Genomic DNA, 57671 nt, shown 5'->3' on the forward strand with positions numbered 1-57671 from the left:
ACGATGCGTAGGCCTAGTGACAATAGCGAAGAGGTCACACCTGTTCCCATGCCGAACACAGCCGTTAAGCTCTTCAGCGCCGATGGTAGTTGGGGTTCCCCCTGCAAGAGTAGGACGTCGCTAAGCATAAACGTAAAAAACTCAAGATTATTAGTCTTGAGTTTTTTATTTTGGTTATATCCTGAGGGCTGCAGGGTTATCCTTAGTTAATTGGGTCTCACGTTAGGCTTTTTGAGTAGGCTCGATCGTTCATCCGAGTAAATCGAGTGTATTTCCATCTTCCTTGAAATTGATAAAAAACTGCATCTCCAACTATTAGATTTATATCTAATTGAGATGCAGCTCATAAACTGGTGATTTTCATCTAGAGAGACATTTAATCGTCCGTAAAATACCTACCTCAAAAATAGAAAACAGAGGTCAATCTATTGAGATAGGTGATAACTGACGCTAATGTCTTGATTCACTCAACGAGCCATCAGTGGGTGGATAAGATCGTAGACTAAAACCGCACGTCCTGTGGCAACGTCTGCATGACCTACATCCCGTAGTCCCACGTCTACATGACCTATGTCTCACTGATGGAAGTTTTGTTTTATTTGATTAACTATTCTTGATAAGAACTTAAATAGAATTGATTAGTTAACTTTTATGTGATATTTGATCTACTATACTTGCCTTTTGAACAGTTACTCCAAATAATAACACGACAGCAGCAATTAGAGGAAGAAATGCAAAAGGTGTATAATCATAATGGAAGATCCCAAAATACGGCATGAGTTCTCCAACTTTATTTGCTATAGGACGAATAAATAGACTTAATGGTAAAATAATAATCATTAACATACCATATTTCATACCAAACCGAAACAGTATGGCACCGATTAGTATAAATAATATAAACAGCGTAAAATGAAGCAACCACTCAAAAATCAAGATATCAAAGGGGCTTACATCTGTAAGTTCACCCATATTTAATCCGGTAAATGTAAAATTTTCAATTTTGAAAATATCTATAATCCAATTAATGAAGTGTAAGAATATAAAATTTAGAGAGATCATCATTGTCGTTAATAAAACTGAAAAAATGACTGTAGATGCAATAAAAAATTTTCTTGATACCCCAAATTTTACAATGTAAGGAAAAACATCTTTAAAGAAAATCAACCCGAAAATTGCCATAAAAATAGTACTAGGCAACGCATTAACTCCCATAAATTCAACAGAACCATCAGTCATAATCGCTAATCCTATAAATAGCGCAATAAAACCCAGATAAATTAACCAAAAATGGATAATCGTTTTAAAAGAAAATTTATAAAAATAATAGAGACAATTTTTAATTTGATTATTCAATGTTTTGCAACCTCCTCTTTTGTCAAGTAAACAAATAAATCTTGTAAACTGGCTTTTGAATAATGAAGATTCGTCTGATCTTCTTTAGGCTCATCGTAAACAACCGCAGTCATCTTACCTAAAATTTCAGATTTATGAATCACGTTTTTTTCTTTTATAAATAATTCAACCTCTTGTTTTGGACCCGAAACAATATCATGCTTATTAGCTAGATCTTCAACGGTTTCATGAAGGAGTAGCTCTCCTTCGTGTAAGATGGCAACCTCTTCAAATAATTGACTCACTTCATCAATTAAATGCGTTGATAAAATGATTAACCTCGGGTCGTCTTGATAGGATGCTAATAGAAGATCGTAAAAAGTTGATCGAAATGATGCATCAAGGCCAATATAGGGTTCATCAAATACAGTGATTGGGCAATGGCTAGCAAGGCCAACAATAATTCCAACTGCTGACAGCATCCCCTTGGATAAGGCATTGATTTTACTTTTTCTTTTTAAGTTGAAAATGTCTAATAAATGATCAGCTTCTTCCTGATTCCAGTTCGGGTAAAAAGCAGAGGAAAGCTTTAATACGTCATCAATTTTAAATTTTTCATAAAAATTATAGTTTTCCTGAATTAAACAAATGTTCTTAGTTGTCGGGTAGTGATTAAATGGGACTTGGTCATCTACCGTTAGTTCACCTTTAGTTTGCTGAAAATGACCTGCTAATAGTCGCATAAAAGTTGTTTTACCGGCTCCATTTTTTCCGAGTAAACCAATAATCTTTGCCCCCTCAAACGTAACGGTAAGGTTCTTCAGTGCTTGCTCTTTCTTATATTTTTTGTTCAAATGCTTTGCTTCAATCTTCATCAGTAAAGCCCTCCTCAATCCAGTTGTATAATTGCGCTTTGTTTAAATGAATGCGTCTCGCTTCACTTATTAAAGGCTTCATATAGTGATCATAAAAACTATCTTGCCTTTTTTCTAAGATAATTTGCTTTGCTTGGTCTGTGACAAACATACCTACACCTCGCTTTTTAAAAAGGATGCCCTGATCCACCAATAAATTAATGCCTTTAGCTGCAGTTGCAGGATTGATTTGATAAAAATTGGCAAATTCATTGGTAGATGGGACTTGATCATGAGCATTTCGCTGTCCTTCGACAATACTTGTTTCAATTACCTCAGCTATCTGGAGAAAGATAGGTTGATCATCTTTTAATTGATTTGTCAAAACTTCACCACCTAACTGGTTAATTACTCATGTAACTAACCTACACTATATTTAATTATTATGCAAGTATATTTTTAATGAAAATCGCTTTTAGTAAATGTATTAGCTTATTATAAGTAGCATTTTATCAACTAACAATCAGTAGGAGAAGAACGACAACACCCACTGATTGAAGGTTCATTTCATCTTTTCTTAATATATAAAAAATAGATACTGCATTCATGCAGTATCTATAAACTCGTCCATGCGGCGTTTTGCCCAGCTAATCTGCCAGTAACAAGAGCGGCGGTAATATTGTAACCACCTGTATAACCATGGATATCTAAAATTTCTCCACAAAAGAATAGTCTTTCCATTAATTTAGAAGCTAATGTAGTTGGAAACACTTCTTTTATTGAGACGCCTCCACCTGTTACAAAGGCTTTATCGATGGGCAAACTACCATGAATTAAAAGTTCAAAACTTTTTAGATCATCAGCAAATTTACGCAGTTTTTCCCGGGAAATATTAGCAGCATTTAAATCTTGATCAAACTGATTCTGGCTGAATAGAAAAAGTAAGTAGCGTTCTGGAACAAGTCCTTTCAAAACATTTTTAATTGCTTTCTTTGGCGCTTGATCGATCAGTTCGATAAGCTGCTGATAAAGTTGCTCAGGATTTTGATCAGGTAAGGCGTCAATGGATAAACTGACTTGTTTTTGCCCAGCACGTAACAACTTAACGACATATTGTGAGCAGCGTAAGACAGCAGGCCCTGACACACCAAAGTGAGTAAATAACATGTCCATTCGATGGGTAACAAGCGGTTTATGATGTTGATCTTTAACAGTTAGCGCAACATCTCTTAATGCTAGTCCTTGTAAAGTTCTATCGCTGATAAAAGTTTGTTTAGACAACAAGGGCACTTCAGTTGGATACAAATCAGTGATCGTATGTCCGGCTTTTTCTGCCCAAGGATAGCCATCCCCATTTGAACCGGTGTGTGGAACGGCTTTGCCACCGACAGCAATCACGATACTTTTCGTCGTCAAAGTTTGATTATTTGGCAATAAGATGGTATGTTCGTCTCTGCCATAATTAATGTCTTGAACAGCTGTGTTTAGCTTAACCTCAACATTTAATTCGGACAATTTATTAAGTAGGGCATGGACAACATCTTTAGCTGAATTACTGACTGGGAACATGCGCCCATGATCTTCTTCTTTTAATTTAACCCCTAATTCTTCAAAGAAAGTAATAATGTCTTCATTATCAAAAACAGAAAAAGCACTGTATAAAAATCGACCATTTCCAGGGATGTGTTTAATGATTTCATCTTTCGGTAGCCTACTTGTTACATTGCAACGGCCACCTCCAGAAATTTCGAGCTTTTTACCTAGTTTTTTTCCTTTTTCTATTAAAATTGTTCTGGCACCTTGCTCGGCAGCAGCAATTGCAGCCATTAAACCAGAAGGGCCACCCCCAATTATTGCTACGTCATAAGTCACAATCTCATCCTTTCACTTGTTTTTCTTCTTGTTAAAGTATACTATAATGAAGTGATTTTTGCTTCATCTTCATACCTATTGATAAAATATGATAGAATGAATAGAGCAAAAGTTAGAGCGCTTTTGAGATAAAAGATCGCACATCTACAAAATGGGTGCATTTTCTCGTTTTAAATCATGTATTTGCTATAAATCGACTGAATTTGAGCGTTCTAAAGATTAATAAGGAATTAAGGTGAAGATATGTCGAAAAATTCGATTGTACGCGGAACCGTCTTATTGACGTCTGCTACATTTATCTCTAAATTTTTAGGAATGATCTATACCATCCCTTTTGAAAGTTTAGTAGGTGCTACTGGAGGGACTTTGTATGGCTTAGCTTACGGCCCCTATACTATTTTTATTAGTTTATCCACCATTGGCATTCCACTTGCGGTATCCAAATTTGTTGCTAAATATAATTCAATGGGGGACTATCAAACAAGTTATCGTATGTATCGTTTAGCATTACGAATTATGTTTATAACTGGTTTGGTGACCTTCGCGATTTTATTTGGGGGTGCCAATGCGTTGGCAAGCATCTATATTCCGGATAATTCGGAAGGCATAGCTGTTGAAGATGTTGCTATGGTGATTAGGATGATTAGTTTTGCTTTAATTATTATTCCACCAATGAGTATTACACGGGGATTCTTTCAAGGCTATCAATCGATGGGGCCAACTGCCGTTTCACAAGTGATTGAGCAATTTGTTCGAATAGGATTTTTGTTGGTTGCTGTATATGCCGTTATAGACATCTTTGGTGGGACGATTACAACGGCTGTAGGTTTTGCTACCTTTTCAGCTTTTATCGGTGCAATTGCCTCTGCAATCGTGTTGTTTTGGTATTGGAAAAAGCGTAAGCGTCACATCAATCTCTACATTCAACAACAAACAGTCGATCGAACGAATATTTCATCGCGCACTCTATTTAAGGAGTTATTTAGTTATGCTGGACCATTTGTATTTATTGGATTGGCGATTCCTTTGTATCAACAAATTGATGCAATTACCTTTTCAAGGACACTGATTAACATGGGGGAGGCCCAGGCAGTTATTGATCATGCCTTTTCAAATATTAATTTGTATGGTCATAAGTTAATTATGATTCCAATTACATTGGCTACGGGTACATCGTTAGCAACGTTGCCAACACTAACCAAATCCTTTGTTGATCGCAATAAGCCCTTACTTTTTCAACAAATTAATCAGTCTTTACAGCTTATTGTGCTATTTATTTTACCGGCAGTTGTTGGAATGTCTATTCTTTCACATGAAATTTGGGGTGCTTTCTATGGTGTCAATGATTTTATTGATTTAAATGGTTATTTGTTAGGATGGTATGCACCTGTCGCTTTATTTTTTGCTTTGTTTACCGTGACCTCTTCAATTTTACAGGCAATAAGTCAGCAACGCTTTGCCATTTACAGTTTATTTATTGGTCTTGTGCTAAAAAGCATTCTTAATATTCCATTTCTGCAATGGTTTGGTCCACAAGGTGCTGTAATAGCGACATGGATAGCTGCTTTTATTACGGTGGCGGCAAATTTATGGAAAATAAAACAAGCCATTTCATTTTCATTGCGTCAGTTTCTAAAGCGCTCCATGCTAATGGGAATTTTCACTATCTTTATGGCACTTGCAGTAGCGTTTGTTAGATATTTATTGCGCTTTGTAGTGACATATCAAGATGGACGCTTAGCTAATGTTATTATTCTAGCGATTACGGTTACAATCGGAGCATTCGTTTATTTATGGTTTAGTTACCACTCAACCTTATTAGAGCGTGTTGCGGGTGGACGTGTGCGTATACTGGACCGAATTATGAAAAGATAGGATGATCAAAATGCGTTTAGATAAATTATTAGCTAATACAGGCTTTGGTAGCCGGAAAGAAGTTAAAAAATTATTAAAGTTAGGTCAAATCACGGTTAATGATGAGCTTGTAAAAGAACCACAAAAGAAAATTAATTTACAGGAAGATAGGGTTTGTGTTAATCATGAACAAGTACACTATGAAGAATTTGTCTACTTTATCCTTAATAAGCCCGCTGGTGTCGTAAGTGCAACGGAAGACTCAAGGGATCGAACTGTCATTGATTTGTTAGCTGATGAAGATAGACTCACTGATCCTTTTCCTGTTGGGCGTTTGGACAAAGATACGGAAGGGTTACTTTTAATAACGAATGATGGTAAATTAGCGCATCGTTTATTGTCACCTAAAAAAAATGTAGGAAAAACATATTATGCAAAAATTGAGGGTAATGTTACTGTAGAAGATCAAGCTGTTTTTCAAAAAGGTGTGATACTTGACGACGGCTATCAAACAAAGGAAGCCCAATTAACGATTTTACAAAGTGGTCCAATATCGGAGATTGAACTGACGATTTTCGAGGGGAAATATCACCAAGTGAAGCGAATGTTTGAAGCTGTTCATAAACGTGTGATTTACTTGAAGCGAATAGCCATGGGAGAGTGGTTGCTAGATCCGAAATTGAAATTAGGAGAATATCGCCGTCTAACCGAGGCTGAAATTGCATATTTGAAAGCGTTAAATTAAAAACAGACAAAAAAATAAGCTGACTAAGAACTAACGTCAGCATGGTACTAAGTTTGGCGACGTTACGAGATCTTCACTTTCTTTTTCGTAATGTCCCATTTCCCTCTAGTAGGGCTCCTCACCAGGCCGTTATATGTTAATACGTTTAAATCCCGTTGAACCGTTCGATCAGTTATATCGAACTCTTCAGCAATTTCTGTCGTTGTAACTGGACCGTTTTCTCTAATGAATAAATAGACAGCCTTTACGCGAGTAAGCATCCGGGTTGTTGATTGACTCAAAAAACCACTCCTTAATGAAAGCATTAGTTTTGTGGTGTTGCTGAATCTCTTAAAGACATTTTACACCTTTTGATTATAAAATGCTAGTTTTCAATATGAAGTTTTACATTTTCTTAAATAAAGCCGATATAGAGAATAACTGAAAGAAGATGATCAAATGGAAGAACAAATATCCAAACATTATTTTCTAGCTTTAGAGCTAAGTGCTGAATTGAAAAAATGGCTTAAACAAAAACAAAGTATGTTACAATCAATCATTGGAGAAAAGACATATAAAACGTGGACTGATCAAGCTGATTTTCACATTACATTAGCTTTTTTTGGTGAACTAACTGATGTTGAAAAAACAACACTGGTTCATAAAATTAGCCAGATCTCTCAATTAAAGTCGTTTGTTATTAAAATTGGAGACATCGGCTATTTCGGTCATGGTAATCAGCCACGCGTGTTATGGATGCGTGCAGCCAAAAATCAAGATATCACGCGATTGTTAAAACAAATTCACCAGCAAATGGAGTCGTTAAATCTTCCGATCGATCAGCGTGTCTTTTGTCCTCATATCACGCTAGCTAAAAAGGCAACTCATAAATGGTTAACTGATGATGGTTGGAGTGAACTTGCTGCTAACTTTGTAGATAGCTTTCAAGAAAGAATCTCTACTATGGTATTATATAGAGTACAAATGCAACATATACCGAGATACCAATGTGTTGAGCGTTTTAAATTAGAATGAGGTGTGAATAATGGGACAATTAATTAAACTGGAAAATTATATATCGCGGTATCAGCGTGATATTCTCCATTATCCAAGACAGTTTATTAGGCTAAAACAAGATAATTGGAAAAGATTACTTGACCTATGGCATAACCAACCGAACATAAACCGTATTGAAGCGCCATTGGAGGAAAAAAATCAGACAGCTATATTTGATAAAATTATGGGGATGTTTAACAAAAGGGAAGTTATAGAAGAACAACCTATTGATTCCTTGCCCCCGCAAAATGAGGAGCAGCTGAAACAATATTTTTTAGATTCTTTATATCATTTTCAATTGAATTGGTCCTCAACGACTTTACATGAGATGTCGTTTTTAGATCGAAGTTATCAAGAAGATTTAACTTTAAAATATTTTTTGCAACGGTTTCCTGATAGTTTTTTGTTTATGTATCAACCTGTATTTAAATTGAAAAATGCAACTGTTGATGCTGATATTATTATGATTACACCTTTTGAAGTTAACATTATAAAGCTCGTTGAATATCCTTCTAGCCGTACGGTGATCGCAGGTGATGATCGGACGTGGTTTATTGAAGAAAATCATGTACGTTCAAAAATGTTAAGTCCAATGTTATCTGTTAAACGGTCAGATAAAATTGTAAAAAGTATTCTTAACCATCAGGGATTAGATATACCTATTCATAAAATTATTTTATCACGAACAAATATTATAGACTTTGATCTTGAACCGTTTCAAACAACTTATGTAGATAAGGAAGCACATGAAGAATGGTTACAAAAGCAACGTGCTTATACCTCACCATTAAAGCATCAGCAACTAAAAGTTGCGGACGCTTTACTCGCTTATTCTGATACAGTAGCTGTCAATCGTCCTGAATGGGAACAAGTAGAAGACGATGAATTTTAACACAGATAACTGTCTGTAAACCGCCCACTTCAACATACAGAGCATCCTGATTCACTCAACTAACAATCAGTGGGTGGGTAAGATCGTAGACTAAATCCGCCACGTCCTTAAGAGGGATTACAGACTAAGTTCGCTACGTCCTGTAGCCTTCCGCCCACTAATTGAAGTTTCGTTTTATTCGAAATAAAATTTATACTTGATCTTTGTACCGTTTATGCGTTAATCTTTAATTAAGATAAAAAATTATAGTGGTGAATTTTCGCTATTTTTACTATTTTATTGGTCTGTAGTTATCTATTTTTGTCAGTGAATAGCTTATTAGCAAGAATAAAATGGAACGGAAAGGGGGATGCTTTGTGCAACATATGCTAGGAGATGAATGGACGATTGAATCAGCTGGTGGTTCTACTGGCGAAGCTTATTACGCTCAATCAGAACATAAACGGTTATTTTTAAAACGGAATTCTTCGCCATTCTTAGCTGTGCTATCTGCACAAGGCATTGTACCTAAGTTAGTCTGGACTAAAAGGTTAGAAAACGGTGATGTTATTACGGCGCAAGAGTGGTTGGATGGTAAGGAATTAAATCCCGAAGTTATTCAACACCCTAAAGTTGCTGAACTATTGGGACGTATCCACCATTCAGCAGAGTTGCTAGATATGTTAACCCGGATGGGGAAAAACCCGCTTAACCCTGTTATGCTGTTTCAAGATTTAAAGCAGATGATTCAATATAAATATAAACATATATATCCAACAGTTATTCACCAAAGTTTGCAGTTTATGGAGAAACATTTAGTTTCTGTCACTGGCATTAAGCCCGTTGTTTGTCATTGTGATCTTAATCATAACAATTGGTTAATAACAGATGAAGGAAAGTTGTACTTAATTGATTGGGATAATGCCGAAATAGGTGATCCTGCCATTGATTTAGGCATGCTATTCAATCATTATATTCCTGAAGCTGAGTGGGAGAATTGGTTAGCGAATTATGGTTTGACAAGTACAGATTCACTTTATTTAAGGATGCATTGGTACATGTTATACGAACTGATGATTGACTTGTATCATTTAAATCCAATGAAGCCAGTAGAAGAGAAGTTAAAAAAATTGAAAAACACACTTCAACGTGCTAACCAATTTTGTCATATGAAATGAACATGAAGGAGTAATGAATGTGCGCGCAAGACATAAGCCATGGGCAGATGATTATTTAAAAGAACAAACGTCTTATGTTGAATTAAACCCTACGTTGCATAAGGGTAAATGGCAGTCAAGGTTTAATGGAAATCAACCGATTCATTTAGAAATTGGTGCTGGAAAGGGTCAGTTTATTACGGGGATGGCAAAACAATCCCCTAACGTTAACTTTATTGCTATTGAAGTCGTGAAAAGTATTATAGTCAGTGCTGTTCAAAAAGTCGTTGAACAAGAATCTGACAATATTAAATTGATTAACTTTGATGCAAAAGATTTACGTGATATTTTTTCTGAAGATGAAGTAGACTGTATTTATTTAAATTTTTCTGATCCATGGCCAAAGAATAAACATGAGAAGAGACGTTTAACGTATGCTGCATTTTTAGAACAGTATCAACATGTTTTAAAACCTGGTGGCGAATTGGTTTTAAAGACCGATAATAAAGGGTTGTTTGAATATAGTTTGGTTAGTTTTTCTAAATTTGGTTTAATTTTAAAAGAAGTAACGTTAGACCTTCATGCACTTAATGAGCCGACAAATATCATGACAGAATATGAAGAGAAATTTGCAGCAAAGGGGCAACCGATTTATCGTTGCCGAGTAAAATTTCCTAATGAATAAAGAAAAGAGGATTCGTTTGCGAATCCTCTTTTCTTTATTCATTAATGATTGGGTTATAGAACATTACTGGTTTGTTCAGTAGAAATAATAGAGCCTGTGTTTGCATCAACGTAAAATTCATATTGGATGTTATGATCATTAATGGTTCGCGTGATGCCCCCGCGATATACTTTATATGTTAAACCGTGTAAGTCCATATCTTCGGTTTTCATGTATATCCAAGAACCGCTAACTGCCCCTTGTTTTTTGAACTGTTCTTTAGCGTGTTTTAACGCTTGTTCAGGTCGAATCGGCATTTGCTCTAGTTGTGATTTAATGGTATAACCCAACGCAACACCTATCCCTAGAACAGCTAATGTCTTCTTCAAACGCATTTATCTCACCCCAATTTTTTATATTATGGCTAGTATACCTTATTTTATATAAATTAGAAAATAGTATCAACCTATTCTCAGTTCTCTTCTATAGAATAATGAGGTTATAGGTGATCTGATAGGCTTTATTTTTTCTATTGATTCACTAACACACATAGTGAATTTTTCAAATGTTCTTTTGTGGTAATCATACGTCGTCGAATATTGATCTGAATCATTTTATTCTGCTGTTCTATATAGATGTGCTAGATTCATAAGCTATAAAGGAAAGTACGATGAAATAGGTGGGATTTTAATGTTGAATAAATTAAGAGGGGCCGTTATAGACTTTACAGGCCTATTTTTGTTTGGATTAGCGATGTGTTTATTTTCATATAAAGAGACAATCCAGCTCATGTTTCAATTACCCGCATCAATTTACAAAATGAATACTATTTTCTTTAGCATTTTAATCGAGGCATTCCCCTTTGTTTTGCTAGGTGTCATTATTTCAGGCTTGATTCAAATATTTATTACAGAAGATCATATTAAACGATGGATTCCTAAGAATAAATATTTGGCGATAACGATGGGGTGCTTACTAGGTGCAGTATTTCCAGGTTGTGAATGTGGAATTGTTCCTATTATTCGCCGCTTATTAAATAAGGGTGTCCCAATTTATGCTGCGACAGGATTTATGTTGACTGGACCACTCATTAACCCTTTAGTTATAATCTCTACTTACATTGCGTTTGGTAATGACTTAAAGATCGCGTTCTTACGGATGGGCCTGGGTTTTATAATTGCCCTGATTATAGCAATAGTAATGAGTTTATCTATTAAAATGAAGCCATTAAGATCTTCAACTCATAAGAAAATCAAACGTGACCATCATGACTTTAAAGCTTCATTATTAACTAAGATAAGTGGTGCAATGATTCATGCAACAGATGAGTTTTTTTATATGGTTAAATATTTAATTTTAGGCATTTTATTTGCCGCCTTTGTACAAACTTATATTTCTTATGAAACCCTATTTTCTCTTGGTGAAGGTGAAGCTGTCGCCACGGGTCTAATGATGGTATTGGCTTATTTGTTATCTGTATGTTCAGAAGCGGATGCATTTATTGCCGCTTCATTTAGCAATCTATTTCCTATCTCAGCCTTATTAGGCTTTTTAATTTATGGACCGATGATTGATTTGAAAAATACGCTAATGTTACTAAGTGTATTTAAGACCAAATTTGTTGCTGTCTTTTTTGTTGTGGTAACCGTTATTGTTTTTAGTGTCGTTTTACTGTTTCAAGGTTTTTATCACAGATAACCGTCCGTAAACCGCCCGCCTCAACATACAGAGCAGTGGTCAAGCTAATTATCCGATCGGTAGCGGACGTTAATGTCCTGATTCACTCAACTATCAATTAGAGGGAGGTTATCATATGAGATTTTCTTTTATACATGCTTTTCGGGCAATGATTTTGTTGCTATTTGTTTTGCTAGTGGGAGACTTATATTATAGTGGTGAACTATTTATGTTGATTAATCCAGATTATCAAAACCTAAATGGATTAGCGGTTTTTATACTTATTATACTCTTCCTTGTGCAGTTACAAAGGGTTTGGTTTCAAAGCGAAGTTTGCGGTCATGCTTGTGAACATGATCATGCGCATGATCAAGGGACCTTTAATATCAAGACGTGCCTGGCTTACTTGATCATTGTTTTTCCGATTTTTACGGGCTTTATTTTACCTTTCACTACCTTGGATGCATCAACTGCTGCAAATCGAGGGGTAATGTTATCATTAACAAGTCATGCTTTAAGTGCACAAAATGCAGAACCATTCTACTATCCAAATGCAACCATGGACGACAATCACCAATACGACACACCAGAAGATATAAATCTATACAGTAATATGGTAACAAAAGATGAATATGAAAATGCATTAGCTCAGTTAGTTGAACAAGATCCAATTATTATGACAGACCAAGACTATTCTATCTATTATGAAGCAATCAATAAAGACATGGAGAACTTTTCCGGTAAAAAGATAACACTGAATGGCTTTGTGTATAAAAACCCATCCCTTGATTACAATCAAGTAGTTATAGGAAGGTTCTTAATTACGCATTGTATAGCGGATGCAAGTTATATTGGATTTCTAGCTGAGCTTAACCAAGCACCTCAATGGTCAGAGGATGCATGGGTGGCAGTCACAGGAGTAATTAAAATAACAGAGTATGAAGGTGTGAAATTACCAATGATACAGGTGGAAGAGTGGGAGGTTATCAATGAACCAGATCAGCCTTATCTGTACCCTATGCATATTACCATTCGCTAATAACTTTGTTTGAAAAACTTTAAAAGATAAGACAAATTATGACTAACCATTTTAATAAATAGTCAAAAAGGACAGGCTAGTCTAATATAAAATGCAAACATCAGCTGATATACGGTCATTATACGCGTTTTTTAAACTACACATAGCATTCATGTATCAGTAACTGGAAATAAACGCATATCTTCGATACAATAATAATATTGGATTAATGAATGGAGGTTTTACATAATGAATCAAGAAACCAAATCAATGTTTAAGACATTGACAGAATTGCAGGGTGCACCAGGAAATGAACATTTAGTGCGCGAATTTATTCGTAACGAGCTAAAGAAGTACGCTGATGATGTGATTCAAGATCATCTAGGTGGTGTATTTGGTGTAAAAGATGGTGATGGACCTAGAGTGATGGTAGCAGGCCATATGGATGAAGTTGGATTTATGGTTACTCAAATCACTAAAAATGGGATGTTGCGATTTCAACCATTAGGTGGATGGTGGAACCAGGTGATGCTTGCACAACGTGTGCAAATTATGACTGATCATGGACCTGTTATTGGTGTGATCGGTTCAATACCACCGCATAATTTAACGGCAGAGCAACGCGCTAAACCGATGGAAATCAAAAATATGCTCATTGACATTGGTGCAGATGATCAAGAGGATGCAAAAGCCATCGGCATAAGACCAGGTCAAGCTATCGTACCGGTTACACCGTTCACGCCAATGGCAAATGAGAAAAAAATCTTAGCTAAAGCATGGGATAATCGTTATGGCTGCGGACTATCTATTGAATTGTTAAAGTTATTAAAAGATGAGACATTACCTAATAAACTTTACTCCGGAGCGACTGTTCAAGAGGAAGTTGGCCTTCGTGGCGCCCAAGTTGCTGCAAATATGATAAAACCAGACATTTTTTATGCGCTGGATGCTTCTCCAGCCAATGATATGTCAGGCGATGATAAAGAATTTGGACAATTGGGTAAAGGGGCACTGTTACGTATATATGATCGTTCCATGATTACACACAGAGGTATGCGTGAATTTATACTTGATACAGCGGAGTCCAATAAAATACCATATCAATACTTTATTTCACAAGGCGGTACGGATGCAGGGCGTGTTCATTTAGCACATGAAGGTGTACCATCAGCAGTGGTCGGTATTGCGTCGCGTTATATTCACACACATGCTTCAATTATTCATATTGATGATTATGCTGCTGCACGCGAGTTAATTGTAAAACTTGTCCAACAAACAGATGCTAACACTTTGGAAAAAATTCGATTAAATAGCTAATAAAATAGTTTAATTCAATTTTTCGATCACTTTAGCCAGAAGGAGTTGTACAGCATCGATGGAAGTTATAGTAGGTTCTGAAAACAAGGCTAAGTTAAATGCTGTAAAGGCGGTTTTTAGTACGGAAATAGTAAAGGGGGCTCTAGCTCCCTCTAAAGTATCAGATCAGCCTTTTAGTGACGAGGAAACATTAACAGGTGCGATTAATCGAGCAAAATATGTTCAAAGTGTATCAACAGAAGCGATAGGAATAGGGCTGGAAGGCGGTGTAATGAAGCTTGATAATCAACTGTATTTATGCAATTGGGGTGCATTAATTGATCCTGATCACCGTATTTTTACGGCTAGTGGGGCTCGGATCCCCTTACCTGATATAATAGCAAAATCATTATATGACGGTATAGAATTAGGTGTGATTATTGATGAATATGCTGATAAAGTGGGGGTAAGCCAGCAAAAGGGAGCTATCGGTATCTTAACTAATAATCAGCTATCAAGAGAGACTATGTTTATTCATATTGTCCAACAACTAAAAGGACAATGGTTATTTGCAACAAATAAATGAAAATAAAACCATAAATATATCATTTACATTGCAATTGATTAAATTATTGTAATATTGCGGATCTGCTCTTGTAATTGTTTGAATTCATAGTATTATATAATATGGATTTACTACGATGGTCATTGTCATTGATTGCGATAATGATTAATCTTTAAACAGCTAGGGGAGTTTTAGATGAAAAGCAAAATAATTAGACTATTTATATTTGGTTTAGTCGTTTTCATCCTTAGTGGTTGTGGTCCTTCGGAGGAAGAGACGCTAGCAACGATTGAAACAATGATCGACTCTACTTTTGATAATCAACGTTCTCAACCAAATCATGAATTTGCGTCTTTCGATATATATTTGCCAGACCAAATTTCAGTTATTGAGGAGACGGAAAGTAACTTGATTTTTACAGATCAAGATCAAACGTATATTTTGTTTTATAATACGCTAGAAGCACAAGATAGTAGATTTTTCTACCAATCAGCGAAAGCATCAGAAAATTATGCTTTGCTTGAAGCGTATGAAGATGATAATCGTTTCGGATATGTTAAAGTAGCTGAAGTTGAAGATAATTACGAATTACAGGTGGGTGTTGGTGGTGTTCGTTTAACGACACATACATCATTAGATGAAATGGATCAGGATTTAACCAAGATGGTTACTATGGTAAATTCTATTGATTTCCACCAATAATAAAAAACTGTCTATCCAGTTTTAAAAGTCTTAAAGCTTTTAGAGATGTGATAGGCAGTTTTTATTATAATTTTTTGTTTAGAGCAGATTTACTTTAGGAAACAGGTTCTTCATCATTAATTCTCAACTACTGTCTTGTCACATGTAAAAACATAAGGTAAGATAAATAGGAAACAAAAAAGGGGGAGTATGTGATGAGAGATTTTTTAAAAAGAAAAGATATTCAGTTATCACCACAAGTCTATCTAATTAAAGCGCTAAGTTACATGGCGCTTGGACTATTTTCATCTTTAATTATCGGACTTATTGTTAATACTTTAGGTGAACAAATCGCACAATCATTTGGTGACTCAATCATCAGTGAATCTTTATTAGAAATTGGTGCATTTGCAATGGATGGCAACGTTGTAGGTGGTGCGATCGGTGTTGCCATAGCCTACAGTTTAAAGGCGCCACCGCTTGTCTTGTTTTCATCTTTATTTGCAGGTGCATTTGGTTATAGTCTCGCCGGTCCGGTTGGTGCATATATCAGTACGTTATTTGCTACAGAGGCTGGTAAAATAATCTATAAAGAGACGAAAATAGATATAATATTAACACCTTTTCTAACCATTGTGGTAGGATATGTAGTAGGTAAATTTATTGGTCCTCCAATTGATACCTTTATGACGGGACTTGGAGAAGTGATTAATTGGTCAACAGCACAACAACCTTTTATTATGGGAATCATTGTTGCTTTACTAATGGGTTGGGCGTTGACAGCACCTATTTCAAGTGTGGCCATTGCGCTAATGTTGTCACTAGATGGTTTAGCGGCAGGGGCAGCCGTTATTGGCTGTTCAGCCCAAATGATAGGCTTCGCTGTGGGAAGTTATCGAGAAAATGGGATCGGTGGTTTATTAGCTCAAGGTGTTGGTACATCGATGCTACAAATTGCTAATATATTAAAAAAACCACTTATTATTATTCCGCCTTCAATAGCAGCTATTATCATGGCACCTGTGGGCACCGTATGGTTTAGTATGATTAATAACGCTTCTGGTGCAGGTATGGGTACTTCTGGATTAGTCGGCCAAATTATGACTTTCCAAACAATGGGTTTCACATTTAATATATTTGGTATGATTTTGATTGTGCATATTGTTGGTCCTGCTCTAATTAGCCTCATTATATCTGAATGGATGAGACATAAAGGTTGGATTCAATTTGGGGATATGAAAATCAATTATGATTAAACAATGGGGGTAAAATAATGGAGAATTTACAAACAGAAGAACAATTTAATGAACAAATCAAGCAAGGTAAAACAGTGTTTTTATTTTCGGCGAATTGGTGTCCTGACTGTCGAGTAATAGAGCCTTTCTTACCTGAATTAGAAGAACAATATCATGATCTGACATTTATTTATGTTGATCGTGATCAATTTATTGATTTATGTGTAGCGAATGATATCTTTGGAATTCCTAGTTTTTTAGCTTATCACAATGGACAAGAGGTTGCTCGATTTGTTAGCAAAGATAGAAAAACGCGAGACGAGATCGAAGCTTTTTTGAATAAAGTATCAGAGGCATAGCATAGTACACATCTGATGCTACTGAAAATAAAAGTACCATACGGTACTTTTATTTTCATGTCTCGTCTAAGTCATGATACAATAACAAACAGTACATACTAGTCCTCAAGGAGGAAGTAATAATGACTTTAACGAGCTTTAAATTAAAAAAAATGCTAGACGATAAATTTAGTGGGGAACAATGGAGGACGTCTTTTAATAGAGAAGAAGATCGCTATCGTGTCGAGTTAACGGATACTAAAAAAGGCGTTACAATTACTCTACCTAGTGTTATCGCTAAATATGAAAAACGTGGAAATATTGCCATAGAAGAGCTTGTTGATCATATTAAAGCTTCACTAAAAGTAATGAACAAACAACATAGCTTATTAAATAATGAAAAAAGTATTTATCCAGTTATTCGGAGTACGTCATTTCCAACTGAAACGAAATCAGGCTTGCCACTGATTTTTCATGAACACACAGCGGAAACAAGAATTTATTATGCATTGGACTTGGGCAATACATACCAACTCATTGATGAGCAAATGCTCAATGAAGCGAACTGGGAAATGGATCATTTGCGAGAAATGGCTTTATTTAACATGAAGTCATTATCGATTGAATTAAAAAAAGATCATGTTGCAGACAATGATTTTTATTTTGTTGCAGCTAACGATGGTTATGATGCAAGTAGAATATTGAATGAATCTTGGTTAGCGGAAATGGCTGAACATGCGCAAGGAACCTTAGCATTAGCTGTGCCCCACCAAGATACGCTAATCTTGGCTGATATTCAAAATGATATGGGTTATGACGTTTTAGCACAAATGGCTATGCAATTTTTTGCAGAAGGACGTGTTCCTATTACAGCTTTATCTTTTATTTATGAAGATAAAAAGCTAGAGCCGATATTTATTCTTGCGAAAAAGAAACCCGTTAATAAAAATAATAAAAAGGATGATTAATATGGAAATTTTTTTAAATAAAAAGGGGATTGGTGATGTGTTAGTTATACCCTTCAAACAAGGTGATCGTTATCAGGTAGCTTATCAGCGCTATGGTGATGTAACAGAAATATATAATCAGGAAACAAAACAAGTGCTAGGCTACAATCTTTTTAACGCCTCAACTTATATCGACTTAGAAGATGGACAGCACTCACTTAACCAATCACTACTTGATGAAATCAATAAAGCATTCGCAAATAACAATGTACCCAATCCATTAGACGTCGATCTGTCCTCTAAATTTGTCGTGGGTTTTGTAAAAGAAAAGCAAAAGCATGAAAATGCGGACAAATTAAATGTGTGTCAAGTTGATATCGGTGAAGAAGTTGTACAAATTGTTTGTGGTGCACCTAACGTCGAAGCTGGACAACATGTTGTTGTTGCAAAAGTGGGGGCAATTATGCCCAGTGGTATGGAAATTAAAGAAGCAAATCTAAGAGGTGTTGATTCATTTGGTATGATTTGTTCACAACAAGAGTTAGGATTACCAAATGCTCCAAAAGAAAAAGGGATATATGTATTAGAAGGAAACGAAGAACCAGGGACAGCTTTTCAGTTTTAAAACAGTAGAAGAATGCGTAGAAGAGTTTTCTCTTTTGCGCATTTTTAACACGCAATGAAAGCATAAAAGAACCTGCAATCAGTGGGCGGAGGCCTACAGGACGTAGGTCATACAGCCGTGGGCCTACAGGATGTAGGTCATGCAGACGTTGCCACAGGACGTGGCGGTTTTAGTCTAGGGTCTTACTCATCCACTGAGGAACACAAGCTAACGTCTTCGCGTCCTGCGAAAACGCTTGTGTGACCAACATCCTGTTGGCCCGAGCAAATTAGGACATTAGCGTTCGTTATCACGCACTTCAGCAGATTTTCCTCTGTTCTTTATTTTGAAGTGAATGTTTTTCGGATGGTTCCCTTTAATCAAATTGTAATAGCGGAATAGGAAGTAGCGGAGTGAAAATTGCAAGGTATCGAGTATTAAGAAACGCTAATAAGATCGTTAAAGAACAACTGAATGAATTTTTTCTAAAAATAGCGATACCCTATCATTTTATCAAACAATATAAGTCTTTAGATCTAATTCAAGTGTGTTTATCCTAACCATGAATGGCACACACATTGCTGGGAATCAAAGCATTGTATAATAAATATCTCAAGCTAAAACGACTTCTATTCTATACAAAGCTAAAAAGTAAGTAGTTAACAAATGAGAAAACTGATAAAATATAAATTAAATAGCTTAAATGGAAGAGTGAGCGATAAAATGTGGAGACGAATAAAGAATAAAATTAAACAATTATTTCATGAAGATCACCGATCAGTAAATAGTACATCACAATATACTACCGAACAAATAGATCATCGTTTAGATGCTAAGGTGTCTTATCAGTATCCAAAGACCGGTTCATACCGATTCCCTATGCCAATCGATCCGCCTGAAAGTCGTTATTATGATCAGAAACGTCATCAACGTTCATTACATACGATTAATAAATCAAGTGAAACTGAACAAAATCGTTTAAAACGGAAACCCTTTCGAGTATCTGATGTTCCTTCACCAGTTTATGGTTTTAACGACAGTAAAGCTATGAAGGCGACCGTTGAAAAACCTGCTTTTTTAAGGCGTGACCGGGATAAATCACCAATAACGGAGGAACAACACGATCAAATTGACCAAGAATTGATTAACGAGGGTTTACAAAATAACCATGAGACGGTTGTTTTCGAGGATACAACCATCGGTGAAGAGCAAGATACAGAATGTTTAACCGATCCTGAAAAAAGAGAAAACGTTGAGCATACAATTGATCTGCAATCAATAGAAGAACCGGCCGAGAAAGACAGACGTGATCAGAAGGTTAAACGTAACCATCCTTTTAACGTTAGAATGACACCAAGTGATAAGCGTCGACTTGATCAAAAAAGAAAAACAGTTGTCCCGTCTGAAGGTCAGCGTCCTTCATTACATTTACTTGATGATATTCCATTAACAAAAGGTATGGACCAAAGTTGGGTTAATAGTCAATCACAAAGATTGACAACGACATTAGCTCAGTTTAATGTTAATGCTGATGTGGTTAATGTGATGCAAGGACCTTCAGTAACACGTTTTGAAATACAACTAGAAACGGGGACAAAAGTAAGTAAAGTGAAGAATCTGAGTGATGATATAAAATTAAATATGGCTGCTGAAGATATTCGGATAGAAGCACCGATACCTGGCAAAAATGCAATTGGTATTGAGCTTCCAAATCCAACAGCTCAACCTGTTGGTTTACTAGATATTTTTAAATCAGAGACGTTTTATAATGCTCAATCTCCTCTGACCATTGGTCTAGGTCTTGATATCTCTGGACAGTCTATTGTATCAGATATAAGAAAAATGCCTCATGGTTTAATCGCTGGTGCAACAGGTTCTGGGAAAAGTGTTTGTATCAATGCAATCTTACTTTCTCTTTTATTTAAAGCATCACCGAAAGACGTGCGTTTAATGCTTGTCGATCCGAAAATGGTAGAACTTGCTCCATATAATGAAATCCCACATCTGGTCTCACCCGTCATAACTGATGTAAGAGCAGCAACACAGGCTTTAAAGTGGGCGGTTGAAGAGATGGAGCAGCGTTATCAGAAATTTGTGGATTCAGGAACCCGTGATATAGAACGCTATAATCAGAAGATTGAAAAACAAAGTACCTTAGAAGAGAAGCTCCCCTATCTCGTTATTGTTATTGATGAATTAGCTGATTTGATGATGGCTGCCCCTCAAGATGTTGAGGATGCCATCTGTCGAATTGCTCAAAAAGCACGTGCGTGTGGTATCCATCTTTTATTGGCGACACAGCGACCATCAGTTGATGTCATTACGGGTTTAATTAAAGCGAATATACCAACAAGAATTGCTTTTAGTGTTGCTTCACAAGTCGATTCGAGAACAATGATTGATACGAATGGAGCGGAACGATTACTTGGTAAAGGTGACATGCTTTTTGTCGAAAATGGTGCCAGAACCCCATTGCGGATTCAAGGTGCATTTGTTTCAGACGATGAAATTGAGCGTATTACGAGTCATGTGCGACAACAAGGTGAAGTCAATTATTTATTTGAGCAAGAACAATTGATCCAACGAAATGAACAATTGGAAACAGAGGACGAACTGTATCAAGAGGCGTTAACATTTGTTCTAGAGAATAATAGTATTAGTACCTCATTGTTACAACGTCGCTTTAAAATAGGTTATAATAGAGCTGCACGGCTGATTGATGCTCTGGAAGAACAGGGTGTTATCTCTGGGCAAAATGGTAGTAAACCGAGGACCCTATTGGTATCCAAGGAAGAATAGAGTCAACAAGTTGACATGTCGTAGGCATTTACAATAATAATCTTATATAAGCTAATGAGGAGTTTGAACCAATGGAAAAAGAAATTGCAATGAAGTTAAATGGAAAGATTGATCGTTTGACCAATAAAACATTTAAATTTGATGAGCGTATTAAGGAAGGTTGGTTTTCAGCTGTTTATTTTTTAAAGACAAAAGAGATTGCTGAGAAGAAACGACCAAATAATGAGGTCATTATGCAGTTTTTTCAAAAGGAAAATGCCGTTCTATGTGGTACAGATGAGGCTATTGCACTGATACATACTTTTGCTGATCAGCCTGAGCAATTAGACATTCATTCGTTAAAGGATGGAGATAAAATCAGTCCGTATGAAACAGTGCTTACGATAAAAGGCCCCTATCAGTCATTTGGTTACTTAGAGGGGATTATTGATGGCATATTAGCACGTCGCACTTCTGTTGCAACAAATGTATATAATGTAGTTAAAGCGGGAAGGACTTCTGGTAAACAAAAGCCCGTCATTTTTATGGGTGATAGAGATGACCATTATACTCAACAAGCAGGAGATGGTTATGCGGCTTTTATAGGAGGCTCTACAGCACAGGCGACCCATGCAATGAATGAGTGGTGGGGAAAAACTGGTATGGGCACCATGCCACATGCACTAATCCAATTATTTGAGGGTGATGTAGTAGAGGCAGCAAAGGCTTATCATGAAATATATCCGCAAGATGAGCTAATGGTATTAGTGGATTATAATAACGATGTCATAACAGATGCGCTGAAAGTGGCACGAGAATTTGGTGAGACCTTAAAAGGTGTCCGTTTAGATACGTCAAACAATATGGTTGACAAATACTTTCTTCGAAACCAACATGTTATGGGGGCGTTTGATCCTAGAGGGGTCAATCCAGAACTTATTTTTGCATTAAGACAGGCTTTAAATGATGAGGGTTTTGATCATGTAAAGATTATTGCAAGTGGTGGGTTTACGCAATCCAAAATCCGTATGTTTGAGAAACGCAACGTTCCTGTTGATTTATATGGTGTAGGGCGTAGCCTCCTTGATATCAAAATAGGCTTTACTGGAGACAGTGTTGTGCTGAATGGCAAACCTGAATCAAAATTTGGTCGCCAGTACCGGCCTAACCCTAGATTAGAAAAAGTATTTTTTCAGAATTAACCACATATCTACCTGTGAAAAACATTTTTTTATGATATAATATGAAATTGTGCGATTGAGGTACTTTTATTATGTAATGAATACTTATGTTATAGTAAAACGACAGATAGCTTAATCAATAAGTATCATCTGTGTTTTCTAATATTTTAAAAGAGTCGATCACTCTTTTGGAGGTACAAATTTATGACGATTTATCATTTTGTTGGCATTAAAGGAACAGGTATGAGTGGATTAGCTCAAATACTTCATGATGCTGGTGAAACGGTTCAAGGCTCTGATGTTGAAAAGACATTTTTTACAGAAGAGGCATTAAAACAGAAAAACATACCTATCTATCCATTTTCTAAATCTAATATTAAACCGGGTCTAACGGTTATTGCTGGTAATGCTTTTAAAGATGATCATGAAGAAATTGTCGAAGCAAAAACACTGGGGCTGCCGATTTATCGCTACCACGAATTTTTAGGTGAGTGGCTTAGTCAATATACGAGCATTGCTGTTACAGGAGCCCATGGGAAAACATCAACGACAGGTTTACTCGCTCACGTTCTTGATCAAACGTATTCTATATCGTATTTAATTGGAGATGGAACAGGGTTAGGTCATGCAAATAGTGAATATTTTGTCTTCGAAGCTTGTGAATATCGCCGCCATTTTTTAGCTTATAAACCTGACTATGCCATTATGACAAACATTGATTTTGATCATCCTGATTACTTTACAAGTGTTGATGACGTGTTCAAGGCTTTTCAAGAAATGGCTGATCAAGTCAAAAAAGGAATTGTAGCTTGTGGGGATGATGAATATTTACAAAAAATCCAAGCTAAAGTTCCCGTTCTATATTATGGCTTTGAAGAAAGTAATGATTTTCAAGCAAAACATATTTCTGAGGTAGCTTCGGGTACAAAATTTGATGTGTTTGTTCGCAATAATTATTATGAGACATTTACCATACCCACATATGGTAAACATAGTGTGTTAAATGCATTAGCGGTTATTACATTGTGTCACTACGAAGGGATGCAAGCAGAGGATATTAAGCACCTGGCTACATTTGGTGGTGTTAAAAGGAGATTCTCAGAGAAAAAGAAAAATAACCAAATTATCATTGATGATTATGCCCACCATCCTAAAGAGATTGAGGCAACGATTGATGCTATTCGTAAGAAATATCCCAATCGACAAATTACGGCAATTTTTCAACCTCACACCTACACGCGAACTAAAATGTTCTTGCAAGAGTTTGCTAATGCCTTAAAGTTAGCTGATTTTGTTTATTTGTGTGATATTTTTGGCTCAGCACGTGAACTTGCTGGAAAATTATCGATTGAAGATCTACAAGCTTTAGTTCCGAACAGTAAATTACTTACATTAGATATGACTAATGAACTTAAGGGTAATAAAGACGGTGTCCTTGTTTTTATGGGGGCGGGAGATATACAGAAATATCAAATCGCTTATGAAGAAATTGGATAAAACGAAACGTCAATCATTGGTTGGTTTTGTCCTGCCCTGCCCCTGATTGTTAGTAGAGTGAATCAAGCTATTATGATTTCTGCTCTCTATTTTGTGGCGGATGTACGTACGGTTATCTGTGATAAAATCAGATCGATAAGCAGGAGAATAGTCGTTCAATAGCGAATTCTATTGAAGCGGCTATTTTTATACGTTAAAGTGTGAAGGATAAGAAAAGCTAGCAGATTCACTAAATAATGAGGAATGCGAGCTTTTTTATTATAAGTGAAAAGTTTTTCTGCTTCATTCACTTGCTGAGTACAAGTTTGTCATGAATAAATATTGCAAATTTGCTAAGTTTATAAAAAGAGTATGTTTAAATGTACCTGTAAAGGGTAAATACCACTAAGCTGGCTTTATTGGTTTACTACATAGAAAAGGAGTGTGACCACAGTATGGTAAACCTTCTGTATTTCGCAGCAATAATATTTGCTATTGCCTTTGCTGCTTTGGTTGTTTACATTATTAAGGTTCTAAAAGAAACAGAGCGGACCATGGCCAATGTGGCTAATACATTAGAAGGATTAGAAACACAAATGGAAGGTATAACGACAGAAACTACACTATTATTAAATCGTACAAATGCACTAGCAGAAGACATCAATGAGAAGTCAAAGCGGCTAAATGTTGTTGTTGATAGCATTAGTGGTTTAGGTGATACCGTTTCTGGTTTTAATCAATCGATTAAACAAGTGTCTGATTCTATTTCAAAAGTAGCAGTAGAAAATAAAGAAGAGACGGCACAAGCTGTTAAATGGGGAACAGTGGTTATGGAGTTGTTTAAAAGAAGAAAGAACAATAATGAGTAATCATTATAGAATATTTTAGGGAGGAATTAAATTATGTCAAAACAAAAAGATCATTCAAGCGAAAATATTAACGCTAAAGACTTTTTAATTGGATCATTAGTCGGCACAGCAATTGGTGCTTCATTAGCCCTGTTGTTTGCTCCGAAGGCGGGGAAAGAATTAAGACAAGATATTAATAAAGGCGCACACGAGTTAAAAGATAAGGCCAGTGAATGGAAAGATGTTGCTTATGAGAAAACAGATGAATTTAAAGATTACGCTAAAGAGCAAAAGGCTCATCTTCAAAAAGCAGTAACGGAAAAATCTCAAGAATTTCAAGATAAATTTCAGGAAACAAAGCGATCGTTACAGGAAAAAATTAACCGTGCTTATGATGAAGTAGAAGAAACGAAAGCGGATGTGTTCGAAAAGGCAGATGAACTTAAAGAAACAGCAAAAGAAAAAGCAGAAGTAACAGAAGATGCGGCAAAGGACGTAAAGAAGACAGTTGAAAAAGCAGCTAAAGATATAAAGAAAACTGAAAAGAAAGCTGCCACAGATGTAGCTGAAGCAGTTGAAGATGCAGCTGAAGATATCAAAGATGAATAAAACAAATGCCGAGTGTTGTAAAAGACACTCGGCATTGTTTTGTTTGGGTTGTAGTTTTAAAATTTAATATTTGATTTCAATAACATCATTTTCAGATAGAGGGTCAAGGAAAGTCGCAGGTTGACTATTTTTTAGAATAGAAACATTACCTTTTATTTCAGTTATATCAATTGATACAAATCTAAATAGGTCTTGAAAAATAAAAGCCTGATCATCAGCTTGTTTAAGTGTTAATTTCGATTCAGGTACAACTAAGTCTGATAAACTAAGTTGTTGTTCTCCGAGATAAACAGAAACAATATTTTTTTCTAATTCAACCTTTTGATCGTTAAAGATAACATTTAGTTTTTTGGTTGTTTTAATATCTAAAAGATTCAGCAGATCAGAAACAGCAGCTTTTTTAGCCGGTATGAATGTAATTGCATCGTTAGCTTTTAAGACTTGGTTTAGCACAGCCTTTTTGTTATTAATATTTAACTGAGCAGAAAAACTTGATAGCTCAATTTTTTGATTATCTAAATATACATGGTCACTTGATAGTTCAGCAAGTAGCGACTGTTTTCCCACGCTTTGTAGCCACGCTGCTAACGTTTTTGTTTCTTCTATAGTGACATCGTCATGATCTTTGAGTATATAATCTGGACTTGACTCATAGCCATTCACTTTCAATGTGGGTTTAATGATATACTCCTCACTATTGAAAGTAATAGAAAAACAATGATATGTATCGACCATCTCTTCAATAGTGACGTGTGGCTCGACCCCGTCCTCTCCTTTTTCAACATATAACTGATCGCCATGTTTTATAGGGTGGTCCACGTTTATTAGCTCATTATTTAATAGCACACGGGGAGGTTGACCGTGACTGCCGGGTAGCGTAATGTTCTGTTTGTTAAAGGTTACCATATAAGCCATACCAGGCTTTCCATACATTTTTTCGATGTAAACGCCGGCAGCAAGTAAACAATCACCAACAGTTAATTGCTTCATATCAAATAAACGAACTGCACGATCATTAACAGTCACACTGATATAATGAACGGGATTTTGCTTGGCGGCAATTGCGATCCCAATTGGTGTGATAAAAGCAGGCCCCTCTGGTATGTCTACGAGAGCTTCTAAATGAGGTATAGCTTCTGTACCTCGGGTTGCTACACGGTTAATGGGCAGACTTAATTTTTTGGCTAATACATGTGTTAAACTTGGGGTAAGACTACCGCCACCTACTAACATAACTGCTTTAGGAGATCTATTGTTTAGTGTAATCATTTCCTCTGCAATTTGTTGAGCTAATTGCTCTATTGCAGGCGCAATCGCTTTTGTTACATCTTCTAATGAGACGGTTTGTTCAAATCCGAGAATATCAGTGATGATAGCTTCTCCGAATTCAGTAATGTGGCGTTTAACGCGTTCTGCTTCATTGAAATCAAGGAGGTAATGATCACTTATTGCTTCAGTAATTTCATCACCAGCTTTTGCGACCATGCCATATGCTGTAATGGTCCCTTCATCAGTAAGTGCAATATCACTCGTCCCGGCACCAATGTCAACTAAAGCAACATTTAAACGACGCATGGACTCAGGAATAAGCACATTTATCGCGGCGATTGGTTCTAGTGTTAAAGCTTCCATTTCTAAGTTAGCACGTTGAAGGGCAGCGAGCAAAGACTCCACAACCACTTTAGGTAAAAAGGTAGCAATAATCTCTACTTCAGCACGTTGCCCTTGTTGATCAATAAGGGATCCAATAACGTCATGATCAAGTTTATATTGCAGAACAGAGTATCCAACACAATAATAGTGGGTTTGGCTATTTGTATCTTTTTCTTCATGCGCCAGATGATGTTGTGCCTGCTGAACAGCACTTAATTCGAGAAAGCGTACATCTTCTTTATTAATAAGAGGATGCTGACCAATCTCTTTAGTAATCGTTGTTCTCTTCGTTTTTAAAGCGCGTCCTGCAGCGGCGACACAAACCTTATCTAAGGTTAAGTTATGTCTTTCTTCTAATTCTTTTTTGACATCGTTGATGACTTGAGAAACGAGCACAACATCATGGATCTGTCCATCGAGCATAGATCTCTCTTTATGTTCGGCAATCACATAATCTACTAATTTATATGACTGATCATTGACTTCTAACAGCAAACCTATAACTGACCTTGTACCAATGTCTAGTGCAAAAATTGTATTATCCATTCTTTGTATCCTTTCTATTCGCGTGCTATATAAACTAAAGTGTAACAAAAAAATTTCAATTCTATAAACCATTTTAATTTATTAAAGGAAAAGCTATAAAAAAACATAACATTAGATCTCAAATCGCTTAAATTAAAAGAAAATACTAAATATTTTAACATTGTAGTGACAAGTGAGAAATAATTAGCTATAATAATCCCTAATTATTCATTATATCTTTTTATTATACTACAATTAATGGTTTAGGTTAATTGTCGTTGAGTTGTTTTTAAAAGTAAAGAAAAAAGTTGTATTTTTGGATAAGCTAACATTAACAGGGGGTAATCAGATTGAGTAATCAACAGTTGGATCAATTAAGAGAACAACTTGATCAAGTTAACTTAGAAATACTAAACTTGATTAACAAGCGTGCTGAATTGGTAAAAGAAACGGCACATGCCAAGGAAAATCATGGAGCAGATAAAAAATATGATCCAGTACGAGAACGCGACATGCTAGAGTTGATTAAAAAATATAACAATGGACCGTTCCAAGATGCTACCATTATTCATTTGTTCAAAGAAATTTTCAAAGCGGGTTTAGAATTACAAGAGAAGGACCACAGCAAGGAATTGTTAGTCTCAAGAAAGCGTAAAGCCGAAGATACGATCATTAATATTAATGGAGCCGCTTTTGGAGATGGGGACCCACACTTTATTTTTGGACCTTGTGCGGTAGAAAGCTACGAGCAAGTTGCTCAAGTCGCTGAACAAATAAAAGATAAAGGATTGAAAATTATTCGTGGTGGCGCCTTTAAGCCTAGAACTTCTCCATATGATTTTCAAGGACTTGGTTTTGATGGATTGCAAATTCTCAAGCAAGTGGCTGAAGAATATGGTTTAGCTGTTGTAAGTGAAATTGTAAACCCCGCAGATATAGAAAAAGCAGCAGAATATTTAGATGTTATTCAAATCGGTGCAAGAAACATGCAAAATTTCGAGTTGTTAAAAGCGGCTGGAGAAGTCAATAAGCCAATTGTACTGAAACGTGGGATGTCTGCAACGGTATCAGATTTCATTAATGCAGCAGAGTACATTAATTCTAGAGGAAATGGTCAAATCATTCTTTGTGAACGTGGTATTCGCACATATGAAACATCGACACGGAACACACTAGATATTACTGCCGTTCCCATTTTGAAACAAGAGACACACTTACCTGTTATGGTAGATGTAACGCATTCAACAGGGCGGAGAGATTTATTAATTCCTGCTGCAAAGGCGGCTCTAGCAATTGGGGCGGATGGTATTATGGCTGAGGTACATCCAGATCCGGCCGTTGCTTTATCAGATGCGCAACAACAAATGGATTTTGAACAATTTGATCAATTTATGAATCAAGTCGTTGTTCAGAAATAAGTAGAATAGCCCTAAAAATTGCCTATAAATGTAATTTTTAGGGCCTTTTGATTTTTTCATTTCAAAATAAGCTAGAAATCACAGACTTGTTTTGCGAAATTTGTTATACTATTGTATGTATTTTAAATCATAAAATGTCGATATAGTATGGGAAATAGTTTACTATGCTATACTGTACATAAAAGGAAAAACGATTATTTTATTTACTATTGGAGGTTGAAATGATGAATGTAACGATATATGACGTTGCACGTGAAGCAAATGTATCAATGGCTACTGTTTCAAGAGTGGTGAATGGAAATCCGAATGTAAAGCCTGCGACACGAAAGAAAGTATTACAAACCATTGAAAGGTTAGGTTATCGCCCTAACGCGGTAGCGCGGGGATTGGCCAGCAAAAAGACAACAACAGTTGGTGTGATTATTCCTGATATCTCAAGTATTTTCTTTTCAGAATTGGCACGCGGTATCGATGATATTGCTAATATGTATAAATATAATATTATATTGAGTAACTCGGATCAGAACATTGATAAAGAAGTGAAATTAATTAATACGATGCTTGAAAAACAAGTAGATGGAATTGTGTTTATGGGGGGGCGTATTACAGATGAACATATTCAACAATTCAAAACGTCGCCAGTACCGGTTGCTTTAGCAGCTACAGTAGATCCTACTCAAACGATTCCATCGGTTAATATTGACTACGAGGTTGCTGGTTATGAGGCGACTAAACTTTTAATTGATAACGGACATGCGCATCCTGCATTTGTAACAGGTGTAGAAGAAACAGCAGCTAACGAATTAAAGTATCGTGGTTACTTACGTGCATTAGAGGAAAGTGATCAAAGCTTGAACCAGTCCTATATTGTCCGTGGTGATTTTACTTATGGATCAGGTGTAGAAGCAGCTGATCAGTTGCTAGGCTTAGATAAGCGACCTTCTGCTATTTTCGTAGCTTCAGATGAAATGGCGTTAGGTGTGATTCATGCCATTCAAGATAAAGGCTTAAGTGTGCCTGATGATATTGAAGTGTTTGGCTTTGATAATACAAGATTAGCAACAATGGTTCGACCAACGCTTTCCACCATTGTACAGCCAATGTATGATATCGGTGCGGTTGCTATGCGTTTACTAACAAAGTATATGAACAAAGAAGAAGTGACAAATTCGAATGTCATTTTACCACACCAAATTATTGAAAGAAGCTCAACAAAATAAAATTATTGCCGATATACGAAATATCGAACTTGCAAATCCTTGGCATGATTACTTTCATCCAAAGATTTTATGTTAGTTAAGGAGAGAGCATATGAAAAAAACAGATATTTTAACACCAATCGGCATTACATTAGGTATTATTATGATTTCTTTTGGAATCATATCAAGTAGTGGAAATTTTGATGGCTTTTTAGCTTTTATTCAAATCTCTTCGATGGTTATTGTAATCGGGGGATTAACAGCAGCGCTACTTATTAACTTTAATCTTGATCAAGTCAAGATTATGGGACGTGTAGTCAAGGAGTCATTTAACAAGAATGATCATAATTTAGAAGATCTGATTAGCTTGTTTGAAAGACTTTCAGAACGTGCTAGACGTGAAGGTCTGCTAGCGCTAGAAGGCGAATTAGAAGATGTAGATGATCCATTCATTAAAAAAGGTGTTTTATTAGCCATTGATGGTATCGAGCCTGAAGTTATTCAAGACATTATGAGCGCAGAAATAACAGCAATGGAAGATCGACATTCCAAAGGGCGTATGATTATTGAGAGAGCTGGTGATTACGCACCGGCATGGGGAATGATTGGTACATTAATTGGGCTTGTTCTAATGCTAAATGATCTTAATGATCCTACAACATTAGGTCCTCAAATGGCTGTAGCTTTATTAACAACATTTTATGGCTCGGTTTTGGCCAACTTAGTATTTATGCCAATGGCTGGTAAATTAGAAACCAAGACAGATGAAGAAGTATTTACGAAACAGATTATTGTTGAAGGTGTAATCGGTGTGCAATCCGGTCAAAATCCACGAATTCTTAAAGAGAAACTAAGTGCTTTTCTATCTGATGATATGCGTAAGCGCCGTTCTGTTGAAAACGAAGATGCAGTGGAGGGTATAGCAAATGAAGCGTCCTAATAAAAAGCCACCTAAGGGTAGCCCAAAATGGATGACCACCTTCTCAGATATGATGACACTTATATTAGTATTTTTTATTTTGCTTTTTTCAATGTCGCAAATTGATGCGGCTCGGTTTGAAGCTGTGGCAGAATCTTTCCGTAATCGAATGATTTTTGATGGTTTTCCTTCAACCGTGGAAATGGACAATCCGTCAGATAGTGCTGATTTGAATCAACAACAAGAAGAATTTGATAATTTTAAACAAAATTTATTTGAAGAAGACGGCTTAGATGAAGATGAATTAGAGTCTGATCAAGAGTCGTTGGAAGAATTGCTAGAAGAAATTGAGGATTTTTTAGAAGAAAATCAATTGCAAGAAGTTATTTCAGCTAATCGTACGGATCAAGGTGTTGTTCTTATTTTACAAGAACGTATTCTATTTGATACCGGTGAAGCTGTCATAAAATCAGAAGGTGAGCCATTTTTAGATAAGGTGGCACTATTACTCTCTAATATACCGAATAGTGTTCGGGTAGAAGGGCATACAGATAATCGTCCTATTTCTACACCGGCATTTCCGTCAAATTGGGAGTTATCTGGTGCGAGAGCAAGTAGTGTGATCCGTCATATTGTTGATGCTAATGATTTTAATGAGGACCGCTTCATTGCAGTTGGGTTTGGTGATACCCGTCCAGTAGCGCCAAATGATTCACCAGATAATTGGCAACGTAATCGAAGGGTTGAAATTGTCATCTTAGAATTGTCACAATCATTGAATTAAACCTATAGTAAACAGCACATTGTTTTAAAGTCTAAAACAATGTGCTGTTTTTGGGTGAATAAAAAATAACGCTAGGGATTTGCCCCAGCGCTATTCGGTAGTATTAATTTAAAGCAAGTTAGCTTGTCTAATTAATCATGGATAACGGTCCGTAAAACACCGCTAGTGTACTGATTCACTCAGCTAACAATTGGTGGGTGGGTAAGATCGTAGACTAAAACCGCCACATCTTTAAGAAGGATTACAGACTAAGATCGCCACGTCCTGTGGCAACGTCTGCATGACCTACATCCTGTAGGCCCACGTCTACATGACCTACGTCTTGTAGCCCTTCGCCCACTGATTGAAGGTTCGCTTTATTAACCATCGCCTTGTTCTCCGTCATCATCAGAACCATCGCTCTCATTGTCTTCATCGCTATCTTCACTATCATCAACATCTTGACTATCTTCATCTTCTTCAGTTTCTTCATCTTCATCACGATATGAGGGATGATCATTATTTCTATTACCACGGTTTCTGTTTCTATTACGGTCTTCATTATTGTCATCGTCGGTATCATCATCCTCATCATCGTCTTGATCAACCTCACCATCAACATAAGGTGATGAAGGTTCAGATTCACGACCAAAGTAATTGACTGCTACGACATGGTAAACCGCTGAGTTACTGCCGACATTTATATCTGTATCAATCGTCGAATCATAAAGAGAGAAATCATCCTCTGGATCATCTGCACGATAAATACGATAACCAACAACATACTGGCTAGATGGTGCACTCCAAGTCAAGTTATTACCTGACTTGGAGAGAGAAGTAGGAGCATTTGGATTATTTCCGTTATCTTCAATGTCAACTAATTCTGGAATTTCAACAGCATCCCATGCAGAATTATTATCTGGAATTAACTGACTAATATCATCGAGCTGATCATACCCCATCTCACTCAACCATTCTGGATTAAACATGACCCCATCATCTTGTGTGAACTCTTCAGGTGTATTACTTCCAGCAATAACAGCTTCACCATCCATGATCACATAGCTTCCATCAATTAAGCTGTCGTCCTCACTTGACGGTGTATAAGCTGCATTGAAAATGTCACTGCCAACTAATCCGAGCGATTGGCTTATCTCAGAAGGGGCATGACCTGAAACAAGACTAAATGAACGTGAAACAATATTATCAGGCTGAGAAAACCTTGATGATGGTGCCATTAAATCAGGATCAACCTCAGTGGCGGCATTTACTAATGCAGCCCATAACGATTGCGTTCTTCCACTGTACCCATCATCAAGTGGTTGATTATAGTTATATCCAATCCATGTCCCTAAAGTGACATTAGGATTAGTTGCGACAAACCAGTTATCAGCAGCATTATTAGATGTCCCTGTTTTACCAGCCCAGTCCACACTAGCATTTCTTAACTGACTTCGAGCTGTTCTACCCGTTCCTTGTGTTAATACATCACGCATCATATCGACCATCAAGTAATTTGTTTGGACACTGAAAACATCAACAGATTCACTTTCATGTTCAAAGATAATTTCTCCATCAACAGATTCAATCGTTTCAATCATATAACTTTCAAGATATTTTCCATCATTACCAAACGTTGCATAAGCATTTGTATTTTCATCAATGGTTGAACCATAAGTACCAATTGCAAAAGAAGGGTGTATCGCGCTCTTGTCATGAGAAAGGCCCATCTTTTCACCGAACTCAGTAAATGCTTCAGTTTCTTGTTGTAAGTCCTGAAAGACAGATGCAGCAGATACGTTGTAAGAATTAGCGAGGGCTGTTCGAGCGGTCACCAATCCATAATAACGCCCTACTGTAAAGTTATTAGGCCAACCTTTTCCATTACCATAATCTAAGTTGACATCGGCAATGATTGATCCTGGTTGGATAACACCTAGCTCCATGGCAGGTGCATAAACGAGTAAAGGTTTTGCTGTACTACCAACTGAACGCCTTACCCGAGTGGCATAGTTTTGATTATCTTGTTCAAAATCACGACCACCGACAAAAGCAATAATCGCACCTGTGCTATTATCAATTAGTATACTACCGGCTTGCTCTGGCGTCACGAGTGGAACATCTTCACCTGTTTCTGGATCTTGTGTCATAATAACAGCACCAGACTGCTCATTTCGTGCGGTCTTATCTTGGCCAAAGTTATTAAAATTTTCAGCAACGTCTTGAAAAGTGTCAAACATTTCTTTATTGATGGTGGTATGAATTTTATAACCACCTTGAGATAACTCTCTTGAAGCATAAATTTGATATTGTTCGCTTAATTCGTCATTAGCATCTAAATCTTCCATAGTATAGCCATCTTCTTCAGCTAGGTACTCAATAAAGATCTCTTCTGTTCGTCTGCGAACTTCTTCTGTTAAATACGGATATTCTTCAAAAGCAGATGGGGAACGATCAGAAAAACTGTCAACAACATCAAACGCCATTGCTTCTTCACGTTCCTCTTCAGTTATATAGCCAGCTTGCTCCATTCTTAATAAGACGGTCTGCATGCGATTAAGTCCGGCTTCAAGTCCATCTTCATCCTTTAATGTACCATTATTGTTAAAAGGACTATAAACGATGGGACTTTGAGGTAGTCCAGCTACAAAAGCAGCTTGCGCTAAGTTAACGTCATCAGCGTCAACACCAAAAATCCCTTGTGTTGCCGTTTGGACACCTGCAATGTTTCGACCATTAGCATTTCGCCCGAATGGGACAATGTTAAGATAAGCCTCAAGAATCTCATCCTTTTCCATGAAATTTTCAAGTCGTAATGCTAATATGATTTCTTTCGCTTTTCGGTCAAATGAAACTTCATTTGTTAACAACTGATTTTTAATAATTTGTTGGGTTAACGTACTACCTCCCGTTTGCGTGGCTGAACCTGAAACCTCTTGAAACATGGCACGCATAATCGCTTTAGGAACGATACCATCATGCGTTTCAAAGTACTCATCTTCAGTAGCGATAATACCATTAATAATATAATCAGAAACATTAGCTAAGCTCACTTCTTCCCGATGAATATCAGAGCTCACTTCTCCCATATAGACTTCATCAGCAAAATATATTTCTGACGTTTCTTCGTAATTGTGGATAGCACTAACCATCGATTCTTGTGAGCGAAGCGGTTCATCTTTGACTAATGAAGCAAAATATCCTGCTCCAATACCTCCAACAAAGAAGAAAGCGATGATACCGATTACGATAAAAAATAATATTATATTCCAAACCACATCATAGCTAATTCGGGCAAATTTTTGAATAATGCCTTTATCTATAAAAGATTTCGTTTTTTTCCAGATGTTGTTTAGTCGTTCTTGAAAAGTCATATCAATACCTCCTAAAATTCCATCTCATATTATAGCATATTTCAGCAATTGATAAGTATCTGAGACAAATTTTTTTAAAAAAGCTTGCGATTGTCATGAAATTATGATATTAATGTAACACAACAGAAAATAATTGAGTGATGAAAGATTGAAGTAATGTTAATATTCCCTGGTTTAAGAGAGCTGACGGGTGGTGTGAGTCAGAGCATAATATTAGCGTGAATTACGTTCTTGAGCTTCCTAATGTACAACTTATGATTTAGGCGGTGCAACATAATGCACCGATATCAATTCAAAGTGGCAATGATAGTTTGCAACGAGGGTGGTACCGCGAGAGTAGAACTCGTCCCTTTTGGGATGTTTTTTGCTCTTTTTTTGTTTGTTAGAAAGTGTTAATTGCAATAAAAAAAAGCGGGAAACTTCAAACGCAAAATTTAAAAGGGCTAGGATAGAAAAAGTTGACATGTTCGCTGAAAAATGAGTCCAGTCGATTTTTTTAATAGACGACATCGCCAAGCCCTGTCACAAGGTTGTATGAAAGAATTTTTTGATATTAAAGGAGATGATAAACATGGATATTATTCAAGATTTAGACATGCGAGGACTTATTCAGCAAATGACTGATGAAGAGGGTTTGAAAAAGCATTTACAAGACGATATCGTTACGCTATATTGTGGCTTTGACCCGACAGCAGATAGTTTGCATATTGGCCATTTAGTTCCAGCGCTTATGTTAAAAAGATTTCAACAAGCAGGGCATCGACCGATTGCATTAATTGGTGGGGGAACAGGAATGATTGGTGATCCAAGTGGACGTTCAAGTGAGCGCCAATTAAATGATACCAAAACGGTTGAATATTTTAGTGATAGGATTAAGCAACAATTGGCTAAAATTCTAGACTTTGAAAAAGAAGCAAATGGAGCTGTTGCACGAAACAATGCAGAGTGGCTCGGGTCATTAACCCTTATTGAATTTTTGCGTGATACAGGTAAACACTTCGGGGTGAACTATATGTTAGCTAAAGATTCCGTTCAATCTCGTTTAGAAAATGGGATAAGCTTTACCGAGTTCACTTATATGATCTTACAGTCATATGATTTCATGAATCTATTTCAAAAAGAAAATTGCTCATTACAAATTGGAGGCAGTGATCAGTGGGGGAATATTACAGCTGGTATGGAGTTGATCCGTCGAACAAGCGAAGATGAGGTTAAAGTGTTTGGTCTCACAGTCCCACTTATTACCAAAGCAGATGGAACGAAATTTGGTAAAACAGCTGGTGGAGCGGTCTGGTTAGATCCAGAAAAAACAACACCTTATCAATTCTATCAATTCTGGATCAATACAGATGATCGTGATGTAATAAAATTCTTAAAATACTTTACGTTTTTATCAATTGAAGAAATTAATCAATTGGCAGTACAGTTAGAAGAAGCACCAGAAAAACGGATTCCACATATTCGATTAGCAGAAGAGCTGACCAAATTAGTCCATAGTGAAGAGGCATTAGTTCAAGCACAACGGATATCCCAAGCACTGTTTAGTGGGGAAATTAAACAATTAAATGGCGACGAGATTAAACAAGGCTTTAAAGACGTTCCGACGGTGCAGTTGACGAAGGAGACGATGCTGCTAGTGGATCTGCTAGTTGAGGCGAATATTTCATCATCTAAACGGCAAGCACGTGAGGACATCCAAAATGGTGCGATATATATCAATGGTGAACGTCAACAAAACGTGAATTATCAAATTCAGGATGATGATCGCATCGATAATCAATATACGATCGTTAGACGCGGTAAAAAGAAATACTTCTTACTTGATTTTCAATAAATAAGTGATCATGTAACAAGAATAAGCAAGATAGTGTAAGAGTTGAACATAATAAGGTGCCCCTAAGATCTCGCTTTTGGGCACCTTATTACATAGAGTATTTTGTTATTTTTCTAGGAACATTATAATGCCCACTTACGATCTTTTGTAAAAGAGACCGTTAACCATTTTTGATAAGGATACTGATCTAAAAAGCGGTCAATATCTTCTCTAATTTGGTCTTGATCAGTTAAAGACGCTAATCGGTCTTCTTTTTTAATGACAAAATCAATTTCTACCCACAAAGTTTTACCTACTTTAGTAATTCTTACAATGGATTCATCAAATTCACGTTCATTAGCAAGTCCCTTGATAAATTGTTTAATTTGATCTGGCATTTTTCCCTTTGGGGGCATGTCTAAGATTTCACGTAATGCAGTCGACATTTCCTCAATGGGTACTTTAATAAAATAAATCGATACAGCTATGACCATAATTGGATCTATGAAAGGGACGATAAATTGAGTTGCTGAAAAGAAATTGAGTAAATATGAGATGACAAAACCTATTAACACAGCAACACTAACCAATGTATCCATATACCATTGATTAGCTTCAGCTTGTAAAAGTGCAGAACGTACTTTATTAGCCTCTTTTTTTAAATAATAGGTGATGCCAATACATAAAATGGTTGCTAGCGTCGAATAGATTAAAGCAATACCTACGGCTACTTCTCTGCCACCAGAGGCTAAAGTCATTAAAGCTGAAGCAAGGGAACCGATAACAAGTACGAGTATAACGAAGTATTTGATCAGCACCACTAATGGCTCAATTTTATCTTTTCCAAATGGATAATTGTTAATGTCATGCTTACTAATAAACCTCGCAGCGATTAAAGATAATATCGAAAGTCCCAAACTAACGAGTGAATATAGGCCATCAAACAAAATCATTTGAGCACCGACAAGTAAGCCGATTACGATCCCAGTCACAGAAAAAATAACAGCGCCATATACTGAAATTTTTAATAGCGCATGTTCACGACTGTTATTTTGTTGCATTATATCTGCTCCTATCTTAAAGGTCAAAGCTTATTGTATCATATTTGTTTAATGTTAAGCTAGCTGTTAATCATCTTGAACATTGCGTTCTTTCACTTCATTATAGCGACGATTTTGTCGATAACCATAGGCAATATTACGAATTAATTCTGTACTTTCAGTGCTTGCGCCTATCGATCCTGCTAATGTTGCAATTGAGGTTGCTAACCAGCTTAAACGTAAGAAACTGATAAGCGTTACATCTTTTTCTATCTCTGTCAATGATTCAAATAAGTCGGGTGGAACAAAAAAGATGATCGCAATTGAAAATATAGCTAAGAGGACAATGTAATAGGCTAACACTGCAACAGTCAAGGTTACTAGTGTTGTTGTATTATATAGTTTTTTCATTTTGGTTTTCCCTTTTTTAGTACGTTTCTCCCACAAATGATGTGAAACGATCATCCAAATAATCATACTAATAATTGCAACAAAGGTAATGGCGACGAGTCTTAACAAATTATAATGGATACTTAATTCCCATAATGTAGGGAAAATTAACACATAAGCACCCGTAGCAAACGCGACAGCAATAATGGGTTTAAAAGAAGCAATCACTGCCCAAGGTCTATTGGCATAAGTCATGCCTAAAATAGCTCGAACTTTCCCGTTGATTTTGGGCACAACAGAATAGCGGGTCACGTTGGTTTCTTCAGCGCCTTCCATTCGTTTAATAGGAGATAATCTCAATTTTTGCTTCATTTGATGTGTAGCGGTTTCTTTTATGTGTGAAGCATTTAGATTTTGATGATGCAATTCATAAACAATTTGTTTGATCATTTTGAATGTTCTATTTTTCATTGGTGGTGCACCAAAAGCTGGCAAAGAGAGGAGTGCGATATTAAGATCTTTATTTAAATCTGCTAAGATAATCTTTTTTTTATCAAAAAGAAGAAGGTCTGTCACGCATATCGTATAATCCCAATTTTGTTGGTTCGCTATTTTATGCGCTTCATTAAATATTTCCTTTGAATCTTCTACCGCACCTGTTAAAGGATCAACCATAATGTCTAATGTCCATTCATATTTACCATCGACATGATCTTGACAATATGTACTTAATGGCTTAATCAATTCTCTGCAAATCGTTTCAGGTAATTCTGGAGCGCAAATTAAACCTACATTTAATTCCAAGTTATCACTCCTTTATAAATCTCTATATACAATTACCCGATCGCAATAAAATTAATCTTTTTCTTAAAATAGATTATAGGTAAAAAGCAATCCAATAATATTTGCTGATTTAGAAGGGGGATATATAACAGGCATAGTTGGTTGAATTGTAAATTTAATTATAATGTTTGGGTTAATGTGTTGGGGAGAGGTTGCTGTTAATACCGCAACAGGTGTTGTATCTGGTGCTATTGCGGAAAATGGTGGAATTAGTGTGACTTACTATGTGTAAATAACGAACCCTTAACGCGGCAAGGTGTGGTAGTGCTGGTTTTTGGGGCTGTAGTGGCAAGAATAGGTGGGGTGTTATGATAAACGGGTCAATATGTAAAGGCATGGCAAGAAACCGCCTAAAAAGCAAAATGGCTGGACTTTATATGTTTTCAGAAATTAGAGTGAGGGATATGCTTGTTAAGCAAGGTAAATTAGCATTTAGTTTAACATTAGTTAGCACAGAGGTATGTGCAGTAGCTAATTCTGAATATACTACTTTTGAACAGGACAATTACTTGAAAAAAGAACATAAATGAGAAGGGAACGGCAGGATTTCGCTGTTCCCTTCTAAACATTGAATTTCCTTGTTAGAAAAGCTATTCAGATTATATGATGCAAATTATGCTCCAACTCACTTGACACGGAATCTCGGTGACAAGCTTTTATCATCAACGGTTCTCCGTGAAAAGTTGTATGGGATCAGAACTGATCCGGCATATCCAATATTGTTTTCACAATCGTAAGTGCTTGTTCCTGAAGTGATGAAACGCGTGCACGCTCATTCGGTGAATGCGGGTCAACGCCGATCACACCTACTCCACATAATGTCGGAATGCCTTTAGCGGTTAAATAAGCACTATCTGAGCAGCCCCCGACATACAACGGTTTAGGTTTATGAAAGCCCAAATCACTTCGTGTATCGTGGTAAAGCTGGAATAGGTCGGGCGTTTTTTCGGTTTCCTCCATTGCCAAAAAAGCGGCTTCTTTTGTCAACGTTGAAACTGTGTTGTCGATAAACGCTTGATCATTAATGGCTTGTAGTAACTGCTCTGCTTGATCTAAGTTGGCATTTGTTTTGAAACGAACGCCTACCTTGAAGGTACATGTATCTGGAATGATATTTGTTCCAGTACCGCCTTCAATCACACCGCAATTATAGGTTGTACCCTCAGGGTTAGTATGCTTTTCAATCGCTATCATTTTATGGGCTGCTTCTTGGATCGCACTTGCTCCACCAAGTGGATGATTGCCAGCGTGGGCAGAAATCCCTTTTATGTCGAATCGATAAAAAGCACCGCCTTTTCGCTTTGTAATGACATCACCACTTAATCGAGCGCTTTCACAAGTAAAAGCAGCGGCGGTAAAGGGCGTTTCTAGATCAAAAACCTTAGCACCTTGCCCCTGTGAAAGCTGATGGGCAACCTCTTCATCACCTGACAAAATGAGCTTAAGCTGTCGTTTGTCGTAACCCATTTGTTGTAAAGCTTGAATAACAAACAATGCAATGACAATACCACCCTTACAGTCATAAGCTCCTGGACCATGGAGGAAGCCATCTTGATAAGTAATTGGGTCAGCTCCGAATGAGCCAACCGGTTGCACCGTATCCATATGGGCGACAAGAGCGATATTAGGTAGATGTCTAGCAGGGGTATAGGCTATTAAACTGCTACCCGCTTGATTGAAAGGATAAGTCTTTGTCTCAAGATTCACTTTGCGACAATAATCTGTTAAGTAGCTTGCAACGGCATTGACACCTGCAACATCATTTGAGGGGCTTTCGATACGAATAATGTTTTCCCATAAATCAATCATTTCCTGCTGCTTTGCTTCTAAAAATGCTTCTGCTTGCGCTAATTTGGTCATTCAGCTCACATCATCCTTTTTAAAATTTTTTTAATCATAAGTGTTAAAGGGTTATTTAAGGAATTGTTTAGACCGTTTCAGTAACTGACGAATGATCCGATTCGCTTGCTGTAAAACATCTGCTTTGTCAATGGTAAGCATGCGACGATTTTCCATCACAATCTTGCCATTGATAATTGTTGTCTCGACATCCGCTCTCGTTGTACTGTAAACAATTCGTGAAATCGGATCAACCTCAGCCGATGGATACGTATGAAAGTTATTCAGATCGAGAATGGCTAAGTCTGCTTTTTTGCCAACCTCTAAGCTTCCAATCTCATGATCACGGCCAATTGCTTTTGCACCACCAATTGTCGCCATCTTCAAGACTGTTTTGGCTGGCATCGACGTTGGACCATGGATCGGCTTTTGAATCAGAGCGGCCAGACGCATGTCGTTAAACATATCTAAATTGTTGTTACAGGGCGCCCCATCTGCGCCAAGACTGAGACAGGTGCCGTGGTCGTGCATCTCAGGGATATCAGCAATACCCGAGGCTAGCTTTAGATTAGAAGCGGGACAGTGACTAACATGGACGCCTTTTTCGCGTATGATTTGTTTTTCAAGCTGATCAAGCCAAATGCAATGTGCTAAAATGAGACGCTTGTTAGCTAAGCCTAAATGATCCAAGTAGACGATATTGCGCATCCCCGTCTCACGCTGAACAATGTCAATTTCTCCCTTGTTTTCTGAAGCGTGAGTATGGACCATGACATTATAATGGTCAGATAGTTGTTTGACTTCTGTTAATAGCGCTTCTGTGCAGGATACGACAAATCGTGGTGAAAAAGCATATTGTAATCTACCGTGGTCATAGTTATGCCATTTTTCTAATAAATCAACACTTTGTTGAATCGAATCGCTTGTTTTTTCTTGCAAGGGGAGTGGAACTTGATCGCCTTTATCCATCATCACCTTACCAGAAAGCGCGCGGATACCACTCTCGGCCAGTGCTTGAAAGGCAAAATCAGTATGGTGAACAGTCTCCATGTCGACGATCGTGGTCGTACCGCTTTGGATCAGCTCACCTAAGCCGAGTAAAGCAGAATAATAGATCGACTCCTGATCATGAGCAGCCTCAAGAGGCCAGATTTTCTGCTGGAGCCAATCCATTAGCTCAAGATCATCAGCCTGACCACGAAAAATAGTTTGACAGAGGTGAATATGGGTTTGAACAAAGCCGGGGATAATGGTTTTTCCACTAGCATCTATATATTTATCATAATCAGTATTTTCCAAATCGGAGCCGAGTGCAACAATCCGGTCATCCTCAATCAAGAGATCCCCGTAAATAATGTCTTCTGCTGGATTCATCGTAATGATTTCGGCTTTTTTGATTAATATTCGCATTTTACTCCTCCTTTGTGCCCTTTTTTAAGATACAAAAAAAGCCACGGAAATATGCGGTTACACATATTTTCGTAGCTAGAAATTTGCGGTTTCTTAGTAGAGACCCTTAAACCAATCTTTAAGGCTATACGAAACTGTTAACATGTATGGTAAACTAGATAAATAAGTAAATCAATCTTCTTGTTTGGTTATCTAACAAAGTTATTTGAGAGGATGAAAGAATCGTGGCAAAGAAAATTTTACATAACGACTGGGCAAATGTTCTTGGACAGGAGTTCGAGCAGCCCTACTACAAGCAATTACGCCAATTTTTAAAGCAGGAGTACCAAACACATATTATTTATCCGCATATGAATAACATCTTTAATGCCTTACATTATACGTCTTTTGAACATGTTAAAGTGGTGATTCTTGGTCAAGATCCTTATCACGGACCAAATCAAGCGCATGGATTAAGTTTCTCTGTTAAGCCTGAGGTAGCTATTCCACCCTCGTTGCAAAATATGTATAAGGAGCTACAAACTGATTTAGGTTACGCAGTTCCTTCACACGGTTACTTAGTGAAGTGGGCGGAGCAGGGCGTCTTACTTTTAAACAATGTGCTGACCGTTAGACAAGGACAGGCCCATTCCCATAAGGGAAAAGGCTGGGAGCGATTTACCGATCGTGTCATTGAGGTGTTAAACGAAAAGCAAGAGCCAGTCGTTTATTTACTATGGGGCGCAGCGGCTCAGAAGAAGCTAGCGCTAATCGATACGAGCAAGCATTACATCGTTAAGTCGCCACACCCAAGCCCGCTCTCGGCACATCGTGGCTTCTTTGGCAGCCGTCCGTTTTCAAAAGCAAATGCATACCTAGAACAGGCTGGTCGTGATCTAATTGATTGGCAGATCACAGAGGAAGACAAGCATCGTTAACTTATGATGCTTGTTCTTTGCTTTATTACTTGTACGTAAAATAATGCATAAAAGACAAATGAAGGTGTCTTAGTGATTTTCGCTGACGCTGTCGGGATTGATTATTCCTCTATCCGTTAAATACCGAAGTTGGTAAGCATGCTTTGCGGTCTCACCTAATTTTTCAAGTAAGTTATGATTGGCATAAGCACCGACAACTGCGCCAAAGCCTGGGATCATTTGAAACAGTTTCGCTACATCCATATAGTCTCGATACTCTTGTTGGAATGTATACCAATCAACATCAGTAACAAGCTTCTTTTTTTCATTCCAATTGCAAACGAAGTCGTAAGTTTGACGTTTTTTGGTATCGCTTGAAAAGGCAAGTTGGAAAACATAAAGAATAAACATGCGTTCCTCGTACTCCTCAACATGATAGCCATAAATGGTCGCCACTTCGAACAAAAATCTAATCTTTATTGATAGTAACAATGGGAAGTCGGTCAATGCTAACAAAAACCCACCAACACCTGTGCCAGCCCCCTCGATGACAGCGGCTTTCTGAAACGATTTAAATTTTTCAAAAAACAATTGGTCCATCTCATACAGGTTATCGCCTATCGGCTGTTTTTTATTTGTCGTGACATATGATCCGACTAAGGTAGCTTTAACCATATGCTTAATACTGTCGGTAATGATATCATGCGCTTTTTGTGGGATTAAGGTATTTAATTTCGTCTGTGCTTGCTTGGTCATCTGACCGAATATGCTGGGCCGTTTGACCAATTGCTTGCGCCAGTGTTCAATTTCATTTAAGACAAGCTGTTCGTACTCCGTCATGTTGATCACCTCAATTCTTAAGTTGCGTTTAACTCCATTATAACAGATCGAGAAAATTGTTAAAAAACTTTACAATTGGCTTGCTGATGATTTTAAAGCGGTTCTGTAAAGTCAGGAATTATTTGTGTTTCTGAGGGATCGTTCAAAGGTGACATGATTACTTTTTTCACGGATTTAAATAAACAGACAAGTATAATCACTCAACTTTCGCCCACTGAAAATAGGCATTCAACCTTGATCGTGTTCAATAGACTCGATATTCAATATGCTTGTTGACTTTACTTCTGCATGGATGTGCCCGCATGCGACCTTCTCATACGTTTAGCACGTTAATTCGTTCCGAAAAGCGGAACATAGCTCACCTGCGCGTTTAAAAAGTTTTATAATCAATCGAAAATCTATATTCAAAAATATTAGGTCTACCCTTATGCTGTCTTGGCTGAACCTGAAAATTCAGATGAGAAAGTTAAGTAATTTTTAATTTTCAATTTGAAAATAATCTTCTCACAATTAAGTTGTAACATTTTACAGTAGTTACCGTCATATTTAATAAAGAAAGTGTGCTCTCTAATGTTCCATTGCTTACTAGATCATACACTCAAATTTAATAGGTTATTTAATAAAAAGTTAAACAGGAGGTATTTTAATGAAAAAAGTAACTTTTATTTATTCGCTGATCGTCACCATCTTATCCCCTAGCGTGATAATTGCTTCAGAAGTCGATTTAGATCAGCGTTTTGAATCCATTGAATATGACTTTACTATCGATGATCCAAATAAAGAAATATTGGAAGAGATACAATCCTATATTGACCAACATCTAGATGAAGCTTTTGAAACGATGTATCTTGATTGGACTGAAGATGACCAAAGTATTTATACATTTTTATTCTCTGAACCATTAACTGAAAAGGATTTGGCTGAATTATTTGAACGATCAGGAGATTTATCAGCTCAATTTGTAGAAGTAGATTATACGCAGAAGGATTTGGAGGAAAAACAACTGGAAATTGAAGCAGAAGGTTTTGAGTATAGTGACTTTACGATTAATTTTGTTGGAACAGATATACGAAATGGTATGGTAAATGTCGGGATTGTTCCCTACACAGAAGAGAATGCTGACAAACTCTATCAGCAATTTGGAGACGAACGCGTTAATGTAGAACAAGGTGATGCGGTTTCGATCTTACCGATGACAGTAGATCAGGAAGAAGACGAGACTGAAATCATGCCAATCTCAGCAGAAGAAACAGCAGATCAAGAATTAAATTGGTTTAAAAGCCTTTGGCAAACTGTAGTAAGCTGGTTGCCATGGTAGTTACTGTGTCTCATTAAAACGCTAATTTCCAAGTCAAAGACGCACTTTACCCTTAAAGATTGCTTCAATGATTATAGCTATATTGATTTTAAATTAGAATTAAAGGTATTGAGGCTTTCCGCTGACCTTAGGGTCTAGTCCTAAAGGATCAGACTTAAAAGCGAGGATTTCCACAAGTGCAAAACGTTATTATAGATAATCGTCCGTAAACCCCCTCAAGATAGAGCGTAGAGTAAATCGATTGAGGTGATAATGATTCACTCAACGAACCCGCAATCGGTTGGAGGGTAAGATCGTAGACTAAAACCGCCACGTCTTTAAGAAGGATGACAGACTAAGTCCGCCACGTCCTGTGGCAACGTCTGCATGACCTACGTCCTGTAGCCCTGCGCCAGCTGATTGCAGGTTTGTTTTATGAAATATGTTTTTTCAGACTTGTCTCTCCCTAGACTTCTTTGTTACGTATAAGTTGTCAGGCAGGTGGCTTTTATCTCTGTTAATGATAGTATAAAAGTGGTGGTTTGTATGTTGAAAATAGATGAACGCTTAGTCGTAGTCTCTGATAATAAAAGATTTGATCAGTGTTTTATTTGTAAATATTCTATAATTTTATGATGATAAAATCCTAGGATAAAACATAGAGTTTTATTAAAAACAACATTATGTTCAGTAGATTTGAAACTTTTTCCTTATTTTTATTGGATAGATAATTCGATAGAATAAAGTATATATTGTATATAAAGAGGTTTTTTTATGTCTGTACATGTAATAAATAATCAAATTCAATTTACACAACAATCCATTTATCAAGCAAATATAAATTTGCAAGATTTACTTGATCAACAGTCACGAATCGAAAATGCTTTACAGAAACTGAGGGTATTGCAGGACGAACTTAAACAGAATAACAGGTTAGTGGTGAAGCCTGAATTCACAAAAATGACTTGGCATGGGCATTTAGCCACTCGATTTGAGCATTACAGACAAACAAGTCTGTCAGATCAATATTGCCATTTATACCAACAGCAACTTGGTCAAGTCATTGTGCAGCTTAAAACGAAGTTGTTAAGCCTTGGTTTAAACATTAATGAGACTAGGGCTGCAATTAACCGTGATCGATTGCGGTTACATCGGTTAAGAACAGAGAAACGAAGGGAGCTAGCTAAAGTAAATGAAAGAAATTAAAGTTAACGAAAACGTCTTAAATAAAGAGCTAAATCAATTTAAACAAGTAGTTAATGATTTAAATCCTTCATTTGATGTTCAAAAAGATGGGGAGAACCAATTAGAATTGACCGATAAAATAAATCAATTGAACCAATCATTCAATCAAACCATAGAAACGCTGCAAGTATTGCTAAAACAAAACATAAGCATGACAGAAGAAGCGATTGCTTCATTGAAAACAACTGACCACGATTTGCAAACGCAGATCCAATTGACTAAACAGGAGTAGATCAATGAAAGTCATTGAAGTGAAAACATTAACAGCTAAACTTAATATGACAAATAAATCTTGCCAAACATGTTCTGAACAATTAGATGCTGTCAAAAGCGCATTAACAAATTTCCTATCACTTGAAGATGCACTAAAGGGTCAAACAGGAGAAGCTATTCGTACTTATTTTAATGATTTTCAATTCCCTTTATTAAAGTATCTTCAAAACTTACTAGAAGATTATCGTGGTGTGATTGATCAAATCGAGCAAGCGATAAGTGCTTATGAACCGCAGGATGACGGCTATCTAAAAGAAGGTTATATCACTCAAAATCTAAATAATGATCTCTCCCAGCTAGAGGATATCACGATTGCTTTAGTGGATGAAGTCAATCAAGAGATTAATCAAGTCCGGGATATTATTGGATTATCACAGGTAGATGATCATCCTTTCCTGCAAGAATTACAAACGGGCCATCAATATCTTAATGAAGTTGTTGAAGATCTTCATTTATTAGACAAGGAACAAACGAATAAAATAGATGAAGTCAATCAAGATTTAATCAGTATTGATACATATATTGAACAACTGAACAAAAATTTCTCTATTCAGTCCCTGCAGTTATATTCTAATCGTATAGTCGCACCGATGAATAATCTATATACTTGGTTACATCCCACTTATTATGAAGGGATGAACCAACTACATAGCCAGCTTGACCCTGAATTTGAACAAAATGTTGAAAAGAAAGATGTTGAAAGCCAAGACTTTATCATTGGTGGTGATACAGCTGAAATAACGGAGTCAGCTTCAGTTACTGGTGGTGCTGGATGGTATAATAATGATTGGGTTGGTTTAGATGGATTTTCAACTGGTGACGGACAAATCGGCGGGACAAGTGAAGCGAGTCTTTTGCATGCTAGCGGTGAACTTGATACAGATTGGGTAAATGCTCAAGTTAATCAGGACATTTTATATGGAAATGCGACAGCACAATTTGGTGGTGAATCATTGTTCGGTTTAAACTTACCACTACCACTTGTAAAGGCTGAAGCGAAAGGCTATCAATTGGGAGGAAGAGCTCAAGTTGATCGAAACATCCCGTACATTGGTCCAGTGTTAGGTGGAACGGGTGGTGAAGCCAAGGGTAGTGCGGGTAATGCACAAGCATATGCAGGTTTTGATGAGAAATCAGTAGGTGTTGCAGCGAAAGCGTCAGTTGTTGAAGGCGAGGTAAGTGGGATCTTTGGTATTCCATTTACAGATGTTGATGTGAAACTTACTCTAGGTGCTTCACTAGGTAGTGCCGGAGGAGAAGCGAAAATTGGAAAAGAGACAGTCTTAGATTTACGAGCGTTGGTAGGAGCGAAGATAGGATTAAGTTTTGAGTGAAAAATGCTTAAAGTAACCATTTAAATTTTACTGGGGATGTTGGTATGAAACGTATAATGGATTTAATATTTGGCCTTTATAAAATGGTTAGCCAAGAAATTCAACAACTAAAAGAACAGAAAAAGACAGCAGACGAGAAGTCAAAAATATTACGTGTAAATCGTCTTATCGGTTTTAATATTATCGTAATGATTATGCAAACAGTGCTCATTGCGTTCACTTTAACGTATATTTTCTTTGTTTTTTATCATTGGCTATCTCTTATAGGGGTCCTATTCACACTACTTTTTATGTATGTGTTACGGTACTTTTATCAAAAAGTTTATACGAAAATGAGGTATGAATATTTTGAAAAATATCAGAAATAACTCCCTAATTGCTAGTAGGATAATCAATTGGTTTGTTGATCCTTATAAACGGATAAAGCAAGAAATTACTTATTTAAATGAGAGGAAAAAAGCAACAACTAACAAAGGAAATGAATTAAAAATTTATCATTTGATGCTATTTCAATTAGCTTTGGGTCTAGCTTATTCCATTCTTATATATAACATCTTGCATGTTTTGATTTGGTCTTTATTTGAATGGTATGTTATATTCTTTGAAATTGTTATTATTGGCTTTATATTTATATTAAAAAAATTTCATCATTTTATGTCTTCGATATTTAGAGATTATTACCTTGATAAAGCTAATGAGCATTAAGAAAAAACGTTGTAAAGGATGATAGATAATGGATAAAGATATTCATTCATTAGAACTTGATATTGGTGAACAATTATTACCAATTGGTTCAGTTGTTTTAACAAGTATAGTGGAGCAGGCTTTAATGATTTATGGCAGAAAGCAACAACAAGAAAATAATGAAACAGTATGGGATTATGTCGCTTGTCCTTATCCACAAGGTCACATCTCTTCAAAAACAAATGTGTTCTTTAATCATGATCAAATTAAGCAATTAATTTATAAAGGGTTAGAGACGGAAGGGGAAAAATTTTTAAGCAGTAAGTTAGCTGAATTAGATCAATCATGAACGGTGTCTTCAGGTGAGGGGGGATATGATGAGAGAAAAAACTGGTATATTGATTACTATTAGTTTAATTATCGGTATTTCTATTGGCTTTGTGCTAAGTTCCATGTTTGATCTTGATTTTTTTGATAATACGCAAAAAGTAATCGATGATGAGCTTCTTCCGATTGGGTCGATCGTATCTACAGATATTGTCGAGCAAGACTTAATGATCTATGGTAGAAAACAGACACAGGATGGTCAAGATAGAGTATGGGATTATGTCGCAACACCTTATCCGCATGGTCATTTTTCAAGCGATACCAATATTTTCTTTGATCATGTGGCTATTAATGAATTAATCTATAAAGGGCTAGAGACGGAAGAAGAAATAGAGTTCAGACAACAATTAACAGAATAAATAATTATAGAGATAAATAGGTAGGTATATAAATGAATAAAAAATTAAAGATTATTTTAGGTATTATTTTAGGAATGATGGTAATTGGAGGCGCGATTACCGTGATCCTTTTTATTTTCCTTCCTGGTACAGTTGAAGATGTTTATGACGATAACGAAAGGATTGCTTCGCGTAGTGAAAGCAAGATATATCGTAACAAAAGAGAGACGGTGCTTAATGGGGACTATCAATTGAGTTTTGTTTTCTCGGGAATAGATACATTATGGACAGTTGAACCTGAAAATAATGAAACAGCACTCATCGTAACTTATAACAGTGAAATAACTGAGGGTAAATTTAAAGCGGTATTGGTTGATCCTGACGGTACTATTCAAGTTATTTTCGAAGGAACAGATCAGGGGACAAAGGAGATACCTTTAAAACAAGGAGAGTCTCGTTTTAGAATAGTAGGGGAAGAGGCTGAAGGCGAAATAAATCTCTCTATAATGAGTGAAGATTCAGTGGAGATTAATACCACTTCATAAGCATTTTCTTATTATTGGAGAGTCAGTCTACAATAATTCTGTATGCTTATTCCAAACAAACAAGCTAACATTACTTTTGTAAGTTAGATCAAGGTCTATTGCTCTGTTTAGTAATGAAACTAAACAGACCACAGAGTGCCCAAAAGTTCCTTCTTCCTTTTCAATCAGTTTACTGTACTGTCACTAGACGTATAAATTAAGGGGTTGCTGGAATCGGCAACCCCTCAACTCTATTTATTAAACAATTTATAACTATTGAATAGTGATAAGAATTGTTTAAAGTTAATATTGTTTAAGTCATCTATCTTTGCATGTTTTAATGCCTTATTAAACTGATTTTTAGTAAATAGTTTGTCGTATTCTTTATTGACCCACCTATTTGCAAAGTATTCATATTGTAACCTTTCTTTTGATGCTATTTTTGATGGGTGTCTTTTTAACATGATTAATGAGCTATCAACCCTTGGTTTTGGATGAAAATAGTCTTTAGGAATTGTATTCAATATAGAAATATCAACTTCCGGCATTAATAGTAGCGCTAATAAACGTTTTGTATTTAATAGCCTTTTAGCAAATCCGTACTCCACGATTAAATAACTAACCCTCGCTTCACTTTCAAAAACAATCTTCCGTATTATATTTGAACTTATATTATAAGGAATACTGCCGAATATTTTGTATGGCTTATTTTTAGGGAACTTAAATTGCAATATATCCTTGTTGATCACTTGAAAATTAACTTGATCTGCAAGCTTGAGTTGCGTTCTTTTGCACAATTGAGGGTCTATCTCAATAGCTGTTACATAGCTACATCTTTGAGCGAGTTCTAATGTGAAATGCCCTTTTCCTGAACCTATCTCGAAAACGTTGTCGTTCGCTTTTAAATCGATATTAGTCATTATTTTATTTATATGAAATTTAGAGGTAATAAAGTTTTGACTATTTCTTATATCTTTTTTGTTCATTATTACACTTCCTTTTTATGAAATCTAAAGGAATGTAATCATAAAAAAACCACAGACAGCAGCCTGTCTGTGGTGAAGAGTAAACGAGGTATAGCAAATAGACATTTTCTTTGTATTAGTGAAAAAAGACATACGAAAAAAAGACAGATGGATATCTGCCTTTCTTCACAAAAAAGTATATACTCCCCCGTCGAAGATTATTAAAAATGTGCAGACTACTCCCGTTTACTCTGGTTTATGAAAACAGAGCCTTTGAACATATTAAGTTACTTATTGTTCAAAGTTTGCTGGCGTAATCTTCCTGATGGTGTCATTTTTAATAATCCTCCTTTCCTGTATGTAAGATCCACTATACAATCACTGCTGATGATTGTCAATAACAAATACTGATAGCATAGTGTCTTTTCGGTCGCACGGTAACTGGGAAATGGAATGCAAAAAACCTCCATTAAATGTTGTTCTACAACATTTAATGGAGGAGATATTAACCTTTAGATAGCACAGATTAACGAGAGTAGAAGTGAACGAATTGTATAAGTCTTGATATAGCAACTGTTGAAGAGTTATTTTTCAGAACCAACCGAAAATTTATCCATGGTAGCAAACATATCAACTATTCCTCTTTCTACTTCTTTAAAAGTATGACCGTATATGTCTAAGATCATCATAGGTGTATTTCCTAATCGTTCAGCCACATATTTTTTGCCTACACCTTGATATCAAGGTGGACTTATCCAATTAAATTAAAGTTAAGTGATCAATAAGTTATTACAACTTATATGAGGGTGCTTTGGTTTTGAACAAGAATATGAATCAATTGGTGAATCTATTGCTGACATTATTCCTAATACTTGGTTTAAAGATCATATTTATGATGAGATGATGAGTTTTGCTAAAGATGAATATTCAAAGCTATAGAAATGACATCAAAAAGGTGCCATTTTTTAATATAACTACTATACAAATATAAATATTTATCATATAATAAGAACAAGCGTTCTTATTAAGTTTGAAAATGTAATTTATCTAGGTATTTTGTCATTTTTAATAAAATGAAAGCAGGAATATTTACCCTATTTGTCGAAATAACCAGTAAAGACATCTTAGGGGGTAGTGTTTGTGTCAAAAAAATTGGAGTCTATAAATAAGATATTTGATGAATCTGATAAAAAAAGTACATTGTTTTGGAGATACTTAGGAGTTTCAATTGATAAGATTAATGATTACTCAGACTTCCTACTTGGTAAGAAGTTTAAAGATATACTTAAAAATTCCTCAATCAAGTCCTTAATCGAGTTTGAGAGTATCTTAAGCCACGAAAAAAATGAGCTTAATAAAGAAGACAAAATAAACGAATTATGTAAGATATCAGAAGAAACAAAACGTGAGATAGTGATTCTTAAAGATTTTCTAAGCAGAAAGAAGAAAAGTGTTATTAGTTATTATAATTCTGTTGCAAGTGAGTTAGACACGAATTTCTTCCATTCACAAATCGTCCAGTTGAAACAATTACTGGATGATTCAATTCAACATTTAATAGCTTTGTATACTTTACATAACTGGCTAAATAAAGGAACTGGAATTGTCTTTTCCTCTGACAAAAGCATTAGTTTGAAGAAAGCATTAAGCATACCAGAAAAAAGTGCGAAACATTTTGAAGATGAACTACACAAAAAATCTAGTAGAGACAATAATTATCGCATTTTTGCATATACATCATATGATAATATTAACGTTCTAATTATTTTGTATAGACAAGTAAATGATGCTTCGGTACCGGATTTTGATGAACCATTTAGAAATAAAGAAGTAGCTCCTATTATGATTAGTATAAACTCTGAAGAAAATACTCTTGAAATAAGGTCAAAATTCAAAAATGAAGAACGTTGGATAAAAGAGTATATGGAAGAGAATCTTGCTAACTCTTTCACTAAAATAAAAACTGAGTTATTTAAAGATTATGATATTGATACTGTTTTAAGAGCTTTTTTGGAAGGTGAATCTCCAGAAAATGAAGATATCCAAGATTTTACGGTTAACAAGATCTCGTTTAGAAATAGTCCGTTAATTAATTCACCTAAACTTTCGTTTTCATTAGAAAACGGTGATGTATTTTCCTCAGTTAAAGATGCTCATAATAAAGATTGCTTAGACCTTGAAAGTATAAAAGATATTGAAAGTTTAACTTTTACATCACGAAATGTAAATAGAACAGTAAAATCTACTGTATTAGAGCAAGGGAATATTTTATTTTCGATGAATGATAACGGAATTAGTAGTGATATAAAAGAACAATTGGAATGCAAATTTTTTGACAAATTTGGAATACCATTAAATAAGTTAATCTCTAACACTAAGTTTAGAGCAGGTAAAGCAGACGTTACGGATTACTTAATGACTCTGTCAGTTAAAGAGGAATTAAATGACGAAGAGGAAAAGATTTTCAAAAAGTTAAATAATGATGGGATCATTGATGAATATACAGAAGAAAATATTTTTTGTAGAAACCCTGAGTGTGATTACATTAGTATAAATGAAGAAAAATCTACAGAGGAGTGTCCTGAATGTGGTTATAATAATTTGGGTAGTGAAACATTCCGATCATTAAAAATTTCCATAGAAAATATAAGCTTCTATGTAAAGGGTTTGGTGAATTTATTTTGTGATTCTACTGATTGGGAAGTTAGAAATGAATCAAAAAAGAAATTCTTTAGTAAAGAATATAAATTTATTAATTTGGTCAATGAAAAATCAGGAGAATCATTTCAAATTCTTATTCATCAAGGCGCTATTCAAAACAAATTTTTGGAAAAAATAAACCGTTCTTTAACACCTACAGCTATAATATTTGTTGGAGTGTTAGAAAAACATATATCCAAGTATAAAAATGATTGCATTTTTCCAGTTAACTTCGGTAAAATATACAATTTGAGTAAACCCGAAATGGTATTTGAGCAAATATATGAATCAATTGAACATAGATCAAAATCTTATTTATCGAGTGTTGCTAATAAGTCATACGAAATCATGGATAATTTGCCAGTTCCTGAGCAAATAGGTGATAGATATACATTTTCTGATTTTGAAGATGATGTGTTTAATGTTCTTAAAGATATTTTTCCGAATGCAGATAAGTGGGGAAGTAGTATGACAGGGAAAGAAGTTCCAGAAGGTATCTTTACAATTACATTTACAGTTGAAGAAGGTGCGGAAGACAGTAATAAAAAATATGTGTTTTCTTATGACTGTAAATTAAATAAAAACACTAAAGGATATAATCTGGCTAAAGGTGAACAAAGGAAGGCAATTGATTATGTTGAAATGTTGAATCAAATAAAACATATAACCAAATATAGTACAAAAAAGCAATTAAGTTCTCATATCTTTATTTGTAATAATTTTGATGAAAATAATTTCACAACAATGGCTGATCATTTCTATACTAAATTACCAGATAAATATGATGCAAGACCAATTTTTGTACCACTAGAAGTTTTGTTGCATTTACATTCTCAATATAGGAAAAATTATGTTAAACTAAATAATTCTAGAAATACATTTATGGAATTAATGTACGAAATTTTAACTACTGATGAATATGTGGTCAAAATAAAAGATGTGGATTTTGTTATAGATCAATCTTTAGACAATGCTTTGGCTGATTATCATGATTTGGATACTAAAAAGGTAAAAGAAAGTGTATTACAAAAAATCAAAAAGAGGGGATAAAAGTGGAGTATTTTATAAGATCCTCCGCAGTTGAAGATTTTGAAAAATTATTTGTTGATAGTATAGAGAATTCTATTAGAAAAATGGTGAATAACAGATTTTTATTGAAAGAAAATCATTATGAACTGAGTGTATCTTTTTATGAGAACTATATAGTATTAATTAAAATTAAAAACGATACAGTTATGGAATTAACTAGGGGTAGTTACGAACACTTTATTCCCGACAGATTTCTCTCAGAACTTTCTAAAATAGAAAATTTACCACCTAGACTTAAAAGATATAAGAATTTAGGATATAATCGGTTTAGGGATGAGATTAAGGATTCATTAAAAGATGGTAAAATTATTGTGAAAAATAACAAAGTAATATGGCTTGATTATAATTTCAGTTTAAAAGTAGACCAAAATATTGCATTAGAAGGTATACTGAATTAAAGAGTATTATTTAGCAGTATCAATATAGTTGCTTTTTTAATAAGTTCCCTCAAATCCGTCTAGAACCATGTATTAATTTTTAGGGTACCCTATGCAAATAGCGGTACCTTGTTTCCTTCACATAAATCTGCCCACGCCATAATTTATTAGCCCCAAATTAGCCCCAATCAGCCGCAAAATCATTCTTTTTTGTTCATTTATTTGCAATTAATCAGCGCAATAAAAAAAAGCCCCTAAACACTGATAAAACAATGTTTGTAGGACTTTTAATGTTACTTATAAGTGAGTCATTCTCATTAACGTGAGTACCACTCAACAATAAGGGCTTCGTTGATTTCTGCTGGTAACTCAGTACGTTCTGGATAACGTGAGTAAGTGCCTTCAAGCTTATCAGCATCGAAAGTTAAATACTCAGGTACGAATGTGTTAGCTTCAATCGCTTCAGCAATGATATCAAGTTTTTGTGATTTCTCACGTACACCAATTGATTGGCCAGGTTTCACACTGTATGATGGGATATCGACACGACCACCATCTACAGTAATATGACCATGGTTTACTAATTGGCGCGCTTGACGACGCGTACGAGCAAGTCCAAGGCGGTAAACAAGGTTATCCAAACGTGATTCTAAAAGAACCATGAAGTTTTCACCGTGTACACCTTTCATTTTGCCTGCACTTTCGAAAAGGTTGCTAAATTGACGTTCGTTTACCCCATACATGAAGCGAAGTTTTTGCTTCTCTTGTAACTGTAAACCATATTCTGAAAGCTTTCTGCGTTGATTTGGACCATGTTGTCCAGGGGCGTAAGGACGCTTATCTAATTCCTTACCTGTACCCGTTAATGAAATGCCGAGACGACGAGACTTTTTCCATACAGGACCTGTATAGCGAGCCATAGTGCAATCTCTCCTTTTATATTAGATTTTGCATAAAACAAGATATTGTGTTCCATAATCGCTTGCCATTTTGTTTTCATGTACCATCGCTCCAGCAGCAGAGAGTTACACGATACACCTTACATATGAATAGATAAGGAACAAAATGAACAACCGGCGGTTCACAGAGGCTACCTTTTTTACACAAAGTCTATTATATGTTTTTTAGTCATTTGAGTCAACCTTTACTTATCAAGCAGTCTAGATATGTGAAAAACAGGGTAAAAAGACCTTATTTCTACACTGGGCTGTTATGCGCTTGTTTTTGTGGTAAATAGCGATAAAACGCTGTTATTGAAAGGATTTGTCAAAAAAACAAGTCTTTACTTTATAAGTATAATTTACTATCTTTTTGGTAGGCATTTAGAAATATTTGCGTTATAATATGAGTTGAATGGCTTATTTTGATTATTTTTTAGATGGGTGGAACCTGTAAATGAAGTCATATACCTTAACCGAAAACCATGCCACTTTTCTTCATGAGCAAAAGAATCCTTATCAAAGTAGGGAATCAATACATATTATACTTAAACAGGTTGAATTATTGATTAAAGCAGATGCAGTAGCACTTTACCTATATAATACCTGGACAGATTGTTACATGTTATCAGGGACAACAAGTAGTAAAACCATTCAATTCGTGGAAAAGATGACTTCAGATAGTGTTAAGGCAGTCAATTCTCAACATCGTTTTGCTGTGGTGCCGGGGACTGAGGTGATGCATGTAGAAACAGAGCAGCAGGTTTGTATCATTGGTTTGGGCAATCACATTCATCTTAATGGTTATTTAGTTCTATTTGTTGAAGAAGATAACAATCACTTGGAAAACCAACAAGAGCAATTTATTCAAATTGCTGAGGAAATGAATACGTTACTAATTGAACTGACTAATACATATAATGCTCAAGCACAGGCTAATAAATACGAATTAATGTAC

Annotated in this window: 55 protein-coding genes, 1 rRNA gene, 1 riboswitch and 1 other annotated feature (1 of these 58 running past the window's edge); of the genes, 40 read left to right on the forward strand and 16 right to left on the reverse strand. The window is 36.0% G+C overall.

What is annotated here, in order from left to right:
* Positions 1-12: 12 nt before the first annotated feature.
* Positions 13-126, forward strand: a 5S ribosomal RNA gene (gene rrf, locus JOE23_RS15965).
* A 516-nt stretch (positions 127-642) separates the two neighbouring features.
* Here the strand turns inward: rrf and JOE23_RS15970 are convergent.
* The 4 genes from JOE23_RS15970 to JOE23_RS15985 form a co-directional block, all read right to left on the reverse strand.
* Positions 643-1356: a hypothetical protein gene (locus JOE23_RS15970; protein WP_204440008.1), complete on the reverse strand. Its 714-nt coding sequence runs from the start codon at positions 1354-1356 to the stop codon at positions 643-645.
* A complete protein-coding gene (locus JOE23_RS15975; RefSeq protein ID WP_204440010.1) occupies positions 1353-2210 on the reverse strand; it encodes an ABC transporter ATP-binding protein in 858 nt (285 codons plus the stop codon). The genes JOE23_RS15970 and JOE23_RS15975 overlap by 4 nt, the downstream gene beginning before the upstream one ends.
* On the reverse strand, positions 2200-2574 hold the full coding sequence (locus JOE23_RS15980) for a GntR family transcriptional regulator (RefSeq protein WP_204440012.1): 375 nt from the start codon (positions 2572-2574) through the stop codon (positions 2200-2202). Before JOE23_RS15980 ends, JOE23_RS15975 begins: the two co-directional genes overlap by 11 nt.
* A gap of 230 nt (positions 2575-2804) precedes the next feature.
* The gene (locus JOE23_RS15985) at positions 2805-4061 is read right to left on the reverse strand and encodes an aminoacetone oxidase family FAD-binding enzyme (RefSeq protein ID WP_204440014.1); all 1257 of its coding nucleotides are present in this window, start codon (positions 4059-4061) and stop codon (positions 2805-2807) included.
* Between the two features lie 243 nt (positions 4062-4304).
* On the opposite strand from JOE23_RS15985, the gene JOE23_RS15990 reads away from it, so the two are divergent.
* Positions 4305-5936, forward strand: coding sequence for a putative polysaccharide biosynthesis protein (locus tag JOE23_RS15990; protein WP_204440016.1), 1632 nt, complete (start codon positions 4305-4307; stop codon positions 5934-5936).
* Positions 5937-5946: 10 nt separating this feature from the next.
* Positions 5947-6660, forward strand: coding sequence for a pseudouridine synthase (locus JOE23_RS15995; protein WP_204440019.1), 714 nt, complete (start codon positions 5947-5949; stop codon positions 6658-6660).
* Between the two features lie 62 nt (positions 6661-6722).
* Here the strand turns inward: JOE23_RS15995 and JOE23_RS16000 are convergent, their stop codons facing one another.
* The gene (locus JOE23_RS16000; RefSeq protein ID WP_204440022.1) at positions 6723-6941 is read right to left on the reverse strand and encodes an HTH domain-containing protein; all 219 of its coding nucleotides are present in this window, start codon (positions 6939-6941) and stop codon (positions 6723-6725) included.
* 157 nt (positions 6942-7098) lie between these two features.
* Here JOE23_RS16000 and thpR point away from each other — a divergent pair, with 157 nt between their 5' ends.
* The 4 genes from thpR (at position 7099) to trmB (ending at position 10408) form a co-directional block, all read left to right on the forward strand.
* Entirely contained in the window at positions 7099-7674 is a 576-nt protein-coding gene (gene thpR / locus JOE23_RS16005) for an RNA 2',3'-cyclic phosphodiesterase (protein ID WP_204440024.1), read from the forward strand.
* Positions 7675-7684: 10 nt separating this feature from the next.
* Positions 7685-8587: an NERD domain-containing protein gene (locus JOE23_RS16010; RefSeq protein WP_204440027.1), complete on the forward strand. Its 903-nt coding sequence runs from the start codon at positions 7685-7687 to the stop codon at positions 8585-8587.
* Positions 8588-8952: 365 nt separating this feature from the next.
* On the forward strand, positions 8953-9744 hold the full coding sequence (locus JOE23_RS16015; protein ID WP_239585478.1) for a phosphotransferase: 792 nt from the start codon (positions 8953-8955) through the stop codon (positions 9742-9744).
* 19 nt (positions 9745-9763) lie between these two features.
* A complete protein-coding gene (trmB, locus tag JOE23_RS16020) occupies positions 9764-10408 on the forward strand; it encodes a tRNA (guanosine(46)-N7)-methyltransferase TrmB (RefSeq protein WP_204440031.1) in 645 nt (214 codons plus the stop codon).
* A 53-nt stretch (positions 10409-10461) separates the two neighbouring features.
* Here trmB and JOE23_RS16025 read toward each other — a convergent pair whose 3' ends face one another.
* A complete protein-coding gene (locus JOE23_RS16025) occupies positions 10462-10782 on the reverse strand; it encodes a PepSY domain-containing protein (RefSeq protein WP_204440033.1) in 321 nt (106 codons plus the stop codon).
* Between the two features lie 295 nt (positions 10783-11077).
* Here JOE23_RS16025 and JOE23_RS16030 point away from each other — a divergent pair, with 295 nt between their 5' ends.
* The 14 genes from JOE23_RS16030 to JOE23_RS16095 all read left to right on the forward strand — a co-directional run bounded on the left by JOE23_RS16030 (position 11078) and on the right by JOE23_RS16095 (position 25640).
* Positions 11078-12085, forward strand: a complete 1008-nt coding sequence (locus JOE23_RS16030; RefSeq protein WP_204440035.1) for a permease — start codon at positions 11078-11080, stop codon at positions 12083-12085.
* A 115-nt stretch (positions 12086-12200) separates the two neighbouring features.
* Complete coding sequence (locus JOE23_RS16035) at positions 12201-13103, forward strand: TIGR03943 family putative permease subunit (protein ID WP_204440038.1); 903 nt, start codon at positions 12201-12203, stop codon at positions 13101-13103.
* 228 nt (positions 13104-13331) lie between these two features.
* A complete protein-coding gene (locus JOE23_RS16040) occupies positions 13332-14399 on the forward strand; it encodes a M42 family metallopeptidase (protein WP_204440040.1) in 1068 nt (355 codons plus the stop codon).
* A 58-nt stretch (positions 14400-14457) separates the two neighbouring features.
* Entirely contained in the window at positions 14458-14964 is a 507-nt protein-coding gene (locus tag JOE23_RS16045) for a DUF84 family protein (protein ID WP_204440042.1), read from the forward strand.
* Positions 14965-15138: 174 nt separating this feature from the next.
* A complete protein-coding gene (locus JOE23_RS16050) occupies positions 15139-15645 on the forward strand; it encodes a hypothetical protein (protein ID WP_204440044.1) in 507 nt (168 codons plus the stop codon).
* A 194-nt stretch (positions 15646-15839) separates the two neighbouring features.
* The gene (locus tag JOE23_RS16055; RefSeq protein WP_204440046.1) at positions 15840-16880 is read left to right on the forward strand and encodes a PTS sugar transporter subunit IIC; all 1041 of its coding nucleotides are present in this window, start codon (positions 15840-15842) and stop codon (positions 16878-16880) included.
* Positions 16881-16897: 17 nt separating this feature from the next.
* Positions 16898-17218 carry a thioredoxin family protein gene (locus JOE23_RS16060; protein ID WP_204440049.1) on the forward strand — a complete coding sequence of 107 codons (321 nt, stop codon included), beginning with the start codon at positions 16898-16900 and terminating at the stop codon, positions 17216-17218.
* Between the two features lie 122 nt (positions 17219-17340).
* Positions 17341-18165, forward strand: coding sequence for a DUF1444 domain-containing protein (locus JOE23_RS16065; protein WP_204440051.1), 825 nt, complete (start codon positions 17341-17343; stop codon positions 18163-18165).
* Between the two features lies 1 nt (position 18166).
* Complete coding sequence (gene ytpR / locus JOE23_RS16070; protein WP_204440053.1) at positions 18167-18769, forward strand: YtpR family tRNA-binding protein; 603 nt, start codon at positions 18167-18169, stop codon at positions 18767-18769.
* Positions 18770-19471: 702 nt separating this feature from the next.
* A complete protein-coding gene (locus tag JOE23_RS16075; RefSeq protein ID WP_204440055.1) occupies positions 19472-21547 on the forward strand; it encodes a DNA translocase FtsK in 2076 nt (691 codons plus the stop codon).
* A gap of 71 nt (positions 21548-21618) precedes the next feature.
* Positions 21619-22728, forward strand: a complete 1110-nt coding sequence (locus JOE23_RS16080) for a nicotinate phosphoribosyltransferase (protein WP_204440057.1) — start codon at positions 21619-21621, stop codon at positions 22726-22728.
* A gap of 183 nt (positions 22729-22911) precedes the next feature.
* Entirely contained in the window at positions 22912-24204 is a 1293-nt protein-coding gene (gene murC / locus JOE23_RS16085; protein ID WP_204440059.1) for a UDP-N-acetylmuramate--L-alanine ligase, read from the forward strand.
* Positions 24205-24638: 434 nt separating this feature from the next.
* A complete protein-coding gene (locus JOE23_RS16090; RefSeq protein ID WP_204440062.1) occupies positions 24639-25052 on the forward strand; it encodes a DUF948 domain-containing protein in 414 nt (137 codons plus the stop codon).
* A 33-nt stretch (positions 25053-25085) separates the two neighbouring features.
* Positions 25086-25640, forward strand: coding sequence for a YtxH domain-containing protein (locus tag JOE23_RS16095; protein ID WP_239585475.1), 555 nt, complete (start codon positions 25086-25088; stop codon positions 25638-25640).
* Positions 25641-25703: 63 nt separating this feature from the next.
* Here the strand turns inward: JOE23_RS16095 and JOE23_RS16100 are convergent, their stop codons facing one another.
* Positions 25704-27839: a cell division protein FtsA gene (locus JOE23_RS16100; RefSeq protein WP_204440065.1), complete on the reverse strand. Its 2136-nt coding sequence runs from the start codon at positions 27837-27839 to the stop codon at positions 25704-25706.
* A 329-nt stretch (positions 27840-28168) separates the two neighbouring features.
* On the opposite strand from JOE23_RS16100, the gene JOE23_RS16105 reads away from it, so the two are divergent.
* The 4 genes from JOE23_RS16105 (at position 28169) to motS (ending at position 32138) form a co-directional block, all read left to right on the forward strand.
* On the forward strand, positions 28169-29236 hold the full coding sequence (locus JOE23_RS16105) for a bifunctional 3-deoxy-7-phosphoheptulonate synthase/chorismate mutase (RefSeq protein ID WP_204440067.1): 1068 nt from the start codon (positions 28169-28171) through the stop codon (positions 29234-29236).
* A gap of 224 nt (positions 29237-29460) precedes the next feature.
* Positions 29461-30456 (forward strand): catabolite control protein A, encoded by a 996-nt coding sequence (gene ccpA / locus JOE23_RS16110; RefSeq protein ID WP_204440069.1) that lies wholly within the window; start codon positions 29461-29463, stop codon positions 30454-30456.
* A 91-nt stretch (positions 30457-30547) separates the two neighbouring features.
* A complete protein-coding gene (gene motP, locus JOE23_RS16115; protein WP_204440071.1) occupies positions 30548-31375 on the forward strand; it encodes a flagellar motor protein MotP in 828 nt (275 codons plus the stop codon).
* Positions 31362-32138 carry a flagellar motor protein MotS gene (gene motS / locus JOE23_RS16120; protein ID WP_204440073.1) on the forward strand — a complete coding sequence of 259 codons (777 nt, stop codon included), beginning with the start codon at positions 31362-31364 and terminating at the stop codon, positions 32136-32138. The genes motP and motS overlap by 14 nt, the downstream gene beginning before the upstream one ends.
* A 359-nt stretch (positions 32139-32497) precedes the next feature.
* Here the strand turns inward: motS and JOE23_RS16125 are convergent, their stop codons facing one another.
* A complete protein-coding gene (locus tag JOE23_RS16125; RefSeq protein ID WP_204440076.1) occupies positions 32498-35491 on the reverse strand; it encodes a transglycosylase domain-containing protein in 2994 nt (997 codons plus the stop codon).
* A gap of 131 nt (positions 35492-35622) precedes the next feature.
* Positions 35623-35845, forward strand: a binding site (T-box leader).
* Positions 35846-36062: 217 nt separating this feature from the next.
* Between JOE23_RS16125 and tyrS the strand changes: the two genes are divergently transcribed.
* Positions 36063-37325 (forward strand): tyrosine--tRNA ligase, encoded by a 1263-nt coding sequence (gene tyrS, locus JOE23_RS16130; RefSeq protein ID WP_204440078.1) that lies wholly within the window; start codon positions 36063-36065, stop codon positions 37323-37325.
* Between the two features lie 122 nt (positions 37326-37447).
* Here tyrS and JOE23_RS16135 read toward each other — a convergent pair whose 3' ends face one another.
* Entirely contained in the window at positions 37448-38365 is a 918-nt protein-coding gene (locus tag JOE23_RS16135) for a cation diffusion facilitator family transporter (RefSeq protein ID WP_204440080.1), read from the reverse strand.
* A gap of 66 nt (positions 38366-38431) precedes the next feature.
* Positions 38432-39538 (reverse strand): hypothetical protein, encoded by a 1107-nt coding sequence (locus JOE23_RS16140; protein ID WP_204440083.1) that lies wholly within the window; start codon positions 39536-39538, stop codon positions 38432-38434.
* 347 nt (positions 39539-39885) lie between these two features.
* Here JOE23_RS16140 and JOE23_RS16145 point away from each other — a divergent pair, with 347 nt between their 5' ends.
* Complete coding sequence (locus JOE23_RS16145; protein ID WP_204440085.1) at positions 39886-40107, forward strand: hypothetical protein; 222 nt, start codon at positions 39886-39888, stop codon at positions 40105-40107.
* Between the two features lie 163 nt (positions 40108-40270).
* Here the strand turns inward: JOE23_RS16145 and JOE23_RS16150 are convergent, their stop codons facing one another.
* Together JOE23_RS16150 and JOE23_RS16155 are read right to left on the reverse strand one after the other, a co-directional pair.
* Entirely contained in the window at positions 40271-41437 is a 1167-nt protein-coding gene (locus JOE23_RS16150) for a M20/M25/M40 family metallo-hydrolase (protein ID WP_204440088.1), read from the reverse strand.
* 51 nt (positions 41438-41488) lie between these two features.
* Positions 41489-42826 (reverse strand): 5'-deoxyadenosine deaminase, encoded by a 1338-nt coding sequence (locus JOE23_RS16155; protein ID WP_204440090.1) that lies wholly within the window; start codon positions 42824-42826, stop codon positions 41489-41491.
* Between the two features lie 52 nt (positions 42827-42878).
* Positions 42879-42978, reverse strand: a riboswitch (purine riboswitch).
* Positions 42979-43050: 72 nt separating this feature from the next.
* Between JOE23_RS16155 and JOE23_RS16160 the strand changes: the two genes are divergently transcribed.
* Entirely contained in the window at positions 43051-43743 is a 693-nt protein-coding gene (locus JOE23_RS16160) for a uracil-DNA glycosylase (RefSeq protein WP_204440092.1), read from the forward strand.
* A 69-nt stretch (positions 43744-43812) separates the two neighbouring features.
* Here the strand turns inward: JOE23_RS16160 and JOE23_RS16165 are convergent, their stop codons facing one another.
* Complete coding sequence (locus JOE23_RS16165; RefSeq protein WP_204440094.1) at positions 43813-44562, reverse strand: EcsC family protein; 750 nt, start codon at positions 44560-44562, stop codon at positions 43813-43815.
* 646 nt (positions 44563-45208) lie between these two features.
* Here JOE23_RS16165 and JOE23_RS16170 point away from each other — a divergent pair.
* From JOE23_RS16170 to JOE23_RS16210, 9 genes are all read left to right on the forward strand, one after another.
* Entirely contained in the window at positions 45209-45880 is a 672-nt protein-coding gene (locus tag JOE23_RS16170) for a hypothetical protein (protein WP_204440096.1), read from the forward strand.
* 753 nt (positions 45881-46633) lie between these two features.
* Positions 46634-47065, forward strand: coding sequence for a hypothetical protein (locus JOE23_RS16175; protein WP_204440098.1), 432 nt, complete (start codon positions 46634-46636; stop codon positions 47063-47065).
* A complete protein-coding gene (locus JOE23_RS16180) occupies positions 47052-47336 on the forward strand; it encodes a DUF5344 family protein (protein ID WP_204440101.1) in 285 nt (94 codons plus the stop codon). Before JOE23_RS16175 ends, JOE23_RS16180 begins: the two co-directional genes overlap by 14 nt.
* A 4-nt stretch (positions 47337-47340) precedes the next feature.
* Positions 47341-48711 (forward strand): LXG domain-containing protein, encoded by a 1371-nt coding sequence (locus JOE23_RS16185; RefSeq protein WP_204440104.1) that lies wholly within the window; start codon positions 47341-47343, stop codon positions 48709-48711.
* A 44-nt stretch (positions 48712-48755) separates the two neighbouring features.
* Entirely contained in the window at positions 48756-49079 is a 324-nt protein-coding gene (locus JOE23_RS16190; protein WP_204440107.1) for a hypothetical protein, read from the forward strand.
* The gene (locus JOE23_RS16195) at positions 49060-49416 is read left to right on the forward strand and encodes a hypothetical protein (RefSeq protein ID WP_204440109.1); all 357 of its coding nucleotides are present in this window, start codon (positions 49060-49062) and stop codon (positions 49414-49416) included. Before JOE23_RS16190 ends, JOE23_RS16195 begins: the two co-directional genes overlap by 20 nt.
* Positions 49417-49444: 28 nt before the next feature.
* Positions 49445-49744, forward strand: coding sequence for a DUF4176 domain-containing protein (locus JOE23_RS16200; protein ID WP_204440111.1), 300 nt, complete (start codon positions 49445-49447; stop codon positions 49742-49744).
* Between the two features lie 28 nt (positions 49745-49772).
* Positions 49773-50141 carry a DUF4176 domain-containing protein gene (locus JOE23_RS16205; RefSeq protein WP_239585476.1) on the forward strand — a complete coding sequence of 123 codons (369 nt, stop codon included), beginning with the start codon at positions 49773-49775 and terminating at the stop codon, positions 50139-50141.
* Between the two features lie 32 nt (positions 50142-50173).
* Complete coding sequence (locus tag JOE23_RS16210) at positions 50174-50665, forward strand: hypothetical protein (protein WP_204440113.1); 492 nt, start codon at positions 50174-50176, stop codon at positions 50663-50665.
* A gap of 230 nt (positions 50666-50895) precedes the next feature.
* On the opposite strand, the gene erm is transcribed toward JOE23_RS16210, so the two are convergent.
* A complete protein-coding gene (gene erm / locus JOE23_RS16215; protein ID WP_204440115.1) occupies positions 50896-51630 on the reverse strand; it encodes a 23S ribosomal RNA methyltransferase Erm in 735 nt (244 codons plus the stop codon).
* A gap of 563 nt (positions 51631-52193) precedes the next feature.
* Positions 52194-52325 (reverse strand): hypothetical protein, encoded by a 132-nt coding sequence (locus JOE23_RS18110; RefSeq protein ID WP_275581588.1) that lies wholly within the window; start codon positions 52323-52325, stop codon positions 52194-52196.
* 424 nt (positions 52326-52749) lie between these two features.
* On the opposite strand from JOE23_RS18110, the gene JOE23_RS16220 reads away from it, so the two are divergent.
* Both JOE23_RS16220 and JOE23_RS16225 read left to right on the forward strand, forming a co-directional pair.
* The gene (locus JOE23_RS16220; protein WP_338021933.1) at positions 52750-55359 is read left to right on the forward strand and encodes a hypothetical protein; all 2610 of its coding nucleotides are present in this window, start codon (positions 52750-52752) and stop codon (positions 55357-55359) included.
* A 2-nt stretch (positions 55360-55361) separates the two neighbouring features.
* Positions 55362-55796 (forward strand): hypothetical protein, encoded by a 435-nt coding sequence (locus JOE23_RS16225; RefSeq protein WP_204440117.1) that lies wholly within the window; start codon positions 55362-55364, stop codon positions 55794-55796.
* Positions 55797-56092: 296 nt separating this feature from the next.
* Here JOE23_RS16225 and rpsD read toward each other — a convergent pair whose 3' ends face one another.
* Complete coding sequence (rpsD, locus tag JOE23_RS16230) at positions 56093-56695, reverse strand: 30S ribosomal protein S4 (protein WP_017473416.1); 603 nt, start codon at positions 56693-56695, stop codon at positions 56093-56095.
* A 475-nt stretch (positions 56696-57170) separates the two neighbouring features.
* Here rpsD and JOE23_RS16235 point away from each other — a divergent pair, with 475 nt between their 5' ends.
* Positions 57171-57671, forward strand: partial view of a sensor domain-containing diguanylate cyclase gene (locus JOE23_RS16235; RefSeq protein ID WP_204440119.1) — the 5' portion only. It continues 1356 nt past the right edge of the window; the window shows 501 of its 1857 coding nt (coding positions 1-501); its start codon is at positions 57171-57173; its stop codon lies beyond the right edge, outside the window.

The sequence above is a fragment of the Amphibacillus cookii genome (assembly GCF_016908375.1).
Lineage (GTDB): Bacteria > Bacillota > Bacilli > Bacillales > Amphibacillaceae > Amphibacillus_C > Amphibacillus_C cookii.

Coding starts and splice junctions, on each gene's coding strand:
- erm (WP_204440115.1), bottom strand. CDS start 51,630: ATGAACAAAAAAGATATAAGAAATAGTCAAAACTTTATTACCTCTAAA.
- murC (WP_204440059.1), top strand. CDS start 22,912: ATGACGATTTATCATTTTGTTGGCATTAAAGGAACAGGTATGAGTGGA.
- motP (WP_204440071.1), top strand. CDS start 30,548: ATGAAAAAAACAGATATTTTAACACCAATCGGCATTACATTAGGTATT.
- JOE23_RS16025 (WP_204440033.1), bottom strand. CDS start 10,782: ATGCGTTTGAAGAAGACATTAGCTGTTCTAGGGATAGGTGTTGCGTTG.
- motS (WP_204440073.1), top strand. CDS start 31,362: ATGAAGCGTCCTAATAAAAAGCCACCTAAGGGTAGCCCAAAATGGATG.
- JOE23_RS16080 (WP_204440057.1), top strand. CDS start 21,619: ATGGAAAAAGAAATTGCAATGAAGTTAAATGGAAAGATTGATCGTTTG.
- JOE23_RS16155 (WP_204440090.1), bottom strand. CDS start 42,826: ATGCGAATATTAATCAAAAAAGCCGAAATCATTACGATGAATCCAGCA.
- JOE23_RS16180 (WP_204440101.1), top strand. CDS start 47,052: ATGAAAGAAATTAAAGTTAACGAAAACGTCTTAAATAAAGAGCTAAAT.
- JOE23_RS16030 (WP_204440035.1), top strand. CDS start 11,078: ATGTTGAATAAATTAAGAGGGGCCGTTATAGACTTTACAGGCCTATTT.
- JOE23_RS15975 (WP_204440010.1), bottom strand. CDS start 2,210: ATGAAGATTGAAGCAAAGCATTTGAACAAAAAATATAAGAAAGAGCAA.
- JOE23_RS16095 (WP_239585475.1), top strand. CDS start 25,086: ATGTCAAAACAAAAAGATCATTCAAGCGAAAATATTAACGCTAAAGAC.
- JOE23_RS16185 (WP_204440104.1), top strand. CDS start 47,341: ATGAAAGTCATTGAAGTGAAAACATTAACAGCTAAACTTAATATGACA.
- ccpA (WP_204440069.1), top strand. CDS start 29,461: ATGAATGTAACGATATATGACGTTGCACGTGAAGCAAATGTATCAATG.
- JOE23_RS16050 (WP_204440044.1), top strand. CDS start 15,139: ATGAAAAGCAAAATAATTAGACTATTTATATTTGGTTTAGTCGTTTTC.
- JOE23_RS16055 (WP_204440046.1), top strand. CDS start 15,840: ATGAGAGATTTTTTAAAAAGAAAAGATATTCAGTTATCACCACAAGTC.
- rpsD (WP_017473416.1), bottom strand. CDS start 56,695: ATGGCTCGCTATACAGGTCCTGTATGGAAAAAGTCTCGTCGTCTCGGC.
- JOE23_RS16205 (WP_239585476.1), top strand. CDS start 49,773: ATGAGAGAAAAAACTGGTATATTGATTACTATTAGTTTAATTATCGGT.
- JOE23_RS16145 (WP_204440085.1), top strand. CDS start 39,886: ATGATAAACGGGTCAATATGTAAAGGCATGGCAAGAAACCGCCTAAAA.
- JOE23_RS16200 (WP_204440111.1), top strand. CDS start 49,445: ATGGATAAAGATATTCATTCATTAGAACTTGATATTGGTGAACAATTA.
- JOE23_RS16090 (WP_204440062.1), top strand. CDS start 24,639: ATGGTAAACCTTCTGTATTTCGCAGCAATAATATTTGCTATTGCCTTT.
- JOE23_RS15995 (WP_204440019.1), top strand. CDS start 5,947: ATGCGTTTAGATAAATTATTAGCTAATACAGGCTTTGGTAGCCGGAAA.
- tyrS (WP_204440078.1), top strand. CDS start 36,063: ATGGATATTATTCAAGATTTAGACATGCGAGGACTTATTCAGCAAATG.
- JOE23_RS16165 (WP_204440094.1), bottom strand. CDS start 44,562: ATGACGGAGTACGAACAGCTTGTCTTAAATGAAATTGAACACTGGCGC.
- JOE23_RS16045 (WP_204440042.1), top strand. CDS start 14,458: ATGGAAGTTATAGTAGGTTCTGAAAACAAGGCTAAGTTAAATGCTGTA.
- JOE23_RS16190 (WP_204440107.1), top strand. CDS start 48,756: ATGAAACGTATAATGGATTTAATATTTGGCCTTTATAAAATGGTTAGC.
- JOE23_RS16035 (WP_204440038.1), top strand. CDS start 12,201: ATGAGATTTTCTTTTATACATGCTTTTCGGGCAATGATTTTGTTGCTA.
- JOE23_RS16135 (WP_204440080.1), bottom strand. CDS start 38,365: ATGCAACAAAATAACAGTCGTGAACATGCGCTATTAAAAATTTCAGTA.
- JOE23_RS16175 (WP_204440098.1), top strand. CDS start 46,634: ATGTCTGTACATGTAATAAATAATCAAATTCAATTTACACAACAATCC.
- ytpR (WP_204440053.1), top strand. CDS start 18,167: ATGGAAATTTTTTTAAATAAAAAGGGGATTGGTGATGTGTTAGTTATA.
- thpR (WP_204440024.1), top strand. CDS start 7,099: ATGGAAGAACAAATATCCAAACATTATTTTCTAGCTTTAGAGCTAAGT.
- JOE23_RS16150 (WP_204440088.1), bottom strand. CDS start 41,437: ATGACCAAATTAGCGCAAGCAGAAGCATTTTTAGAAGCAAAGCAGCAG.
- JOE23_RS16065 (WP_204440051.1), top strand. CDS start 17,341: ATGACTTTAACGAGCTTTAAATTAAAAAAAATGCTAGACGATAAATTT.
- JOE23_RS16125 (WP_204440076.1), bottom strand. CDS start 35,491: ATGACTTTTCAAGAACGACTAAACAACATCTGGAAAAAAACGAAATCT.
- JOE23_RS15990 (WP_204440016.1), top strand. CDS start 4,305: ATGTCGAAAAATTCGATTGTACGCGGAACCGTCTTATTGACGTCTGCT.
- JOE23_RS16210 (WP_204440113.1), top strand. CDS start 50,174: ATGAATAAAAAATTAAAGATTATTTTAGGTATTATTTTAGGAATGATG.
- JOE23_RS16010 (WP_204440027.1), top strand. CDS start 7,685: ATGGGACAATTAATTAAACTGGAAAATTATATATCGCGGTATCAGCGT.
- JOE23_RS16015 (WP_239585478.1), top strand. CDS start 8,953: ATGCTAGGAGATGAATGGACGATTGAATCAGCTGGTGGTTCTACTGGC.
- JOE23_RS16075 (WP_204440055.1), top strand. CDS start 19,472: ATGTGGAGACGAATAAAGAATAAAATTAAACAATTATTTCATGAAGAT.
- JOE23_RS16040 (WP_204440040.1), top strand. CDS start 13,332: ATGAATCAAGAAACCAAATCAATGTTTAAGACATTGACAGAATTGCAG.
- JOE23_RS16170 (WP_204440096.1), top strand. CDS start 45,209: ATGAAAAAAGTAACTTTTATTTATTCGCTGATCGTCACCATCTTATCC.
- JOE23_RS16060 (WP_204440049.1), top strand. CDS start 16,898: ATGGAGAATTTACAAACAGAAGAACAATTTAATGAACAAATCAAGCAA.
- JOE23_RS16100 (WP_204440065.1), bottom strand. CDS start 27,839: ATGGATAATACAATTTTTGCACTAGACATTGGTACAAGGTCAGTTATA.